Raw genomic sequence first — 43,387 nt, 5'->3', positions numbered from 1 at the left:
TCTCATGGACCAGCCCGGCGCAAACCGGACGGGCGGGGATTGGACTGGCAATCAAAAAACTTGTCTAAACAAGCAGTACAAACACGCTCTTGAGTTCTCAAACCACGCGAACACGCACCCGGCCCCGTATCTCCCGAAGGAGGCGGGCCGCCGTGCGGCAGCGAGTGAACAACTTACACGCTCCCGACCGAACACGCAAACCCGGACCGCGGGCGCACCCCGCTAACCGTTGGGAACACTCGCGTCCGCCGGCGTGTCGCACACCGGCGGCAAACCGGCGCAAAACCGGACGGACAACCCCACGCGGCCGACGGAACGGGCAAAACAACCCGGAAAAACACACCACACCGGCGTGTCGCACACACACGACACCACACGCCACTCCGGTCATTCGCATAGTGCGCAGCGATTCCAAGGCGGCTCGAACACCCATATGCATTTTGTGCAGCATGCGCACGCCGAAGAACCGCACCGGGAGTCGCGCAATTGGCATTTTCAAACCGGAAACGCCCGGCACCGCGCCGACTGGCTGCCGCACAGAACGCGGATCGATGTCCGTCGCGTCCCGAATCCGCCGCACACTACGCAGGTATCCGCCATATCCCATTACGCGACGCCCGCGCAAACGCCCTCATACAGGTAGAACGTGTCGGAACCGCCATCACGGTGAGGCACATATCGTTCGCGCATTCGGGTCAGACCGCGGTGATCGTAGAAGCCGACGTCGCAGGTGGTGTCGGTGAACAGGAAATAGCGCCGCACTCCCGCGGTGCGGAAGCGCGACAGCGCATGATCGAACAGCGTGCGCCCCACTCCCCCGCCGCGCATCCGCTCGTCAACGAGGAACAGGACTATCTCGGCGTCATAGCGGGATTTGAGGCCATGCAGCAGTTTCGCGTCGGTGCGGACCATGCCGAACGCCTCGCGGATGCCGCGGCGCCCCTCCCTTGACACTATCAGGGAGAATCCCTCGCGCAGCACGCGGCGGACATGCGGGTTCAACGGCGTGGAACGCCATCGCGGGGCCCGCCTCTCCACGCGAGCCAGAATCATGCCGATCACTTCGCCATCGCGCACCGCCACCGTCGCCAGCGTGGAGCACGACAGGCAGTGATGGAAGTCCGCCGTCGCCAGCCGACGCGCGCAATCGACGCCTATCTCCGGGTCGGCGTACCACATGCGACGCACCAGCTCGGTCAACGCGTCATAGTCGTCGCGGCGCAGCGGGCGCAGGGTCACGGAATCGCTCATAAGCGCCATTGTCGCACGCGGCGGCAGTCCTTCCGATCACCGCGCCCGCCAGCGCAGCGACTCGAATGCGAGCACGTAGACGAGCAGCAGCGCGGAGGCGAGGAACACCACGCGCAGGGCCGCGTCGAGCGAGGGCAGGAACGTGGCGACGACGCCGAACACCGCGACGCCGATCGCGCCGCCCACCTGGCGGAACGTGTTGAACATGGCGGAGGCGATGCCGGTCTGCGAGCCATCCACGCTTGCGAGCACCACGCCCGCGGCGGCCGGTGTGGTGATGGCCGCGCCGAAGCCTACGACGCTCAGTCCCGTGGCGACCGCCCAGACGGGAATGGGCGCCGGCATGAGGAATTCGAACAGGAACCCGGCGATCATGATGGCGAGTCCCAGCGTGATGGAGAACTTCGAACCGAGCGCGGTGATGATCCGTCCGCCCGCGAGATTGCCGGCGATCGTGACGAACGCCGACGGCACGAACACGAGGCCGGCGGCGAACGCGCCCATGCCGAGCTGGTTCTGCAGGAACATGGTGCAGATGAACACCATGCCGTACCAGTTGAAGATCATGATGAAGCCGATCTGCAGCGCCACCTGCATGCCGCGCACGCGGAACAGGCCGAGCGGCATCATGGGCGCGTCGACCTTGGCTTGGGAGGCCGCGAACGCAACCAGCAGCAGCACGCCGCAGAGGAGCAACGCGAGCGTGGCCGGATGCAAGAGGCCCAATGGTCCGACCTCGATGATGCCGGCCACGAACGTGGCCAGCCCCGCGAGCGCCAGCGTCTGTCCGACCCAGTCGAAGCGCACGGGACGCCGCGGCGAGGCGTGGATGCGTGGCGCGACGACGAGGATGAGCAGACAGAACGGTATGTTGACGGTGAACACCAGACTCCAATGGATCGGCGTAAGCAAACCGCCAAGCAGCGGCCCCACCGCGGAGGCCGAGGCGCCGCCCGCGCCCCACAGGGCCAACGCCCATGCGCGGCGGTGCGACTCCGGGTTCGCCTCGTTGATCAGGGACATCGACGCGGGCAGGATGAGCGCCGAGGCGACGCCCAGCACGCAGCGGCCGGCCACGAGCGCGCCCATCGACCATGCGAACGAGCAGAACAGGGACGCCGCGGCGAACAGGGACGCGCCGATCAAAAACACTCGTTTGGCGCCGAACCGGTCCGCGAGACTGCCCGCGAGCAGCAGCAGCGCGGCGAACAGCAGCGTGTAGCCGTCCACGACCCACTGCTGGACGGCCATGCTCCCGCCGAGCTCCGCGGTGATGGTGGGCAGCGCCACGTTGACGATGAGCACGTCCATGCCGGACAGGAACGAGGCGACCGCCGCAGCCGCCGTGGTGATCGCCGCGCCCGGTTTCACAGTCATGCGATTCTCCTTGGTACATATTCTTTTCGATTTCCGCGAACGACATGCTATGCTCGGAATCGGTTTGTTTTCAACGGTTCCTGCATGCTTATGGTTTGCATGGTGAAAACCATTGGTTTACACAGCCTTGCCAATGCGCGTTCATTCCAATGCGCATCCATTGTCGGAGAGGGGACGGCGGAATGTACGACAGGCGTTTGGACGCGGTGGTCGCCGCGGCGAGGACGGGCAGCTTCGCCAAGGCCGCGCGGCTTCTGCACGTCTCCGCGCCGGCGCTGGCCAAGCAGGTCAACACCTTTGAGGCCGAGTTCGGGATCACGCTGTTCACGCGGTCGCGCAGCGGCGTGGCGCTCACCCCGGCCGGCCGCGAATTCGTGGAGGACGCCCGGCCCGTCATGCGGCAGTGCGACGACATCCTCCGCCGCGCACGCCGGCGGAGCGCCGCGGCAAACGACTTCCGGGACGTTCCGGTGCGGCTGGGCGTCTCCATGCTGCGGTCGGGACGCCGGATCCTGGACCTGTGGCAGCGCGACGCGGAACCGCGGTCCGACGGGCTGCGGCTTGAACTGGTGCCCATGCCCGACGACGAGAGGGACATCACCGACATCATCGCGCATCTGGGCGAGGACGTGGACGCAGTCTCCACCGCCTTCAACGCCGGCTATTGGGATCATGTGTGCGGCACGCTCACGCTGAGCCGGGAACCGCTGTGCGTCGCCGTGCCGTACGACCACGCGTTGGCGCGTCGGGAATCCGTCTCATTGGATGACCTTGAGGGCACGCGCATCCGCATCATGCGGCGCGGCCATGACGGCAACGACCGGGCACGCGACCTGCTGGAGGCGCATCCGTCGATCGAGCTGGTGGACATCGACCGCTACAACCTCGCCGTGTTCAACGACTGCGCGCAGACCGGCGACCTCCTGATCTCCAAACCCCTGTGGGACGGCGTGCATCCGCAGCTCGTCAACGTGCCCGTCGACTGGGGCGAGCCGGTGGATCTGGCCTACGGCCTGCTCTATCCACTGGATCCGGAGCCGCAGGTCGCCGCGTTCGTGGAACGGATCGGGCAATTGGCGAGGACGGCGCCGGTCATCCCCGCCGAGCGGCCTATTTCACGGCGATGAAGAAGAACCGCGGGAACGGGAAGATCACGCTGCCGTCCGACTGCATGGGATAGGCGACGCGCACGCGGGCGAAGATCTCCGCCTCGAATTCCGAACGGGCGTCGCGGTCGTCGAGCGCCTGAAGATACGGGCGCAGGCCGGTGCCGCGGTACCACTCCATGATCGCCTCGTGCGAGGGCAGGGTGTGCAGGTAGGTGGTCATCCACATGCGGAAGCCCGAAGTGCGCTTGTGCAGCAGCTCCCAGTATTCGTCGGGCTCCATGTTGTAGAACTCGCGCTGCTGGGGCAGGATCGCGCCGAACCGCGGACCGTGCACCACGGACGCGATGATGCGGTGGATGGGCTCGTCGTAGTTCATCGGGGTCTGCACCGCGAGCGTGCCGCCCTTCTTCAGGCGGGCCAGCAGCGCGGGGATGAGCTTCGGATGGTCGGGCACCCACTGGATGCACGCGTTGGAGAACACCACGTCGAAGTCCTTGGGCAGCTTGGCGAGCTGATGGGCGTCGGACACGTCGCACAGAATGAATTCGATGTCGGGATGCGCCTTGCGTGCGGCGGCGATCATGTCGCGCGAATTGTCCACGCCGATGATCTGCGCGTGCGGGTAGCGTTCGCGCAGCACGGCGGTGCTGTTGCCCGGGCCGCAGCCGATGTCGAGCACGCGAAGCACCGAGCCGTCATCGGGAGGCAGTTGGGCCGCCAGATCGCGCGACGGCTGGGTGCGTTCATCCTTGAACCGCAGGTACTGTTCCGAATTCCATTGAACCATGCAGCCCACGGTAACGCGCGGCCGGGGTCCGGTGGCCGTCTTGGCCGAATCCCGGACCGACGTCCGAAATGCGAACGATTCTTGGCGCTATTCGGTTTCGGCGCCGAGCTCCCCCACAAGCCATTCGCGTTCGGCGGCGATTTCCTTGTCGTGGATGGCGGTGATGGCGAGGCGGTACTTGTCCGTGAGCTTGTCGTTGTCGAGCGGGTCGACGCCGTCGCTGTACATGCGGTGGACGTCCGAATCGAGTACGTCGAGACGGCGGCGGAGCACGGCGTTGCGGTCCGCCTCGTCGGGGATGACGGACAGGAACGACATGACGATCGCCCATTTGGTGATGTCGGTGACCATGTAGCCGCTGGCGTTTTTCAGCTCCTCGACGAGCGCGGCGCGGCCGGCGGGCTCCAGATGGAACTGGCGCAGGCGGCGCCCGTTGACCACCTCGAAGGTCTCGCCGATGTACCCGGCCTTGACGAACCGCCCGGTGACGGCATGCAGGGTGCCGTCGCTGAAGGGCCGGGCGAAGCCGTTGAGCCGTTCCATCTTCTTGCGCAGGCGATAGCCGCACGCCGACCCCTCGGCGAGGAAGCCCAAAGTCATGATCTCCACTACGTTCATAGGTTCACTATACCTCGTTTCGACATATCCCCCTCCTGCGTTCGCCCTAGCCGGAAATATTTCGTATGGAGATATCTCAATACGACACGCCGATGGAGGGCGACGCGGGGGACCGCCCAGCCGTTGCGGCGCAAGGATTCCCGCACACACCCCATCCATCCTGAAATAACTCAGCTTGAAATATCTCAGATAGTCGGATATGGTGATGGCATCAGCACGGCCCACCGCCGCACCCACACCACGAAAGGAAACCATCATGAGCAACGTCACCGTCTTCGGAGCGGGCAACATCGGATCCGCCGTCGCGGGCATCGCCGTCAAGGCCGGCGCGAACGTCCAGGTCATCGACCGCGACGCGGACAAGGCCGCCGGCGTCCCCGGCGCCGTCGCCGGCAAGTTCGGCGAGGCGTCCGTCACCGGCGACATCGTCGTCCTCGCGCTGCCCTACCCGGCGTACGCCGACGTGGTCGCGGCCTACGGCGAGCAGTTCGCCGGCAAGGTCGTGGTCGACCCGTCCAACCCGATCGACTTCGCCACCTTCGATCTGGCACTGCCGGAGGGCGTCGGGTCCGCCGCCGAGGAGCTTGCGGCCAAGCTGCCCGATTCCAAGGTCGTCAAGGCGTTCAACACCACCTTCGCCGCAACGCTGGCCTCCGGCGTGAACGACGGCGCCCCGACCGTGGTTCAGGTGGCCGCCGACGCCGATGACGCCAAGGCCGCCGTGCGCGGTCTGATCGAACAGGGCGGGCTCAAGACCGTGGACGCCGGCCCGCTCAAGCGCGCGCAGTACCTCGAGGGCATGGGCGCGCTGCAGATCATCCTCGGCGTGACCGAGCAGACCCCGTGGACCGGCGGCTACAAGGTCGTGAAGTAACCTCGCACCCCGGCGTCGTTCCGCTTATGCGGGCAGGGCCCTTCACCGGCATCGTTCCGGGAAGGGCCCTGCCCGCATTGCCGCCGGATTTCCTAGATCCGGCCGCGCCAACCGGCGAGAAACGAACCCGCCTTGGCCTCATCGTCGCGATACGCCTTGCCGAACTCGTCGATGAGCCCATGGAACTCCTGCAGCTGCGGCACGTCCAAGTCCGTCGCCAGCACCGCGCCGATCACCGCGTCATGGAACTTCGCATAGCCGGCCGGCGCATCCCATCCCAGAAACGCGAACAGCCTGCGGGCATAGGTGTCCGCCACGAACGCGCGGCGGCCGAACACGTACAGCACCAGATCGTCGGCCGTCTCCCCGCCCACGCCGAACAAACCGAGCAGCTCGCGGCGCAGATCGGCGTCGGACAGATCCGCCGCACCCCGCGGGTCCCCGCCGCAGCGATCCGCATACCAGCAGCTCAGCGTCCGCAGCGCACGCGCCTTGTTGCGGTAGAAGCCGGACGGTCGGATGAGCTCCCGCAACCGGGCGTCGTCCGCATCCGCGAGCGCGTGCGGCTCCAGCATTCCCGCGGCCCTGAGCGCATCCAACGAACGGTCGACGTTGCCCCACGCCGTGTTCTGCGTGAGCACCGCGCCCACCATGATCTCGAACACGGTGTCCGCCGGCCACCAGCCGCTCGGCCCCATGGCCTCAAGCATGGCATGGAACAGGCGTTCGATCGATTCCGGTTGTGGGGTCAACGCCTAGCCCAGACGGGATTGGATGAGACGGTTGATCGACACCTTCTGCTCGGCGGCCTCGATGGCGAGGCGCCGGTGCATCTCCGGCGGGATGCGCACCAGAAAATGCCCAGAGTAGTGGCGGTCCTCGAACGGCACGGGAATCTCCTCGCCGTTTTCCCTAAGTTCCTTGAGTCGCGCGTCGACCGCGACGCGCAGCCCCAGCAGCGCCTCCGCGCTGGATTCCGACACGAACCGCAGGTCCGGCAGCTCCGCCACCGTGCACACGAACCCGCCCTCCTTGTCCAGCCAATGGATGCGGTAGATGTACCGGTCCGCGACGGGCCTTTCCTCCGCCGACTGCTTGCCATCCGCCATGGCGCGACTCCTTCCGGGCGATGAAATGGTATCGGTATCCATGCCATCTTAGGCATCCCGCCGCCTCACGACATACCTTGGTGATAGCAAGAGTGATACGACACGCCCATATTTCCTAAATCGAACATCTGTACTACAGTAGTCGGTATCAACGTTGATACATCAATCCCCCAGGCCCAAGCAACACCCAAGAAAGGCAGCGACCATGATCACCATCCATTCCACCGTCATCACCATTGACGATTTCCCGGAATTCCCTGAACGCGTACCGTGCGGCCCGGCGCCGGTTCCATGCCCGGAACCGCTGCATGTCGCGGCCACCGCTCCCCTGACGGCCGCGGCGTGCGGGTGCCCGTACGACGGCGATCCGCTCGACGAATTCCTGTCGGCGCTGTCCTCACGGCACCGGCCCGGCGTCTCGGCATATGGATTCGAGCCCGCCGTCTGACGCGGTGCCGGCGAATCACGCGCGTACGCGGGTCGGGGCCAGATACCGCCCGGTGACGCTGGCGGGATCGGCGGCGATGTCCCCAGGCGTTCCGGCGGCGACGATGCGGCCGCCGGATTCGCCTCCCCCCGGTCCCATGTCGATCACGTAGTCGGCGTTGGCGATCACGTCGAGGTCGTGTTCGATGACGACGACGGTCGCGCCGTTGGACACCAGTCCGTCGAAGACCCCGAGCAGCACGCGCACGTCGAGCGGGTGCAGTCCGATGGTCGGCTCGTCGAAGACGAACACGGCGTCCGACTGCGCGCGGCCCATTTCGCCGGCGAGCTTGAGCCGTTGCGCCTCGCCGCCCGACAGCGACGGCGTGGGCTCGCCGAGCGTCAGGTAGCCGAGTCCCAGATCGTGCAGCGTGGACAGGCGGGCGTGCACCTTGCGCAGGTCGCCCGTCGCGTCGAGCGCCTCGTCCACGCTGAGCGCCATGAGCTGCGGCAGGCTCAACGCGCGGCCGTCCCCCGACTTGCGGCGGATGTCCGAGGCGGCGGGGGCGTACCGGGTTCCCCGGCAGTCGGGGCATTCGATGTCCACGTCGGGCAGGAACTGCACGTCCAGAGAGATCGATCCGGTGCCGTCGCAGGTCGGGCAGCGCAGGCGCCCGGTGTTGTAGGAGAAGTCGCCGGCCTTCCATCCGGCCGCCTTCGCCGCCTCGCATCGGGCGAACGCGCGGCGCAGATCGTCGTGGACGCCGGCGTAGGTGGCGACGGTGGACCGCACGTTCGCGCCGATCGGCGTCGCGTCGATGAGGTTCGCCCGGGCGATGCCGTCGGCCGTGATCGCATGCACATGGCTTGGCGGCTTCGTCCCCGAGGCGTTCGCGCGCAGCGCGGGGATCAGCGATTCGAGCACCATGGTGGTCTTGCCCGAGCCGGACACGCCCGTCACCGCGACGAGACGGCCGCGCGGAATGCGGACGGACAGGGGCTTGACCGTGTGAAGGGGACCGGTGTCCATGCGGATGGATCCCAGTTCGAACATGCGCTCCGGTTCGACGACGCCGCGCACCCGCGACGGGCCGTCTTCGGACAGGAACGGCGCGATGCGGCTGTCCGGTGCGTCGGCCACGTCGCGGACCGTGCCCTGCGCGATCACCCGCCCGCCGCCGGCGCCCGCCTCCGGGCCCATTTCGATGAGGTGGTCGGTCGCCTTGAGCACGCGCACGTCGTGGTCGACCACCACCACGGAGTTGCCGTCCGCCACGAGGTCGCGCATCACGCCGAGCAGGCCGTCCACGTTCGAGGGGTGCAGGCCGATGGACGGTTCGTCGAGCACGTACATGACGCCTGTGGTGCGGTTGCGCACGGCGCGGGCGAGCTGCACGCGCTGGCGTTCGCCGGTGGACAGGGTGGCTCCGGCGCGGTCTAGCGAGAGGTATCCGAGGCCCAGTTCCCCGAGGCGCTTGGCCACGTCGAGGAAGAATTCGCAGATGTTGCGCGCCATGGGCCGCATCGGCTCCCCAAGCGTGTCCGGAACGCCGCGGATCCAATCGACGGCGGCGTCCAGCGTCATCGCGGTCGCCTCGGCGAGGTTGATGCCCCGGACCCGCGGCTTGCGGGCCTCCTCGCTCAGCCGGGTGCCGCCGCACCGCCCGCACGGTTTTTCCTCGAGGAACCGCGCGACGCGCTTCAGCCCCTTCTCGTCCTTGGCCTTGGCGAGCGCGTTCTCCACCGTATACACGGCGTTGTAGTAGGTGAAGTCCAGCTCGGCGAAGTCGTCGCCCTTCTTCGGACGGTAGAGGATGTGCTTTTTGACGGCGGGGCCGTTGAACACGATGTCGCGTTCCTGGGGCGTGAGCTCCCGGAACGGCACGTTGGTGCGCACGCCCATGGCGCCGCACACCTGCTTCATGAGGTCCCACATGAGCGAGCCCCACGGCAGGACCGCGCCGTCGTCGATGGACTTCGACTCGTCGGGCACGAGCGCGGCGCGGTTGACCTCGCGCACCACGCCGGTGCCGGAGCATGCGGGGCAGGCGCCGGCCGAGTTGAACGCGAGGGATTCGGCACCGGGACCGCGGAACGTTTCGCCGCAGTGGACGCAGGTGATGGGCAGATCGGCGGCGACGTTGAGCGTCGGCGGGTTGCGCATGCCGCAGTGGGGGCACACGTGCGAGCCAACGCGGGAGAAGAGGAGGCGCAGACTGTTGAGCAGTTCGCTCATCGTGCCGAACGTGGAGCGGATGCCCGGCACGGCGGGACGCTGGTGCAGTGCGAGCGCCGCGGGCACGTGCCGCACGTCGTCCACCTGCGCGCGGCCAGCCTGGGTGAGCCGCCGGCGCGTGTAGGTGGACAGCGCCTCGAGGTACCGGCGGGAGCCCTCCGCGTACAGCACGCCGAGCGCGAGGGAGCTCTTGCCCGAACCGGAGACGCCGGCGACGCCGACCATGCGGTTCAGGGGCACGTCCACGTCGATGTTTTTGAGGTTGTGCACGCGAGCGCCGCGCACCTCGATGGCGCGGGGGAACATGCGGGCCGGCGGATCGTCCGGCCGATCCGCCGGTCCCGGCCGGCCCGTTCCCGTTTGCCCAGCCGTCGCGCGCCCGGCGCCGCCGCCGTTCCGTTCCAGTCCGTCGCCCATCAGTCCCGCCTTTCGCCGCGGTCGGTTCCACCATACGCGGCGGGCCGACGTATCCGGGCGGGGCGACGGGGACAGCGGAAGAGACGGACGTCGGGATGAGCGGCGACCGGGTGCGCGGCATACTTGCCGGGAGCGGCTAGAAGCGGATGAGCGACTTGATGACCTTGCGCTGGTCCATGGCCTCGTAGGCGTCCTGGATGTGGTCAAGGTCGTACTCGGCGGTGAACACGCGGCCGGGGTTGATCTCGTGGTTGAGCACGGCGTCGAGCAGGCCGCCGAGGTCGTAGTGTCGCACCGGGGCCGGGCCGCCCTTGATGCCGAGGTTGTGGTAGAAGCTGCCTTCGGCGCTGATCGTCACGTCGTGGGGCAGTCCCACGCGGCCGATCACCGCGCCGGCGCGGGCGAGGCCCACTGCGGTGTCGAAGGACTGCTTGGAGCCGACGCATTCGAGCACCGCGTCCGCGCCGTAGCCGCCGGTCATGGCGAGCACCTTGTCGATGGCCGCCTGGTCGCGCTCGGCCACCACGTCGGTCGCGCCGAACTCGCGGGCGAGCGCGGCGCGGTCCTCGTGCCGGCTCATGGCGATGATGCGCTTGGCCCCGAGCAGCTTCGCGCCGATCACGCCGCACAGGCCCACGGCGCCGTCGCCCATCACCACGGCGGTGTCGCCGGGCTTGACTTCGGCGGACACGGCGGCGTGGTAGCCGGTGGACATCACGTCGGAGATGGTCAGCAGCGAGGCGAGCGTGGCGTCGTCGTAGTCCTCCGGGGAGCCGGGCACCTTGACGAGGGTGCCGTCGGCCTCGGGCACGCGCACGTATTCGGCTTGGTTGGCGCCGAAGTATCCGCCGTGCGGGCAGCAGGACTCGAAGCCGGCCTCGCACACCGGGCACTTGCCGCAGCTGTACGGGAACGGCACCACCACGAAGTCGCCCACATGGAAGTCGGCCACGGCGTCGCCGGCCTCCTCGATCACGCCGATCGCCTCATGGCCGATCTGGCTGTGCTCCTTGTGGCCGCTGAGCCCGCGGAAGTACCACAGGTCGGAGCCGCACACGCAGGTGCGCACCACACGGATCATCACGTCCGTGGGCTGTTCCACGCGGGCCTTCGGCACCTCCTCGACGGCCATGCGGCCCGGTTCCATGAACATCGCGGCCTTCATCATCTCGCTCATATCGTCCTCCTTGCCCGTGCGGGCGATCGTCTGTCGATCATCAACGGTTCCCACGCTAGGAACTTCGAGCGCTCGAAGTCAAAGGGCACAACGCACGCGACACGCGGTCACTCGTCCAGCATTGCGCGGACGTCCGCGACGATCGCGGGCACGGTCACGCCGTTGGCGGCGAGCAGTTCGTCCGGGTCGTACCGGTCGGGGAAGGACTTGGCCACGCCGTAGGTCTTCACGCGCATGGCGGTCGGACCGTAGTGCGCGGCGATCTTCTCGCCGAAGCCGCCTTCGAGCTGGCCGTCTTCGAGCGTGACCGTCACGCGGTGGTCGGCGAGCAGCGAGTCGAGCAGCCCGCGGTCGACGCCGCTGATGAACTTCGGGTTGATCAGCGTGGGCTTCACGCCCAGTTCGGATTCCAGTGCGTCGGCCACGCGCTCGCCCAGCTGGAAGAAGTCGCCGAGCGCGACGATTGCCACGCCGGAGCCGCGCCGCGCGACCTCGTACCGGTTCAGCAGGCCGTAGTCGGTCGTGTCCGGCACGCCGTGCGACACGACGCCGCCGACGACGGGCACGCGGATCGCCACCGGGCGTTCGCGCTGGGCGACCGCCCATTCGAGCATGGCGAAGTACTCCTCACGGCACGTGGGCGCGAGGTAGACGAGGTTCGGGATGTTGCCCATCATGGCGATGTCGTAGAAGCCCAGATGGGTGACGTCGTTCATGGCGTACACGCTGGCGTCGAAGGCCAGCAGCACGGCGGGGTTGCCGTTGACGCACAGGTCCTGCATGAGCTGGTCGTAGGCGCGCTGCACGAACGTGGTGCAGAAGCCGTACACCGGGATGCCGCCGCCCCGCGCGATGCCGGAGGCCATGGCCACGGCCTGCTCCTCGGCGATGCCCACGTCCACGAACTGCCTGCCGGCCTCGCGGCGCAGTTCGGGCGTGAAGCCCATGACGGTGGGCGTGGCGGAGGTGATCGCCACGATGCGCGGATCCTCCTTCATGCGCCGCAGCAGCCAGGCGCCGGTCAGGTCCTCGTAGCTTTCGGATCCGTCCCCGTCGCCGGATCCGTCCCCGGCGGGCAGCGTGGATGCGCCGGTCTTCGGGTCGAAGTGCCAGTTCCAGTGCCAGGTCTCCTTGTCGGCCACGGCGGGCGCGAAGCCCTTGCCCTTGAGCGTGTGGACGTGCAGCACGACCGGGTGGTCGACGTCCTTGAGCGAGCGCAGCGCGTCGATCAGCTTGGACACGTCGTTGCCGTCCTCAAGATAGCGGTAGTCGAAGCCCAGCGCGCGGAACAGGTTGTTCGGCGACTCGCCGTTCGTTTCGCGCAGTTCACGCAGCCCGCGGTACAGGCCGCCGTGGTTCTCCGCGATGGACATTTCGTTGTCGTTGACGATCGCGATGAAGTTGGTGCCCATCTCCCCCACGGCGTCGAAGCCCTCGAACGCCTCGCCGCCCGAGAGCGAGCCGTCGCCGATCACCGTGACCACGTTGTAGGAGTCGCCCGCCAGGTCGCGTGCCTTGGCGAGGCCGGACGCGAGCGACATGGACGTGGACGTGTGACCCATGTTGAACCAGTCGTGCTCGCTTTCGTTCGGGTTCGTGTAGCCGGAGTCGTCGTCGTATTTCGCGGGGTCGGTGAACGCCTCGCGCCGGCCGGTCAGAATCTTGTGCGTGTAGCTCTGGTGGCTCACATCGAACACGAACCGGTCGCGCGGCGAATCGAACACGTAGTGCATGGCGATCTCCAGCTCCACCGTGCCGAGGTTCGGTCCGACGTGGCCGCCGTGCGCGCCGAGCTTGACCAGCATGGCGTCGCGGATCTCCGCGGCGAGTTCGGGCAGCTGTTCGACGGACAGTTTTTTAAGGTCCGCGGGCGAGTCGATGGTGTCCAGCAGCATGGTCACTCCCTTGGTTCTGAGATTCCGATATTGGACGTGTACAAGACACTGGCATCATAGGAGCCTCAAGCAACTTGAAGTCAAATCGCCGTGCATTCCCGCAGAAGTTGCGGATCCGCGCGCGTCCACGGCATTCCGCCCGTCCAATTCGCACGGATCCGCAACTTCTGCGGCAGACGCTCACCACCGGGCGCGCAGGGCGCTCACCGCCTCGTCGAAGCCCACGCCGAGACGCCGCGCCTCCCCGGCGAACGTCCGCGCCGCATCCAGCAGGGGCTCGGGCAGCGCCGCGACCTTCCGCACCCGGGCCGTGCGCCCGAGCCCGGTGTCGATCAGCCCCTGCTCGGCGAGCTCGCCGTAGGCCTTGGCGACGGTGCCGGGCGCGATGCGCAGATCGCCGGCCAGTTGGCGCACGGAGGGCAGCTTGTCGCCGTCTTCCAGCGCCCCGCCGCGGATCGCCGCCTCGATCTGCGAGCGAATCTGCTCGTACACCGGAGTGGGCGCGTCGTCGCGGATTGCCACGCGCAGCCCGTTCCCGCTCGCGCTCATCGCGCATCGTCCTCCGTGACGCCGGTCCACAGCTTCACGGCGGCGGCGACCGCCAGCAGACCATACAGGACCGCGAACAGCAGCAGCCCCAGCCCCACGCCGATCTGGACGGCGCCCAGCGTCGGGTACACGTCGTCCGCGTACGACGGTGGCAGCGCGCCGAAATTCGTGCCCACCAGCCGCGTCGCGTTGCCGGCGAACAGCATGACGCCCGAGGCATAGCACAGCATGAAGCCGCAGGACAGGAACGTCGCGAACCGGGTCAGGGCGATGCGCCACAGCCGGTCGACGGCGTCGTTCCGCCCGTCGGCCGACGCCGGGGCCAAGGCGATGCGGCGCAGCGCCAGACAGGTCAGCGCCGCCAGCGCGACGGTGACCACGATCAGCGGCGCCGCGTAATACACGCCCGGATACGGCCCCGCGGTCGTCCGGACCTCGCCCGACGGATCGGTCAGGCTGATCGACCGCCCGGCGCTTTCGCCGTCCGGGGTGGCCATGCAGGAGGTGAAGACCAGATACACGATCAGCAGCGACGCGATGAGGATCGGCTGCATCAGCACCGAACCGCGCGCGTACAGCCACGGCCTGCGGGGGCGAAGCGAGGCGACCCGCACCCGCGGCGTTTCGGAAGGCGCGCGCTCCCCTTGACTTTCACCGTCCTCATGACCCGCACGGTCGCGACCACGGAACGGCAATGCCGTCACCAGCATGACCGCGCACGCCGCCAGCCCCGGCAACAGGGCCAGCGCCAGCCCATACCAGCGGAACCGCCACCCGTCCGCCGCAAAGCCGACAAGCAGCACCGACAAACCGGCCGTGCACGCCGTAAGCAGCCTTCTCCGGGCGAGCGCCACCGGCCCGGTCGCGCCGGTGTCACCCGCCGGGACGGCCACGCGACGGGGCACGGCAAGCTCCGGCCGCCGATGCATGACCGACAGGGCGAAAACCGCCAGCGCCACGGTCACCGCCGTCAGGGCGATCAGCGCCACCCACACCGCCAAGGCCGCCGCAATGGAAAACAATCCGAACATGGCGCTCATCCCCTTCTCCCACTGCACACCACGGCAACGCCGACCGACGCCTGCACAACGATCAGCGCCGCAACCACGCCGACGAACGGCCACTGGTACATGGCGTAGAAATCCGCCATGTCACGCTGGGCGAGCGGCGCGACCGTGGCATACGTCAGCACGGCGAACAGACCCGCGACCGCCGATACCGCCACCGCGGCCAGAACCACGGGCAGCAAACCCCGGCGGTCCCGTTCACAGCGACGCCGCAGGCCGCGCAGCATCAGCACAATTGCGACCGCCACCACGGCGTAGAACAACACCGCCCATGCGGGCAGCAGATCAGCGTACAGCGGATCGTCCATGATCGCTCCTTGCCATCCACCGCGCCGTCACGACGCGGCACATTGAACTGTGACATCTTTATGACACAGTTCAAGTGTATCAATAGACTGACACAGTTGCAAACGGGCGTGGAAGCGACGCCGCCCGCTACTCCCCCGGTTTCAGCGCCGATGAAATGAGCCCGCCCACAACGGCGACCATGGCGTCGCGCTCCTCGGGATCGACCTTGCGCGCGGCGGCGATCATGGCCGGCAGCGCCTGCGTCCAGTGCGCGGTGAGTTCGCCGAACGTCCGGTATCCGGCCGATTCGAGGACGGCGAACAGGTTCTCGATGAACAGGCGCCGGCGCTCGTCGTCGTATTTGCCCATCCATCCGTTGACAACGCCGGACACATACTGCGCGCTGGCGTTGAGCCCGTCCGCGCGCACGAATACGCCGTCGGCCACCTGCCAGTTGAGCGCGAAATGCTGCATGATGCCGATGCCCGCGCTTTTTACCACGTCAACGGCGTCAACGCCGCCAATGCCGTCATCGGGACTGGGACCGGGAGCGGCCGTATGGGTCTCATTCGCCGGATCTCCCGACCCTGCCACGCCGATTGCGGCGCTCCCCTCGAACAGCATGCCGATGATCGAACTTTCGGGCACGGTTTTGCGCACGCGGCCGGCGATGCGCCGGAAGCCCTCCGAGGCCAGATACGCGTCGTCGAAGCCGGGACCGTCGTACGAATGCACGGCGACGATGCGGTCCTGCACGTCCGCCGGCGCCTCGGCCGCGGCGTAGACGGCGAGGTTGCCGCCCTTGGAATGGCCGACGATGATCATGAGCCCCCGCCACCATGCGGCGACCTCACGAAGATACCGGGCGGCGGCGTCCTGCGCGGCGACCGGCCGGCGGAAGGCCATCATGAAGTCCTCCTTCCAGCCGACGATCGTGCTGTCGGTGCCTCGAAACGCCACGACGAGCACGCCGTCGCCGAGATCGAACACGCTGGCGGAGAACTGCATGGCCGAGCCCGGATCGGTGTCGTCCGCGTATCCGCCCACGCGCACGCCCCTCCACCGGGGGCTTTCCGCCATGGCCCGGATCAGATCCACGTTCATGGCGGGCGACCAGATCGACCCGCACATCGCGCCGTAGTCCTCGGCGCGCAGCAGGGCCCGCAGCGGCACCGTGCCGCGCGAGGGGTGCCGCGGCACGCAATCCGGCATGTGCACGTAGGCAAGCTGTGCGAGGGCCAGCCCGTCGACCTCGTTGAACGCGCAGGCGTCGAAGTCCTTGAAGTTCACGCGGATGTCTTCGGTGATGTTGCCCATGAAGCCATGGTAGCCCGCGTGACGGCCGCAAACGCAATGGCCGCAAACGCACCATCCATAAACGCAAAAGTCCCCTTGGGCGCGAAACCCAAGGGGACTTTGCTATGTCGCTAGTTCAAGCGCACAAGATCTTGCTTGACCGAAATCAGGCGAGGATCTTGGTGACTCGACCGGAGCCGACGGTGTGGCCGCCTTCACGCACAGCGAAGGTCAGGCCCTCCTCCATGGCGATGGGCTGGATCAGCTCAACGGTGAAGGTGGCGTGGTCGCCCGGCTGAACCATCTCGACGCCTTCCGGCAGCTCGATAACGCCGGTGACGTCGGTGGTGCGGAAGTAGAACTGCGGACGGTAGTTGGAGAAGAACGGCGAGTGACGGCCGCCCTCGTCCTTGGTCAGCACGTAGACTTCGCCCTCGAACTTGGTGTGCGGGGTGACGGAGCCCGGAGCAGCCACAACCTGGCCACGCTCAACATCGGTACGGTTGATGCCGCGGAGCAGCAGACCGGTGTTGTCGCCAGCCTCGCAGGAGTCCATGGTCTTGTGGAAGGTCTCGATGGAGGTGACGGTGGTGGTCTGGGTCGGACGGATGCCGACGATCTCGACCGGGGTGTTGACGGCCAGCTGGCCACGCTCAACACGGCCGGTGACGACGGTGCCACGACCGGAGATGGTGAACACGTCCTCGATCGGCATCAGGAACGGCTTGGCGAGGTCGTGGACCGGGGTCGGGATGTACTCGTCGACGGCGTCCATGAGCTTCTTGATCTGCTCGACCCAGTGCTCGTGATCCGGAGCGTCGTCGTGCAGGGCGCCGTAGGCGGACACGCGGATGACCGGGCAGTCGCGATCGAAGCCGTTCTCGTCGAGGAGGTCACGGACCTCTTCCTCGACGAGCTCGATGAGCTCCTCATCGTCGACCATGTCGCACTTGTTCAGGGCGACGAGGATCTTCGGGACGCCCACCTGACGGGCGAGCAGCACGTGCTCGCGGGTCTGGGCCATCGGGCCGTCGGTGGCGGCCACAACGAGGATGGCGCCATCCATCTGAGCGGCGCCGGTGATCATGTTCTTCACGAAGTCGGCGTGGCCCGGGCAGTCCACGTGAGCGTAGTGACGCTTCGCGGTCTGGTACTCGATGTGGGCGATGTTGATGGTGATACCACGCTGCTGCTCTTCCGGAGCGGCATCGATCTGGTTGAAGTCATACTCCGGGTTGAGATCCGGGTACTCCTCGTGCAGCACCTTGGAGATGGCGGCGGTCAGGGTCGTCTTGCCGTGATCGACGTGGCCGATGGTACCAATGTTAACGTGCGGCTTAGTACGCTCGTACTTTTCCTTTGCCATATGTGTAGTCCTCCTGGACTTCTCGTAGTTTGCCTCGCGCTCAGCAATGCGCCAGGCGTTCGCTACCTTTTGCTGGGTTTCTGGGTTTGTGCCACAGACGAGCCCTGAACCCAGTCAACGCTAATCGATATTAGCGCTGACTGGGGACAGACGCCACTACTGCGGCTGCGCGTGTCACTCGCCGCGCTGGGCCTTGATGATCTCGTCCGAGACGCTCTTCGGCACCTCGGCGTAGGAGTCCATCTGCATGGTGAACATGGCGCGGCCCTGGGTCTTGGAACGCAGGTCGCCGATGTAGCCGAACATCTCGGACAGCGGGACCTTGGCGTCGATGACCTTGACGCCGGTGGCGTCGGTCATGGACTGGATGCTGCCACGGCGCTGGTTGAGGTCGCCGATGACATCGCCCATGTACTCTTCCGGCGTGCGGACCTCCACGGCCATGATCGGCTCGAGGATGACCGGCTTGGCCTTCGGAGCGGCCTCCTTGAACGCCATGGAACCGGCGATCTTGAAGGCCATTTCGGAGGAGTCGACCGGGTGCATCTGGCCGTCGTACACGGTGGCCTTGACGCCCACGACCGGGAAGCCGGCGAGCACGCCGGACTCCATGGCCTCCTTGACACCGGCCTCGATGGGTCCGATGAACTCGGCCGAGATGTGGCCGCCGGTGACCTCGTTGACGAACTCGAAGGTCTCGCCGGCCTCGGTGTCGAGCGGCTCGAAGTTCATGAACACCTTCGCGAACTGGCCGGAACCACCGGTCTGCTTCTTGTGGGTGTAGACCTCGTTCATGACGGCCTTGCGGATCGTCTCGCGGTACGCGACCTGCGGCTTGCCCACGTTGCACTCGACCTTGAACTCGCGACGCATGCGGTCGACGATGATGTCGAGCTGGAGCTCGCCCATGCCGGCGATCAGGGTCTGGCCGGACTCCTCGTCGGAGGTGACCTGGAAGGTCGGGTCCTCGTCGGAGAGCTTGGCGAGGGCGATGCCCATCTTCTCCTGGTCGGCCTTGGTCTTCGGCTCCACGGCCACCTGGATCACCGGATCCGGGAAGGTCATGGACTCAAGGGAGATCGGGGCGGACTCGGCGCACAGGGTGTCGCCGGTGGAGACGTTCTTCAGACCCACGAAGGTGTAGATGTTGCCGGCCTCGGCGGCGTCCACCGGGTTCTCCTTGTCGGCGTGCATCTGGAAGATCTTGCCGATGCGCTCCTTCTTGCCCTTGGTGGAGTCGAGCACGTTGTCGCCCGGCTTGACGGAGCCGGAGTACACGCGCACGAACACGAGCTTGCCGTAGAACGGGTGGGTGGAGATCTTGAAGACCAGGGCCGCGAACGGATCGCTCACGAGCGGCTTGCGGTCGATCTCGACGGACTCGTCGCCCGGCTTGAAGCCCTTGATGGACGGCACGTCCTCGGGGCTCGGCAGGTAGTCGACGACCGCGTCGAGCATGGGCTGAACGCCCTTGTCCTTGAACGCGGAGCCGCAGAGCACCGGGTAGGCCTTGCGCGCGATGGTGAGCTCGCGGATGCCCGCACGGAGCTCCTCCTCGGTCAGCTCGCCGGCCTCGAGGTACTTCTCGGTCAGCTCGTCGCTGGCCTCGGCCACGTCGTCCATGAGCTGGGCGCGGTACTCCTCGGCCTTGTCCTGCAGGTCCTCCGGGATGTCCACGGTGTCGTAGTGGGCGCCCTGGTCGGTGGACACGTCGTTCCACACGTAGGCCTTCATGCGGATCAGGTCGACGACGCCGGCGAAGTCGTTCTCGGCGCCGATCGGCAGCTGGACGACGAGCGGCTTGGCGCCGAGCTTCTCCTTGATGGTGTCGACGGAGTAGTAGAAGTTCGCGCCGAGCTTGTCCATCTTGTTGATGAAGCAGATGCGCGGGACGCCGTACTTGTCGGCCTGGCGCCACACGGTCTCGGACTGCGGCTCCACGCCCTCCTTGCCGTCGAACACGGCCACGGCGCCATCGAGCACGCGCAGGGAGCGCTCCACCTCGGCCGTGAAGTCCACGTGGCCGGGGGTGTCGATGATGTTGATCTGGAACTTCTCGTCGGTGTCGTGGGTCTGACGCTTCCAGAAGCAGGTGGTGGCGGCGGACTGGATCGTGATGCCGCGCTCCTGCTCCTGCGCCATGAAGTCCATCGTCGAGGCGCCGTCGTGGGTCTCGCCGATCTTGTAGTTCTTGCCGGTGTAGAAGAGGATTCGCTCGGTGGTGGTGGTCTTACCGGCATCGATGTGGGCCATGATGCCGATGTTGCGGATCATGTGCAGATCCGTAAGCACGTCTAGTGCCATTGCAGTTCCTTAGCTCTCGAACTCGTAATTACCAGCGGTAATGCGCGAAGGCCTTGTTGGCCTCTGCCATCTTATGAGTATCCTCGCGACGCTTGACAGAAGCGCCGAGGCCGTTGGAGGCGTCGAGGATCTCGTTGGCCAGGCGCTCGGCCATGGTCTTCTCGCGGCGGGCGCGGGAGAAGTCGGTCAGCCAGCGCAGGGACAGCGTGTTGGCGCGGGCCGGCTTGACCTCGACCGGGACCTGGTAGGTGGCGCCGCCGACTCGGCGGGAGCGCACCTCGAGGGACGGGCGGATGTTGTCCAGGGCGCGCTTGAGCACGGCCACCGGCTCCTGCTCGCTCTTGGCCTTGACCATATCGAGGGCGGAGTAGACGATGTCCTCGGCGATGGACTTCTTGCCATCGAGGAGGATCTTGTTGATCAGCTGCGCGACGACGGTGGAACCGTAGATCGGATCGGGCAGCAGGGTGTGCTTCTTGGAGGGTCCTTTACGAGACATAATCTATTACTTCGCCTTCTTTGCTCCGTACAGGGAACGACCCTGCTTGCGGTCCTTGACGCCCTGGGTGTCGAGCGCGCCACGCACGATGTGGTAGCGCACGCCCGGCAGATCCTTCACACGGCCGCCGCGCACGAGCACGATGGAGTGCTCCTGCAGGTTGTGGCCCTCGCCCGGGATGTAGGCGGTGACTTCGATGCCGGAGGACAGACGCACACGGGCGACCTTACGCAGGGCCGAGTTCGGCTTCTTCGGGGTGGTGGTGTAGACACGGGTGCACACGCCGCGGCGCAGCGGGCTGCCCTTCAGGGCCAAAGTCTTCGACTTCTTCGGCTTGGCCTGACGTCCCTTGCGGACGAGCTGTTCAATAGTAGGCAACTTGAATTCTCCGATTCAATGGTTCTTCTTATTCGTGGGCCGCCGCACCGCAGCCCACACCTACCCCGGGCGCGCGAGCGCCCCGAATCGGAGTTAGCAGCCAAGTCCACCGGCCCGATGGCCCCCTGCCCTCTCGCCGTCGCATTGCTGCGCGCGATCCAAACGAACCGGGGGATATCCCGGAGCCCACGCCTGTTACATAAGGCATGCCTCCGGCACACACGAATATCCATGATACCGATTGGCCGGACATGCGACACGCCACATGGTTCCATGCGCGCGGAACCATGGGCGCGGGACGACGCGCGCCCGCGCATAACAAACGGCCCGGAGGAGACCTTGTCACTCCGGGCCGCCGTTGTATTCCAAAGGCAACGTTCGTGAGGTACGGCGCCTTGGTTGCCGTACATGTTCAGTATACGTCCGAACGGCGCCCGGCGCGCCGGCCCGGGAAAACGGAAACCCCAATGTTCCGTAGTGTTCACTTGACGTTCAGTTCGGCGCGACCCGCTCCGATCGAACACGCCGCGCGTGCGCCGGGGCGACACGCGGCGCAGGTAGAGTGGGACGTGCAGCCAAGAGAAAGGGGCAGACGATGGGGTCCGTATTCAACGACGCCCACCATGGGGACGACGACTTCGACGAGGGGCTCGACGACGGGCTCGACAACGACTTCGCGGACGGGCCCGACGAGGCCCCGGAAACCGACGACCCGTTCGTCTCCGCCGCGTGGCGCGCCGAGCAGGTGCGCGCGATGGAGCGCCCGCTGCTGGAGCGCGGCGTGCCGCTCATGCGCATGGCCGCCACCGCCGCGGCGCACGTGGCGCAGGCCATGCTCGAACGCCAGCCCGACGGCCCGGACGTGGCCGACGCGCACGTCCTGCTGCTCGCCGGCGCGGGCGACAACGGGGGCGACGGACTGTTCGCCGCGGCCGAGCTCGCGGATCAGGGCGCGAACGTGGTCTGCGCGGCGACCGGGCGGACCCTGCACGCCGAGGGACTCCGGGCCCTGCTCGACGCGGGCGGGCGCGTGCTGGCACTCGACCCGGAGGCGGACATTCCGGGCGCCGCGGTCCCGGACGCGCAGGACGGGACGGACGAAACCGATGGGGACCCGCTTGAGCGCGTCATGGACCTGTACGAGAACGCCGACCTCGTGATCGACGCCATGACCGGCATAGGCCTGAAAGGCGCGCTGCGCGGCATTCCGGCCCAGCTGGCCGAGCGCATCGGCGCGGACCGGATCGACCCCCGGTCCCCCGCGCTGCCGGTGAGCGAACCGGCCGCGCAATACCCGATGGTGCTCGCGGTCGACGTCCCGTCCGGCGTCGGCGTGGACGACGGCACGCTGCCGGGCACGTACATCCCCGCGGACGTGACGGTCTCGTTCGGCGCGCTCAAGCCCTGCGCGCTGCTGCCTCCGGCTGCGTACGCCTGCGGGCAGGTCGTGCTCGTGGACTTCGGCTTCGACACCTCCCGCGTCCCCGTGGCCGTGGAGCTCGTCTCCGCCGCCGAGACCCGGCGGCACATCCGCCTGCCGCGGCTTGCGGACAACAAGTACGCGCGCGGCGTGGTGGGGCTCATCACCGGCTCCGACGCCTACCCCGGCGCGGCCGTCCTGTCCGCGTCCGCCGCGGCGCGGGCCAACGCGGGCATGGTGCGCTACCTCGGCCCGGAGCGCGCCGAGCGCATGGTGCTGGACCGGCTGCCCGAGGCGGTGTTCGGCGAGGGCCGGTGCCAGGCGTGGGTGGTCGGCTCCGGCATTCCGGACGGCGACCACGCCGACGTCGATTCGCCCCAGCGCGAGGCCATCCGCCGCCTGCTCGAACCGTACGCGGTGGGCGAGGCGAACTGGCCGGAGCCCGAATCACTGCTCAACATCGGGCTGGACGACCTGCCCGAATCGTTCGAGGACCTCATGGCCATGCTGGCGCCCACCTACGAGGGCGGCCAGGAGTCGCTGCCGCCGGTCGTGGTGGACGCCGGCGCGCTGGACCTGCTGCCCGAACGCGTGCCGCCGCAGGTGGTGATCACGCCCCACGCGGGCGAGCTCGCGCGGCTGCTGCGCTCCCGCGGACAGGCCGTGGACGCCGACGACGTGGAGCGCGACCCGCTCGGATGCGCGCTGGAGGCGTGGCGTCTGACCGGCGCCACCGTGCTGCTCAAGGGCGCGATCACGGTCGTGGTGGGCAGCGACGGGCCGGACAAGCCGCGCGTGGTGGTCAACGGCAACGCGCCGGCGTGGCTGTCCACGGCCGGGTCGGGCGACGTGCTCGCCGGTTCGTTGGGCGCGCTGCTCGCGCAGGCCGCCGCGGACGAAGACCGGTCCCTGACGCTGAAGATGGCGGATCTGGCGGCCGCGGGCGCGTTCATCCACGGCTTGGCCGGACAGCTCGCCTCCGGTTCCGGACAGGCCGCCCGTCCGCCCGTCGTCGTCTACGACGAGGACCGCGACCGCCTCGCCGAGGCCATGGCGCCGACGTCCGAGAAGCTCAGGGACGCCACGCCGTTCGCGCCGATAGGCAAGCCGATTCTGGCCGGCGACGTGATCGCGCAGCTGCCGAACGTCTACGCCCTGTTCGCCTCCATGAACCTCAGCGAATGGAACTGAAGGCGCTGCGGACGCCTCTGGCATGTCGGGCGGGATGCCCGTAGGCTTGGTCGGCATGACCAACGATCGCACATCCCGCCCCCGCCGCCCGAAGTCCAAGTTCTCGCGCCTGTGGGTGCCCAACCAACCGGGCGCGTGGGTGATGGTCCTCGCCCCGGCGGTCGCGGGCACGCTGGCCGGCGGCACCGGATGGCGCGGCGCGTGGCTGACCGTGGCGTGGCTGGGATGCTACTGCACGCAGTTCACCGCGGCGCGGTGGCTGGCCTCGCACGGCAGGCGCAGGTACCTTGCGCCCGTGCTCACGTATGCGGGCGTCACGTGCGCGCTCGGATTGCCGTTGCTGATCATGGAGCCCCGGCTGCTGTGGTGGGCGCCGTTCTACGTCGTGGTGGCGGGCGCCTCGTTCCTGCTGGCGTGGATGCGCCGGGACCGTTCGCTCGCCGCGCAGACCGCGGCGGTGCTCGCGGCCGGCGGCATCGGCGCCGCGGCCGCGGGAATGGGGGCGATCACGCGCGCTTCGGCGGTCGTCGGCATCGCGTTCGCCCTGTTTGAGTTCGGCCAGCTGCTGTTCGTGCCCAGCATGGCCGTGGGACGCGCCGGGCGCGAATCGACGCACGCCTATTACATCGCATCCGTCGCGCTGAGCGCGGCGCTGGCCTGCGCCGGATTCGCGGTACACCCGTTGCTGGGGGCGGCCGGCGTGCTGTTGTTCGCCCGCGCGGCCGCGCTCCCCCGGCTCGCCGCGCATGGCGTGATCCCGCCGCTGGCAGCGGCGCCGAGCGAACTCGTCACCAGCGCGGTGATGGTCGCGGCCGTGGCCGTGGCGGCGGGATGACCGGAAGGGACCGGCCCCGTCAGCGGTCCTTTTCCGCGATGTCCGGGTCGACGGCGTCGAAGTGGGCCAGCGCCTCGAGCACCAGCGGGGACGCGTTGCGCTCGCTCATCGCGATCTTTGCCATGTATTCGCAGCCGTCGGTGTCGCTGGAGACGATCTTGGAATCGGTAGCGCCCACCACGCAGCGGGCGATCTCATAGGTGTGCACCAGCGTGCGCGGCTGGTCCTCGTCGTCCGTCCATGCGGTGGTGGAGCGGGAGATGAAATAGTCGGCGCCCTCGATGAGGTCGGCGCCCGTCTCCTCGCGGATCTCGCGCCTCAGCGTCTCCTCGCGGGTCTCCTTGTCCTCCTGCGCGCCGCCCGGCAGGTCGAACTTGCCCTTGTACGCGCCGCGGGTCTTCCTGACCACCAGCAGCTTGTTCGCGGTCGGATCCTCGATGTATCCGTACACGCCGTGGTAATAATCAACGTCCTTGGTGTCGGCCATGCCATGGTCCTTTCTTCAGTGCAGTCACCACCATCATGGCACCGATCGGGGCCGACTCGCGCGGGACGACCCGCCGAATGCAAAAATCCCCGGAACCGAACGGCCCGGGGATCGATGGGGTGGATAACGCGGCTCGAACGCGCGACCTGCTGAACCACAATCAGCTGCTCTACCTACTGAGCTATATCCACCATGTGTTGGCGTTTTTCGCAACAGATGAGAACTATACACACGTTTCACCGGTCGTCAAAATCCGGCGCGGCACGGCGTGTCGCGGAGCCGTCGCGTATGGTGGAGGCCATGGATACAGCCGCACGTGAACCACTGGTCAGCATCGTCATTCCCGTCTACGGCGTGGAAAAATACCTCGACGAGGCGGTCGGCAGCGTCGTCGCGCAAACCTACCGCCGCCTCGAGATCATCCTCGTCGACGACGGTTCCAAAGACAACTGCCCCGCGATGTGCGACGCCTGGGCGGCGAAGGACGACCGCATCCGCGTGATCCACCAGGCCAACGGCGGCCTGTCCGCGGCACGCAACACGGGGCTCGCGGCCGCGACCGGCGACTGGATCTACTTCCTCGACTCGGACGATTGCGTGGAGCCGGGGCTCGTGGAATCATGCCTCGCCGCCGCGTACACGCACGACGCCGATCTGGTGATGTTCCGCTTCGACACGATCGGCGAGCTCGGCCAGCGGCTCAAGTCGCAGTACCGGCAGAACGACTACGACGACGTGCAGGTGCTCACCCCCGAGGAGACGCTGAGGAAGCAGCTGCAGTTCGAGATCGAGGGGTACTTCTGGGCGTTCATGGCCGCCGCGCCCATCTACCGCGACCACGCGTTCTCCTTCCCCGTAGGGCGCAAGATCGAGGATCTGGCCCGCATCTGCAACGTGATCGGCGAGGCGCATCAGGTGGTGCGCATCCCCGAGACGCTGTACCACTACCGCCTGCGCTCCGGCTCGATCATGCGCGGATGGAACACGGAGATGCTGGGCGACTGGCTGGAGGCGGCGCACGACCGGGCGAACTACATCAGCGAGCGCCACCCGCAGCTCATCCCGTTCATGGCCTTCCAGACGCTGACGTTCCTGGGCAACATCGAGCCGGAGATGATCCGCCAGAGCCTGCTGTACGGGCTCAAGCTCGACCCGGACTCCCAGCGCCGCTACCGCGAGCGCGTCAACGAGTTCCTCGACGAGCTGGGCGAGTCCGCCAAGCTGCCGGAGCGCGTGCGGCGGACGATCGACCTGCTGCGCGGCGAGAGGGACAAGGACAGGTAGGCGACCGGCGCGCGGGTCCGCGGCGCCGCGGACGCTATGATGGCGACGTATTCGGCAAGACCCACGGGAGGAGCGGGAACCATCATGCTGTCGTTTGAGAACGACTATTCGGAGGGCGCGCATCCGGCGATTCTGGAGCGCATCGCCAAGGCCAACATGGACCAGTACCCGGGCTACGGCTCGGACGCGATCTGCGAGAGCGCCAAGGCGAAGATCCGCGAGGCGTGCGGGGACGCGGACGCCGAGGTCTTCTTCCTCGTGGGCGGCACGCAGACCAATCAGGTGGTGATCGATTCGATGCTCTCCGAGGTGGAGGGCGTGGTGGCCGTGGACACGGGCCATGTGAACGTGCACGAGGCCGGCGCGATCGAGGCGACCGGGCACAAGGTGCTCACGCTGCCGGCGCACGACGGCAAGATGGACGCCGGCGAGCTGGACGCCTACTGCGCCGCGTTCATGGCGGACGGCAACCGCGACCACATGGTGTGGCCGGGCATGGTGTACGTCTCCCACCCCACCGAGTACGGCACGCTGTACACCAAGGCCGAGCTCGGGGCGCTGCACGCGGTGTGCGGCAAGTACGGCATCCCGCTGTTCGTGGACGGGGCCCGGCTGGGCTACGGGCTCACGGCCCGCGGCGCGGACGTGACCATGGCGGACCTCGCGCGGCTGGCGGACGTGTTCTACGTGGGCGGCACCAAGGTGGGCGCGCTCATGGGCGAGGCCGTGGTGTTCACGCACCGCAACATGCCCAGGCATTTCCTCACGATCGTCAAGCGCCACGGCGCGCTGCTCGCCAAGGGCTTCCTGCTCGGCATCCAGTTCGACACGCTGTTCACCGACGGGCTGTACACGGCCATCGCGCGCCACGCGAACGAGCAGGCCGACCGCATCCGCGAGGCGCTGACGGCCAAGGGGTACGTCATGCCGCTGGTCAACACGACGAACCAGATCTTCGTCACGCTTTCCGACGAGCGGTACCGGGAGCTGACGGCCAAGGTGCGCCTGGGCTTCTGGGAGAAGCCGGACGCCGAACACACCACCGTGCGCATCGCCACGAGCTGGGCCACCACCGACGAACACGTGGACGAGCTCATCGCCCTGCTGTAGCCGCGGTTGCGGCGATCTTCACGCCCTTGCACCGGTCATTCCGACCAAGGAAGACCTGCACTGGGGCACGGGAATCGTCGCCCACGGCGTGGCGGCGGGAGACCGTGACGGACAATGTGACGCATGGACGGCAATCATGGCGCCGCGCGGGGCGGCTCCGCGGCGGGCAATTCGGCGGCGGGAGGCCCCATCGCGGACGATTCCACGAATGCCGCCGCGGACGGCTCGACCCGCGATCTGACGAAGGGCCGTCCCATCGCGCAGATCCTCGTCTTCTCCCTGCCCCTCGTGGCCGGCACCCTGTTCCAGCAGGTGTACAGCTTCGCTGACTCGGTGGTGGTGGGCCGGCTCATCTCCGACGCGGCGCTGGGCGCGGTCGGCGTCACGTATTCGCTGAACTTCCTCACGCTCGGCTTCATCCAGGGCGCGTGCGTCGGCTTCTCCATCCCCGCCGCGCAGGCGTTCGGCGCCAGGGACCACGCGGGGTTCCGCCGCTATGCATGGAACGGAGCGTGGCTGTGCGCCGCCATGAGCGTCGCGTTCACCGCGGCGTTCTGCCTGCTCGCCCGCCCCCTGCTCGAGCTCATCAGCACGCCGCCCGACCTCATGGACATGGCGTGGCGGTACATCATGGTGATCTTCCTCAGCATCCCGTCGGCCGTGCTGTACAACCACTCCGCCGCCCTGCTGCGCGCGGTGGGCGACTCGCGCCACCCGTTCTACTTCCTCGTCGCCTCGTGCGCGATCAACGTGTGCTTCGACGTGTTCTTCATCACGGTGTGCCGCATGGGCGTGGTCGGCTCCGCCCTCGGCAACATCGTCGGGCAGACGATCAGCTCCGGCCTCAACTGCTGGTGGGCGTTCACGCGCGTGCCGATCTTCCGCGAAATGCTCTCCCCCGCCCACCGCGCGGACATGCGCCCGTCCGGCGCGCACCTCCGGCGACTCGCAGCGGTCGGGGTGCCGATGGGCTTCGAAGTGTCCGTCTCCGCGATCGGCGCGATCATCATGCAGAACGCCATCAACCTGCTCGGCTCGGCCGCGGTGACCGCGCAGACCGCCGGCGAGAAGATCCGCCAGCTGTTCACGCTGCCCATGGAAAGCGTCGGCATGGCGATGGCCACCTATGCCGGGCAGAATCTGGGGGCGCGGCGGCTCGACCGCATCAAGCGGGGACTGGCGTCCGGCACGGTCATCCAAGCGGTCTACTGCATGGCGTGCTTCGTGGTGATCCGCCTGTTCAGCAGGCCGCTGGTCGGCTCGGTGCTGGGCGACGCGGATCCGCGGATCGTGGACGACGCGGCGCTGTACCTGACCATCATCAGCGGCTACTTCCTCATCCACGGCACGCTCATGATCTTCCGCAACACGCTGCAGGGCATGGGGTATTCCACGCACGCGGTCATCTCCGGCGTGGGCGAGCTGGCCGGGCGGGCGCTCGGGGCGTGGCTGGCGGGCGCCGGGCTCGGCTATCTCGCGATCTGCTACGCGAACCAGTTCGCGTGGGCGTTCGCGCTGGCGTACTGCATGGTCATGACGGCGGTGATGATCCGACGCAAGCGCCACGAATTCGCCCGCTGACCGGATTTCCCCGTGCGCGCGGGCATGGCCTACGCCGCGTCGGCGATGGCCTCGCGCTCCATGGCGACGAACCGGCGCACGCACGACTCGATCGAATAGTGCTCGCGCGTGTGCCCGGCGTACTTCGCGCCCCACGTGGCGAGCTCGCGCGGATGGTCGAGCCACCAGTCGATGCGTTCGGCGAGCGCGGCCGCGTCCCCCGCGGGAAACAGCGACTCGTCGAGCAGCGCGAACTGGCCGGCGGCGGACAGCTCCGATTCGGCAATCACCGGCACGAGCCCGGAGGCCATGCCCTCGATGACGCTGAGCGATTCGATGTCCACGATCGACGGGTGCACGAACAGATCGCAGGTTTTGAGGAACGCCGGCATGTCCGCGTTGCGGTGGAACCCGATGTACGCGGGATTGGGCAGCATCCGCTTCGCCCGGCGCTTGAGGTACCGCTCGCGCGGGCCGGTGCCGGCGATGTGCAGTTCGATCCGCTCCGCATGCCGGCACATGGCCACCGCGCGGATGAGCGTGGCGTGGTCCTTCTCGCGCGCGAGGCGCCCGGAGGCGACCACACGGTAGCGCCACGGCTCCCTGGCCCCCGCCTTGCGCTGCGTCTTGGGCGTGAATCGGGGCGAGTACCCGTTGGAGATGACGTGCAGCTTGGCCTTGTAGTCGTGCTCGCGCAGCTGCGTGGCGATCATTTCGGTGGGCGTGTGGATGTGCCCGACGCGCCGGTACAGCCAGAACCGGAACAGCGCGTACATGAAGTCGTTCACGCCGGGGATCCATTTGATCGGCCCGGCGTTGTAGCTCACGTTCTCGGGCTGCAGGTGGAATCCGGCGGTCACGGGGATGCCCATCTCGCGGGCGATTTTCCACGCGCGCCGGCCGAACGAGAACGGCAGGTAGATGTGCACCACGTCGACGCCGCGGAACGCCGTGCGGAACAGCGTGTCGCTGGGCTTGGCGAAGCGCATGTGCTGCTTTTTGGCCACCCAGGAGACGAGCGGCACGTGGTTCTCCCTCGCCGGCCATTCCTCGCTGCCGAGTCCCACAAGCCGCACGTGGTGTCCCTGCCGCTCCAGTTCGCGGGCGTACTGGAGCGCGGAGTTGGAGGTGCCGTTGCCTTGTGTGCCGATGGTGTCCATGACCAGCGCGATCGTCAGCGGACGGTCGCCGGCCTCGTGCGTTTCGCGTGCTTCGTCTTCGATCTCAGGCATTCCCCCATGCTACCGCGGCCGTACCGCGGAGGTGGCTCGGGGCTCAGGGCCGCGCCTTGGCCGCGATGCGCCGCACCGCCTCGGCGAGGTCCTCCTCGGGTTTGAGCAGGCTCAGCCGCACGTATCCCTCGCCGGACGCGCCGAAGCAGGAGCCGGGCATGACGGCCACGCCGGCCGTGTGCAGCAGGAAGTCGGTGAATTGGTCGGAGCTTCCCGCGCCGGCGGGCACCTCCATCCACGCGAACAGGCCGCCGTGCGAGTCGAGCACGCGGAATCCGGCGGCGTTGAGCCCGTCGTGGAGCACCTCGTAGCGGCGGCGGTAGCGGCCGGCGAGCGCGGCCACGCTTGACTGGTCGGAGTTCAGGGCCGCGGTGCCGGCGTCCTGGATGACGCTGGGTGCGAGCACGGTGGTCTGGCGGTGCACGGCCTTGGCGGCGGCCAGCACGTCGGCGTTGCCGGCCACGAACCCGCCGCGCCACCCGGCCACCATGTACATCTTGGACAGGGAGCACAGCTCCACGGCCACGTCCTTCGCGCCCGGCGTCTCCAGCAGGCTGATCGCGGGCCGTTCGTCGAAGCCGAGCCTCGCGTAGGCGAAGTCGTTCATCACCGCGAAATGGTGTTTTTTGGCGAGCCGCACGGCCGCGGCGTAGAGCTCCGGCGTGGCGACGGCTCCGGTGGGGTTGTTCGGATAGTTGAGGATGAGCAGCTTGGCCTCGTCCAGCAGGACGGGGTCCACGGCGTCGAGGTCCGGCAGGAACCCGTGCGCGGCGTCGGTGGGGATGGTGACGAACCGGCCCTTCGCCACGGCGGCGGAGCCCTCGTACTGCGGGTAGTACGGCTCGACGGCGAGCACGGTGTCGCCTTCGTCCACGAGCGCCTCGATGACGGTGTCGATGCCCACCGAGGAGCCGGACGTGGCGAGCAGTTCGGTGGCCGGGTCCAGCGTCACGCCGTGCCGACGCGCGTACCAGCCGGCCGCGGCCCTGATGTACGCGGGCTTGCCGTCGAAGGGCGCGTACCGGAAGTCCGCCGGTTCGTAGGCGGCCCTGGCGAGCGCGTCCTTGACGAATTCGGGCGGCTGGCCGTCCGGGTTGCCCTTGGACAGGTCGATCACGTCCTCGCCGGCGGCGACGGCGGCCGCGGCGCGCGCGTCGGCCTCCGCGAAGGGATTGCCGGGCAGGGCGAGCGCCCGCTTGGAGATCAGCGATGCGATGGGCGACGGTGTTGACGGCATGGTTTTCGCTTCCTTGGCTTCGTGTCCGGCTCCACGGCAAGAAAACTGCCGGCCGATCCTGTGGCGATCGGCCGGCAGCTGTTATTGGCAATTGGCAGTGATTGGTACGTTGGCCCGGTCCGGTTTTCCCCCGTCCGGTGATTCCCAGTGTAGGCCGGACGCGCCGCACAGTCCACGGCGTGGCTATAGGGGTTCCTTATGGACGGTTACAATGGCGCACATGAGCAATGTGAACGTTTCCCCGTCCGTGTCCCCCTCCTCCGCCGGCCGTCCGCTCGGCACGCCGCTGGGCGTGCGCCCGACCCGGGTGCTGTTCCTCGGCGCCGGCGAGCTCGGCAAGGAGGTCGCCATCGAACTCATGCGGCTGGGCGCGTGGGTGTGCGCGGCCGACTCCTACGCGGGTGCGCCGGCACAGCAGGTGGCGCACGAGTCCCGCGTGCTCGACATGGCGAACGCCGGGGAGCTGCGCGCGCTGTTCGACGAGGTGAGGCCGGACATCGTCGTGCCGGAGGTGGAGGCCATCGCCACGTCGGAGCTGGCCGGGGCGGCGGCGCGCGGCGTGCAGGTGGTGCCGAGCGCCGAGATCGCGGCGATTTGCATGGACCGCGAGCGCCTGCGGGTGCTGGCCCACGAGGAGCTGGGCCTGCCGACCACGCCGTACCGTTTCGCGGGTTCGCTCGGGGAGCTGCGCGAGGGAGCCGAGGCCGTGGGCTATCCGTGCGTGGTCAAGCCGGTGATGAGCTCGTCCGGCCACGGGCAGTCGGTGGTGCGTTCCGCGGACGCGATCGACGCCGCGTGGACCGAGGCGCAGGAGGGCCGGCGTGCGGCGGACGAGGGCGACGTGTCCCGCGTGATCGTGGAGGCGCTGGCCCCGCTGGACTATGAGCTGACGGTGCTCACCGTCTCCTCGTCCGCGGGCATCGTGACCTGTGCGCCGATCGGGCAGCGTCAGGAGTCGGGCGACTACCGCGAGTCCTGGCAGCCCGCCGCCTCGTCCGGCGCGGTGCTGGCGGAGGCGTCGCGCATCGCGCACGCGGCCGTGGAGGGGCTGGTCGCCAGGGCCAAGGCGTCCGGCGAGACCGGCTGGGGCGTGTTCGGCGTGGAGCTGTTCGTGCTGAAGGACGGTTCGATCCTGTTCAACGAGGTCTCCCCCCGCCCGCACGACACGGGCATGGTGACCATGGCTTCGCAGCGCCTGAGCGAGTTCGCGCTGCACGCCCGCGCGATTCTGGGCCTGCCGGTGACCGAGAGGCACGTGGCCCTCTCGCTTCCCGAGGGCGCGGTGGCCGCGAGCCATGCGATCGTGGTCGAGGGCGACGGCGAGGCGGTCTTTACGAACGTGCCGGAGGCATTGGGCGAGCCCGGAACCGACCTGCGCATCTTCGCCAAGCCGGAGGTGCACGGGCACCGCCGCATGGCCGTCGCGCTGGCCGTGGGGTCCTCCGAGGCCGACGCGCGAGCCAAGGCCGCCCGGGTGGCCGACGCGCTCACGATCGACGTGCGCTGAGCGGCTGCCGACCGTTCACCGAGTGTTGGCTGACTCACGCCGATTCATACCGATGGTGGCCCGTGCTTGGTCACGCGCTTGGTCACGCAATGTGACGCTGCACGTGACCGAGCACGGGCCACCTTATGAGCCGAAACACGGGAACGGCTTCATTCCAAGGATTTCAGCTGTCTGTGACGGAGCGCGGACGGGCAACGTCACGGACATTGTCACAGCCGGACAACGTCACGCGCAGCGTCACGTCAGGGTACCGTCACGCCCGCCGTTCATCCGCCGCCCGCCCTCGCTCACGGCAGCATGGCTTCGATGTTGTTGCCGTCCGGGTCGTGGATGAAGGCGGCGTAATACGTGGGCCCGTAGGCGGGGCGCGGGCCGGGCTGGCCGTTGTCCGTGCCGCCGGCGGCGAGCCCCGCCGCGTGGAACGCCTTCACCGCGTCCTCGTCCTTGGCGCGGAAGGCGATGTGCTCGGTGACGAGCCGCTGGTCGGGCGATTTCGGGGATTCGATCCACACGCCGTCGCCGTCCTCGTCGTTCGCGAAGCAGATGGCGCCCGGGAACTCCACCTTTTTGACGTAGCCGAGCGGGGCGAGCAGCTTGGCGTAGAATTCCGCGCGTTCGGCGGCGTCCCTGACGAACAGTCCTACATGATCGATCATCGTTGACCTCCTTGCAATCATATGCGACCGTGATGGCGCCATTCCATTATCACAGGGGTTCGAGCATCACAGCGATTCGAGTTCGCGGCCGCGCGTTTCGCGGGCGAACAGGTAGACGACCGAGCCGAGGGCCATGCACGCCCCGAAGAACGCAAACGCCGTGGTGACCACCGTGATGTCGATGCGCTGGGAGACGTAGCCACCGCCCACCAGCAGGCCCATGAACGCCGGGCCGACCACCTTCGCGGTGGCGCCGAAGCCGTAGCCGAGCCCCAGCGCGGTGGAGCGCACGTCGTTGGGGAACTGCTCGCCGCCGAACGCGTTGAGGATGCCGAACACGCCGTCCCCGAACGTCATGACCACGAGCACGGCCGCGTAGAACGCCCATCCGGACGTGCGGAGGAACGCGGCGGCGAAACAGCCCGCGGCGCCAATCATGCCAAAGACGAACATGGTGGCGCGCCGGCCGATGGCATCCGCCAGCCATGCGGAGGCGAGACGGCCCGCCACGTCGGCGAGGGACACGCCCACGAACAGCAGGGCGACCATGCGCGTGGGGAACCCGAAGGCGTCCTTGAGCAGGGTCTGCCCCCAGGATTGGACGGCGAACCCGCCCAGGATGAAGCAGAACGAACCGACGCCCACGATGGCGAGGGACCGCCCGTGGCACGTGAACACCGTGCGCCAGCGGGCCGGGTCGGGCGCGGCGGGACGCCCGGGCAGCGCGGCCACCTGTTCGACGGGGATCTCCATGGCCCACGCCAGCGCCTCGCGCGCCTTGTCGGGACGGCCCGCCATCTGCCAGTAGCGCGGCGATTCGGGCACCATGCGCAGCCAGACGAGCAGCAGGGCGGGGATGGCGCCGAACGCCATGAGCGCGCGCCAGTCGTCGCCCACGAGGCCCTGCGCCGCCGCACCGAGGAGCATGCCGACGGGGATGAACACGGAGACGAGCCCGGACAGCAGGCCGCGGTGGCGGGTGGGCACGAACTCCTGCACGTACGGGATGGAGGTGATGTTCATGCCGCCCACGCCCACACCGACGCCCACGCGCAGCAGGGCGAGCGCCAGCCACGCCCGGTCGGGCAGGAACACGGAGACGACGGTGAAGCCCACGAAGCACGCGATGCACCACGCGTGGGCGCGCTTGCGGCCGAGGCGGTCGGCCAGATGGCCCCACAGGACGGAGCCGATCACCGTGCCGAGCCCCGAGCAGGCGAGGATGGCCCCGGCCTCGAACCCGGTGAGCCGCCACGCGGCGGTGAGCACGGAGACGACGAACCCGATGAGGAACATGTCGAAGAACTCCGAGACATTGCTCATCACCATGAGCGCGATGACGCTGCGCTGGTGCCCGGTGAGCGGGCGCGAGTCGATCTGTTCGTATGCCGTTGCGGCTGATGCCATGGTCAATCCTCTCTCCGCCCGCCACTCTACGCCGTCCGCGCGCCACGGGCGCCATGCGGGGCGACGCGCGGGCGAAATGTAGCCGGCGATTGGTAGCCTTTTACCGTTAGTTCACCCGGAATTCCACTCCACAAAGAGTGTTTGGAAGGCGAGTCATGGAGAAACTGGAAAAGCTCTACGAGGGCAAGGCCAAGCAGCTGTACGCAACCGACGATCCGGAGATCCTCTGGGTCGAGTACAAGAACACCGCCACCGCCGGCGACGGCGAGAAGAAGGAGGACTTCACCGGCAAGGGCCGCCTGAACAACCTCATCACCACCATCATCTTCGACCTGCTCAAGAAGCGCGGCATCGACAGCCACCTCGTCAAGCGCGTGAACGACACCGCCCAGCTGGTGCGCAAGATGGACATGTTCCCGCTGGAGATCGTGCTGCGCAACACCGCCGCCGGCCACTTCTGCTCGCGCCTCGGCGTCGAGGAGGGCCTGCCGCTCAAGGAGCCGGTGCTCGAGTACTTCCTCAAGAACGACGAGCTGCACGATCCGTTCGTCAACGACGACGATCTCGTGGCCCTGGGCGTGTGCACCCGCGAGGACCTCGCCGAGATCGCCCCGCTGGCCCGCCGCATCAACGAGGCCCTGATCGACATCTTCGCCAAGATCGACGTCAAGCTCGTGGACTTCAAGATCGAGATGGGCCGCGCCTCCGACGGCACGCTCCTGCTGGCCGACGAGATCACCCCGGACTCCTGCCGTCTGTGGGACCAGCGCGATCACTCCGGCAAGGTCGAGCATCTGGACAAGGACCTGTTCCGCCGCGGCCTCGGCAGCATCATCCCCGCCTATGAGGAGATCGAGGGCCGTCTGGCCGAGCTCGCCAAGTCCGAGGGCATCGAGATCGACTGATCTGCTTCACCGAGGCTCCCTGGCTCAGGGGGCCTCGTTTTCGGTTTCAAGAACTTTTCGACCCTACGGTCGACTTTCGTTTTTCAGGAAAGGACAACAGCAGTGGTTTTTCGCGTGTACGTGGAAAAGAAGCCCGGCTTCGACGTCGAGGCGCAGCAGCTTGCGGGCGAGCTGCGCACGATTCTGGGCGTTTCCGGCCTGAAGGCCGTGCGCATCGTGAACCGGTACGACGTGGAGGGCATCAGCGAGGAGCTGTTCCGCGAGGCCACCCCCACCGTGTTCAGCGAGCCGCAGGTGGACGACGTGTCCGCCGATCTGCCCGACTTCGGCGGCGCGGCCGTGTTCGCCACCGAATACCTGCCCGGCCAGTTCGACCAGCGCGCCGATTCCGCCAGCGAGTGCATCCAGCTCATCTCGCAGGGCGAGCGCCCCACCGTCCGCTCCGCCAAGGTGTACGCCCTCGAAGGCGAGCTCACGGACGCGGACGTGGAGGCCATCAAGCGCTACGTGATCAACCCGGTGGAGGCGCGCGAGGCGTCCCTCGAGCCGAAGACCACGCTGAAGACCCAGGTGCCCACCCCCGGCAAGGTGGAGGTCATCGCCGGCTTCAACGAGATGGACGCCGAGGCGGGCCAGAGGTTCATCGACGAGCGCGGCCTCGCCATGGATCTGGCGGACCTCGAGTTCTGCCAGCGCTACTTCGCCGAGGAGGGCCGCGAGCCCACCATCACCGAGATCAAGGTGATCGACACCTACTGGTCCGACCACTGCCGCCACACCACGTTCGGCACCGAGCTGGACGAGGTGGCGATCGACGACGCGACCGTGAAGGCCGCCTTCGACCGCTACCTTGAAATCCGCCACGAGCTGGGCCGCGACGCCAAGCCCGTGTGCCTCATGGACATGGGCACGATCGGCGCCAAGTGGCTCAGGAAGAACGGCATCCTGAGGAACCTCGACGAGTCCGAGGAGATCAACGCCTGCACCGTCAAGGTGAAGGTGGACGTCAACGGCGAGGATCAGGACTGGCTGTTCCTGTTCAAGAACGAGACGCACAACCATCCCACCGAGATCGAGCCCTTCGGCGGCGCGGCCACCTGCATCGGCGGCTGCATCCGCGACCCCCTGTCGGGCCGCTCCTACGTGTACCAGGCCATGCGCGTCACCGGCGCCGCGGATCCGACCGTCCCGGTCTCCGAAACGCTCGAGGGCAAGCTCCCCCAGCGCAAGCTCGTGACCACCGCCGCGGCCGGCTACAGCTCCTACGGCAACCAGATCGGACTCGCGACCGGTCAGGTGGACGAGATCTACCACCCCGGCTACGTGGCCAAGCGCATGGAGGTGGGCGCCGTCGTGGCCGCCACCCCGGCCGACCACGTGCGCCGCGAGACCCCGGCCCCCGGCGACAGGATCATCCTGCTCGGCGGCCGCACGGGCCGCGACGGCATCGGCGGCGCGACCGGCGCGTCCAAGGCCCACAACGTGGAGTCCCTGGAGCTCGACGGCGCCGAGGTGCAGAAGGGCAACGCGCCCGTGGAGCGCAAGCTGCAGCGCCTGTTCCGCCGCGGCGACGCCTGCCGTCTGATCAAGCGCTGCAACGACTTCGGCGCGGGCGGCGTGTCCGTGGCCGTGGGCGAGCTCGCGGACGGCCTGTACGTGGACCTCAACACCGTGCCCAAGAAGTACGAGGGTCTGGACGGCACCGAGCTGGCGATCTCCGAGTCGCAGGAGCGCATGGCCGTGGACGTGGCCGCCGAGGACGTGGACGAGTTCATGAAGTACGCCCGCGAGGAGAACCTCGAGGCGACCGTGATCGCCACCGTGACCGAGGACCCGCGCATGGTGATGACGTGGAACGGCGACGAGATCGTGAACCTCAAGCGCTCGTTCCTCGCCTCCAACGGCGCCTCCAAGCACCAGATCGTGCACGTCGAGGCCCAGCAGGGCTACGCGACGCCGGCCGCTTGGCGCTCCGGCTCGCTGGCCGAGCGCATGCACGCGCTGGTCACCGACCTCAACGTGGCCTCCAACAAGGGCCTTTCCGAGCGCTTCGACTCCACGATCGGCGCGGGCACCGTGCTCATGCCGTTCGGCGGACGCCGCCAGCTCACCCCGAATCTGGCCATGGTCGCCAAGATCCCGGTGTTCGGCGAGACCACCACCGCCTCCGCGATGGCCTGGGGCTTCAACCCGTACCTCATGGAGAAGAACCAGTTCACCGGCGCGTACCTGTCCGTGGTCGAGTCGCTGGCCAAGCTCGTGGCCTCCGGCTTCGAGCACGAGAAGGCGTACCTGAGCTTCCAAGAATACTTCGAGAAACTGCGCGACGAGCCGGAGCGCTGGGGCAAGCCGACCGCGGCCGTGCTGGGCGCGCTCATGGCGCAGATCGATCTGGGCGCCGGCGCGATCGGCGGCAAGGACTCCATGTCCGGCTCGTTCGAAAACCTCGACGTGCCGCCCACGCTGATCTCCTTCGCCGTGGCCGTGGGCAACATGAAGCGCACCACCTCCCCCGAGTTCAAGGGCGCCGGCCACCGTCTGGTGCGCATCGCGCCGCGCTACCTCGCCGACGGCCTCACGCCGGACAAGGACGCGCTGCTCGAGGCGTTCTCCCTCGTCGAGGAGCTCACCGACCCGTCGCACCACGTGGCGCTGGCCGTCTCCACCCCGGGCTACGGCGGCACCGCCGAGGCGCTGTTCAAGATGACGCTCGGCAACCGCATCGGCCTCGCCCTGAACGACGGCATCGCCGCGGACGACCTGTTCGCCCCGGCGTACGGCTCGTTCATCGTGGAGCTCGCGGACAACGAGAAGGTCCCGGCCTCCTCCAACCTCGTCGAGGTGGGCGAGATCGGCGTCACCACGTCCGACTACGCCTTCAGGGCCGCCGGCGAGACGCTGGACCTAGACGACGTGCAGGAGGCGTGGGAGTCCGGCATCGAGTCGGTGTTCCCGTACCGTTCCAAGAACGTGGCCGCCGCCGCGGCGGACGCGGGCAGGACCGTCGAGGCCGTGACGTTCGAGGCCCCGAAGAAGACCGTGTACGTGGGCGCCCCGGTCGCGAAGCCCCATGTGGTTATCCCCGTGTTCCCGGGCAACAACTGCGAGTACGATTCGGCCGCCGCGTTCGAGCGCGCCGGCGCGGACGTGACCACGCTGATCGTGAACAACCTCACGCCCGAGGACGTGGCCAGGTCCACCGCCGCGCTGGCCGAGGAGATCGGCCGCAGCCAGATCGTGATGATCCCCGGCGGCTTCTCCGGCGGCGACGAGCCGGACGGCTCCGCGAAGTTCATCACCGCGTTCTTCCGCGCGCCCGCGGTCACCGAGGCCGTGCGGGACCTCCTTAGGAACCGCGACGGCCTGATGCTGGGCATTTGCAACGGCTTCCAGGCGCTCATCAAGCTGGGTCTGGTGCCGTTCGGCGACATCGTGCCGATGACCGCCGAATGCCCGACGCTGACGTTCAACACGATCGGCCGCCACCAGAGCCGTCTGGTGCGCACGCGCGTCGCGTCGAACCTCTCCCCGTGGCTGGCGAAGACCGAGGTGGGCGACGTGCACACCGTGGCCATCTCCCACGGCGAGGGCCGCTTCGTGGCCGCCGAGCCGGTGCTGGAGCAGCTCAGGGCCAACGGCCAGATCGCCACGCAGTACGTGGACGAGGACGGCGTGCCCGGCATGGACCTCGCGGTGAACCCGAACGGCTCGCTGCTCGCCATCGAGGGCATCACCAGCCCGGACGGCCGCGTGTTCGGCAAGATGGGCCACTCGGAGCGTTCCGGCAACGGCCTGTACCTCAACGTGCCCGGCGACAAGTACCAGCCGATCTTCGAGGCCGGCGTGGAGTACTTCGCGGCCTGATCCGGCGTTGTTCTCCGGGGTTTCCGGTCTTTCCGGGAATCTGATCGGTCCCGTTCATCGGATGCAAAGGCGGGGCCCGTTCCATTTGGCGTGGAACGGGCCCCGCTTTTGCGTGTACGCTGCCGGGCGTCCTCCGGTCGTCTCATTCCTCCGCATCCCTCCGATCGCAGGATACCCGGCAGCGCACACACAGCCGCATCCGCCGAAAACGACTTGAAACCAAGAAAACCGGTGTTTTTACGCGTGCGCCCGGTGCACGGATCGTGATTTCTCCGTTCCGTGAACCGGGCGCACGCAGCATGCCGGCGGTTTGCCGAGGCGCTTTACAGTCCGGCGGGCCGCGGAGCCTCCAGCGTTTCGAGGGCCGAGTGGTCGAAGTCGGAGACCGGCGGATGACCGGGGCGGGACATGTCGTTCATGACGGCGAAGTTGAGGCCGATAAGCAGGCCGCCGCCCACGAAGTTGCCGAGCAGCACCACGACGATGGTCACGATGGCCAGCCACGGGTTCACGGCGCCGTGGAGACCGACGATGAGGAACAGCACCGAGTCGGCGATGGAGTGCTCGAAGCCGAGGTAGGCGAACACGAACACGGCCACGATCATGATCACGCACTTGGTGAAGTCGTTGACGAGCTTGCCGTTGTAGACCATGAGCATGCCGATGTTGATGCAGAAGTTGCAGAAGATGGCGCGTACGAACAGGTCCGCCACGCCGAAGACGCCCTGCGTCACATAGGAGGTTTTGGCGTGCGCGGCGGCGATCATCTGCACGATGGTCACGCCGTCGGTGATGGTCGACCCGCGCAGGAGGATCGCCACGATGAGGCCTCCGACGAGGTTGCCGACGAGGCACAGGCCGAGCAGGCGCAGCGAGTGCAGCCATCCGATGCGCTTGTGGTAGGCGCCGATGGACACGATCATCATGTTGGAGGTGAGCAGCTCGGAGTTGGTGTAGTAGATGAGCACGAGCGCCCAGCCGAAGGTGAGGCAGGCGAGCACCTTGCCCGCGAGCGCCATCTGGGGGCCCTGCGCGACGAATGTGGCGCTGATGACGAAGAACGTGGTGAAGAAGATGCCGACGAAGAATCCGGCCATGACCGCTCGCTGCATGTACTTGCCGCGCAGCTTGCCGGTCATTTCCTCCTTGCTGTCCAGCGCGTCGAGCACGGTGCTGATGAAGGTGCGCCCGGGGAACAGCGGGTGCATGGCGGGAGCCGGAGCCGCGGCCACGCCCGCCACGGGCGCCGCCGAGGCGGGCTGTTCCGCCTGATGAATGTTGTCGTCCATATTTCTCTCTTCCATATTCACCGTTCCAGTCTGCCCATGCCGGGCCCGCCGCCACGCGGCGCGCCGCTATGAGATGCGTCACACCACGGACGTCCCCGCCGGCCGCCATGTCCCTGGCCGTCATATCCCTCATGACGACACGGGCGCCGGCACAGTCACGTCGCCGCATCTCTTTCGGCGCATGTCACGCGCTTGGCATCATGCGACGCGCGATGGGGCGCTGTCATGATCATGTCGCCACACGTCGTCATCGTCATCGCCATCGCACGTCATGTCACGCCGTCATACCGTCATGCCGTTGCATATCCTGCGCCAGCATGGTTGCCGCCACGCCCATGCCGCCGGCCGCTTGGATTTTCTTCCCGGCGGCGACGCCTGAATCCTTCGGCCGCGGCGCCGACAAGACGGCACACGGGCAGCAGATAGAGGAAGCACGCCGCAGCCATGCTCGCCGTGGGCGCGCCGATGATGGACAGCGGTACCGCGCCGGCGATCGACCAAGGCACCAGAGCCGGCACGACCACGGCGGAATCCTCCATGTCGATAGCCTGTTGCTCGTTCGGCTTCATGCCGGGTCGGGCGCTCTTCTTGTCAGTCGCCGTTTTCCCTGTCCCATCAGCCTCCGTCCCATCGATCCCCGTCTTATCGGCCCTTGTCCCGAAACCCGGATCAGCGGCCGATTCGTCTCCCGGAACGGCGTTGGGAGAGCCGTTCCGGGAGGAGCCCGAACCGGAACCCCGGTACACGCCGCCACACAGCTGATGGGTGAGCATGATGGTCAGCGTCTGGTTGCACGCAACCATGGCCGTCGCGGTCGCGGTGACGAGCGTGGCCGCATATGTCCCGGCGCGCAAGCCGATGCCCTCGATGCCCCGTTGGAGTCCTCCGAGCATGCCGGTTTGCGCGAAGATGCCGGCGTATGCCGAGGAAATGCACACAATCGCGCCCACGGTGACCATGGAGAGCACGCCGCCGCCGTTGAGCAGCGCGCCGACGGACGGATCGGGCGCCGCATACCCGAAGACGACGGTGGCGAGCAGATCCCTCCAACCCGTGCGCTGCACGCCGATGCAGACCGCGACGGACGCCAGAATGCTCGTCAGCATGGTCACCCGCACGTCTATGCGCGCGATGGCCAGCGCGATCACCAGCAACGCCGGCACGACAACCGGCCAGCGCAGGTCAAAGGAGCCGTTCAGCATCCCCACGACGTTTGCCGATGTCCCGCCGTCCGAGACGGTTCCCGCTTCCCCGTCGGCCCCAAAGGGCCCGACGCCGGGCCACGCGGCGACGGCGTAGATCAGGCACGACAGCACGAAGGGGATCAGCCCCGTGCGCAGCATCCGGCCGAGATTGCCGAACAGGTTGGTGTGGGTGAGCTGTTTGACGAGCAGGGCGCTGGTGGAAACCGGCGAGCAACGGTCCCCGACGTAGACGCCGGCGAGAACGGCGCCGCCGAGCAGCATCCCGTTGGTGCCCATGGCCTGCCCCAGCGCCATGCACATGGTGCCCATGGTGGCGGCGCTGGCGAAGGACGACCCGATGAGCGCCGACATGCCCGCGCACAGCAGGAAGCTCAGCGGAACCACGGTCGCGGCATGCGCGGCCGGCACCGCGTGCACGATGACGAAGGCGACCGTCCCGCCGATTCGCCACAGCGAGGTCAGCACGCCGATGAGCGCGAACGTCACCAGAATGATGCCGGCGTCCTTCACGCTGCGCAGGGCGCGGACCGCCATGGGCTTCGCCGCGTGACCGGTTAGCAGTCCGTAGCCGAAGAACAGCGCGAGGCCTCCGACCAGCGCGGGCACGATCGACCATCCAACGGCCACGCTGGCGAAAAGCGCCGCGCAGAATACGACCATCGTCGCCGTCTCCAGCATGCTTCGCCCCTTCCCTACCGATTGTTCGCCGTGTGAAACGCATCCGGGCCGCCGTCCCGAGACGGGACGGGCATCGCGGTCCCACCGCATCGTTCCCGCGCGACACGCACGACGATCGGGAACGACGAAGTCATGGTCCCAGCAGGCGCGCGCCCGCGCATAACCGCCATTGTCCCCGCGCGACGTCCGCCCGTCCAGCGTCGTCTCACTCCCATATCGACTCCCCCGCGTCACGGTATCGCCGCTCCACCTCGCCCGCAGTGCGGCTCAGCGCCGATTCATAGCCCGCGAGCGCCGCAAACGGCATGAACTGCGCGGCGCGCTTGTCCCGGGACATGGGCGGGTGTCCCGGCACGACAGGTCTTGCAAGCGCGATGATGTCGTCATACCGGTCGGTCGGGCACAGCACGCCGCGAGGCAGCGCCTGCGCCATGCCCGGCTGCCTGCGTTGCGAGCGCGCCCGCGCGCCCGGATCCCGCGCCAACGGCATCCACGTC

At 67.9% G+C, this 43,387-nt stretch carries 35 protein-coding genes and 1 tRNA gene; 11 read left to right on the top strand and 25 right to left on the bottom strand.

The features are described from left to right. Positions 1 to 606: 606 nt before the first annotated feature. Positions 607 to 1,251 (bottom strand): GNAT family N-acetyltransferase, encoded by a 645-nt coding sequence (locus DSM100685_RS06350; protein WP_163200810.1) that lies wholly within the window; start codon positions 1,249 to 1,251, stop codon positions 607 to 609. Between the two features lie 36 nt (positions 1,252 to 1,287). Further along, on the bottom strand, positions 1,288 to 2,628 hold the full coding sequence (locus tag DSM100685_RS06345; RefSeq protein ID WP_152350511.1) for an MFS transporter: 1,341 nt from the start codon (positions 2,626 to 2,628) through the stop codon (positions 1,288 to 1,290). A gap of 182 nt (positions 2,629 to 2,810) precedes the next feature. On the opposite strand from DSM100685_RS06345, the gene DSM100685_RS06340 reads away from it, so the two are divergent. Beyond that, positions 2,811 to 3,755 (top strand): LysR family transcriptional regulator, encoded by a 945-nt coding sequence (locus DSM100685_RS06340; protein WP_152350510.1) that lies wholly within the window; start codon positions 2,811 to 2,813, stop codon positions 3,753 to 3,755. On the opposite strand, the gene DSM100685_RS06335 is transcribed toward DSM100685_RS06340, so the two are convergent. Both DSM100685_RS06335 and DSM100685_RS06330 read right to left on the bottom strand, forming a co-directional pair. Next, complete coding sequence (locus tag DSM100685_RS06335; protein ID WP_152350509.1) at positions 3,739 to 4,524, bottom strand: methyltransferase domain-containing protein; 786 nt, start codon at positions 4,522 to 4,524, stop codon at positions 3,739 to 3,741. The genes DSM100685_RS06340 and DSM100685_RS06335 overlap by 17 nt on opposite strands. A gap of 87 nt (positions 4,525 to 4,611) precedes the next feature. Next, positions 4,612 to 5,142, bottom strand: coding sequence for a PadR family transcriptional regulator (locus tag DSM100685_RS06330; RefSeq protein WP_152350508.1), 531 nt, complete (start codon positions 5,140 to 5,142; stop codon positions 4,612 to 4,614). Between the two features lie 256 nt (positions 5,143 to 5,398). Between DSM100685_RS06330 and DSM100685_RS06325 the strand changes: the two genes are divergently transcribed. Beyond that, complete coding sequence (locus DSM100685_RS06325; protein WP_152350507.1) at positions 5,399 to 6,016, top strand: NADPH-dependent F420 reductase; 618 nt, start codon at positions 5,399 to 5,401, stop codon at positions 6,014 to 6,016. Between the two features lie 92 nt (positions 6,017 to 6,108). Here DSM100685_RS06325 and DSM100685_RS06320 read toward each other — a convergent pair whose 3' ends face one another. Together DSM100685_RS06320 and DSM100685_RS06315 are read right to left on the bottom strand one after the other, a co-directional pair. Next, a complete protein-coding gene (locus DSM100685_RS06320) occupies positions 6,109 to 6,726 on the bottom strand; it encodes an endonuclease III domain-containing protein (protein ID WP_152350506.1) in 618 nt (205 codons plus the stop codon). Positions 6,727 to 6,771: 45 nt separating this feature from the next. Further along, the gene (locus DSM100685_RS06315) at positions 6,772 to 7,125 is read right to left on the bottom strand and encodes a type II toxin-antitoxin system HicB family antitoxin (RefSeq protein ID WP_152350505.1); all 354 of its coding nucleotides are present in this window, start codon (positions 7,123 to 7,125) and stop codon (positions 6,772 to 6,774) included. A gap of 205 nt (positions 7,126 to 7,330) precedes the next feature. On the opposite strand from DSM100685_RS06315, the gene DSM100685_RS06310 reads away from it, so the two are divergent. Continuing rightward, positions 7,331 to 7,573 (top strand): hypothetical protein, encoded by a 243-nt coding sequence (locus tag DSM100685_RS06310; protein ID WP_152350504.1) that lies wholly within the window; start codon positions 7,331 to 7,333, stop codon positions 7,571 to 7,573. A gap of 15 nt (positions 7,574 to 7,588) precedes the next feature. Here the strand turns inward: DSM100685_RS06310 and DSM100685_RS06305 are convergent, their stop codons facing one another. From DSM100685_RS06305 to rpsL, 11 genes are all read right to left on the bottom strand, one after another. Next, complete coding sequence (locus DSM100685_RS06305; RefSeq protein WP_152350517.1) at positions 7,589 to 10,093, bottom strand: excinuclease ABC subunit UvrA; 2,505 nt, start codon at positions 10,091 to 10,093, stop codon at positions 7,589 to 7,591. A 247-nt stretch (positions 10,094 to 10,340) separates the two neighbouring features. After that, positions 10,341 to 11,381 carry a zinc-dependent alcohol dehydrogenase family protein gene (locus tag DSM100685_RS06300; RefSeq protein ID WP_152350503.1) on the bottom strand — a complete coding sequence of 347 codons (1,041 nt, stop codon included), beginning with the start codon at positions 11,379 to 11,381 and terminating at the stop codon, positions 10,341 to 10,343. A 107-nt stretch (positions 11,382 to 11,488) separates the two neighbouring features. After that, the gene (locus DSM100685_RS06295) at positions 11,489 to 13,276 is read right to left on the bottom strand and encodes a 1-deoxy-D-xylulose-5-phosphate synthase (RefSeq protein WP_152350502.1); all 1,788 of its coding nucleotides are present in this window, start codon (positions 13,274 to 13,276) and stop codon (positions 11,489 to 11,491) included. Between the two features lie 180 nt (positions 13,277 to 13,456). Beyond that, on the bottom strand, positions 13,457 to 13,825 hold the full coding sequence (locus tag DSM100685_RS06290) for a GntR family transcriptional regulator (protein WP_152350501.1): 369 nt from the start codon (positions 13,823 to 13,825) through the stop codon (positions 13,457 to 13,459). Then, positions 13,822 to 14,865: a hypothetical protein gene (locus DSM100685_RS06285; RefSeq protein ID WP_152350500.1), complete on the bottom strand. Its 1,044-nt coding sequence runs from the start codon at positions 14,863 to 14,865 to the stop codon at positions 13,822 to 13,824. Before DSM100685_RS06285 ends, DSM100685_RS06290 begins: the two co-directional genes overlap by 4 nt. Continuing rightward, positions 14,862 to 15,200, bottom strand: coding sequence for a hypothetical protein (locus DSM100685_RS06280; protein WP_152350499.1), 339 nt, complete (start codon positions 15,198 to 15,200; stop codon positions 14,862 to 14,864). Before DSM100685_RS06280 ends, DSM100685_RS06285 begins: the two co-directional genes overlap by 4 nt. A gap of 127 nt (positions 15,201 to 15,327) precedes the next feature. Next, positions 15,328 to 16,497 carry an Mbeg1-like protein gene (locus DSM100685_RS06275; RefSeq protein ID WP_152350498.1) on the bottom strand — a complete coding sequence of 390 codons (1,170 nt, stop codon included), beginning with the start codon at positions 16,495 to 16,497 and terminating at the stop codon, positions 15,328 to 15,330. A gap of 145 nt (positions 16,498 to 16,642) precedes the next feature. Continuing rightward, a complete protein-coding gene (gene tuf, locus DSM100685_RS06270; RefSeq protein ID WP_152350497.1) occupies positions 16,643 to 17,842 on the bottom strand; it encodes an elongation factor Tu in 1,200 nt (399 codons plus the stop codon). A gap of 174 nt (positions 17,843 to 18,016) precedes the next feature. Continuing rightward, a complete protein-coding gene (gene fusA / locus DSM100685_RS06265) occupies positions 18,017 to 20,146 on the bottom strand; it encodes an elongation factor G (RefSeq protein WP_152350496.1) in 2,130 nt (709 codons plus the stop codon). A gap of 28 nt (positions 20,147 to 20,174) precedes the next feature. Next, a complete protein-coding gene (rpsG, locus tag DSM100685_RS06260; RefSeq protein WP_152350495.1) occupies positions 20,175 to 20,645 on the bottom strand; it encodes a 30S ribosomal protein S7 in 471 nt (156 codons plus the stop codon). Between the two features lie 6 nt (positions 20,646 to 20,651). Further along, positions 20,652 to 21,023, bottom strand: coding sequence for a 30S ribosomal protein S12 (gene rpsL, locus DSM100685_RS06255; RefSeq protein ID WP_003813881.1), 372 nt, complete (start codon positions 21,021 to 21,023; stop codon positions 20,652 to 20,654). A 595-nt stretch (positions 21,024 to 21,618) separates the two neighbouring features. Here rpsL and DSM100685_RS06250 point away from each other — a divergent pair. Together DSM100685_RS06250 and DSM100685_RS06245 are read left to right on the top strand one after the other, a co-directional pair. Continuing rightward, the gene (locus DSM100685_RS06250) at positions 21,619 to 23,634 is read left to right on the top strand and encodes a bifunctional ADP-dependent NAD(P)H-hydrate dehydratase/NAD(P)H-hydrate epimerase (protein ID WP_152350494.1); all 2,016 of its coding nucleotides are present in this window, start codon (positions 21,619 to 21,621) and stop codon (positions 23,632 to 23,634) included. Positions 23,635 to 23,689: 55 nt separating this feature from the next. Continuing rightward, positions 23,690 to 24,469: a YwiC-like family protein gene (locus DSM100685_RS06245; RefSeq protein ID WP_163200812.1), complete on the top strand. Its 780-nt coding sequence runs from the start codon at positions 23,690 to 23,692 to the stop codon at positions 24,467 to 24,469. 19 nt (positions 24,470 to 24,488) lie between these two features. Here the strand turns inward: DSM100685_RS06245 and DSM100685_RS06240 are convergent, their stop codons facing one another. Together DSM100685_RS06240 and DSM100685_RS06235 are read right to left on the bottom strand one after the other, a co-directional pair. Then, entirely contained in the window at positions 24,489 to 24,956 is a 468-nt protein-coding gene (locus DSM100685_RS06240) for an NUDIX domain-containing protein (protein ID WP_152350492.1), read from the bottom strand. Positions 24,957 to 25,071: 115 nt separating this feature from the next. Next, a tRNA-His gene (locus DSM100685_RS06235) sits at positions 25,072 to 25,147 on the bottom strand. Between the two features lie 109 nt (positions 25,148 to 25,256). On the opposite strand from DSM100685_RS06235, the gene DSM100685_RS06230 reads away from it, so the two are divergent. The 3 genes from DSM100685_RS06230 (at position 25,257) to DSM100685_RS06220 (ending at position 28,931) form a co-directional block, all read left to right on the top strand. Continuing rightward, positions 25,257 to 26,240, top strand: a complete 984-nt coding sequence (locus tag DSM100685_RS06230) for a glycosyltransferase family 2 protein (RefSeq protein WP_152350491.1) — start codon at positions 25,257 to 25,259, stop codon at positions 26,238 to 26,240. Positions 26,241 to 26,324: 84 nt separating this feature from the next. After that, positions 26,325 to 27,350, top strand: coding sequence for a threonine aldolase family protein (locus DSM100685_RS06225; RefSeq protein ID WP_152350490.1), 1,026 nt, complete (start codon positions 26,325 to 26,327; stop codon positions 27,348 to 27,350). Between the two features lie 123 nt (positions 27,351 to 27,473). Then, on the top strand, positions 27,474 to 28,931 hold the full coding sequence (locus DSM100685_RS06220; protein ID WP_152350489.1) for an MATE family efflux transporter: 1,458 nt from the start codon (positions 27,474 to 27,476) through the stop codon (positions 28,929 to 28,931). Positions 28,932 to 28,960: 29 nt separating this feature from the next. Here DSM100685_RS06220 and DSM100685_RS06215 read toward each other — a convergent pair whose 3' ends face one another. Together DSM100685_RS06215 and DSM100685_RS06210 are read right to left on the bottom strand one after the other, a co-directional pair. Continuing rightward, positions 28,961 to 30,142 carry a glycosyltransferase gene (locus DSM100685_RS06215; protein WP_152350488.1) on the bottom strand — a complete coding sequence of 394 codons (1,182 nt, stop codon included), beginning with the start codon at positions 30,140 to 30,142 and terminating at the stop codon, positions 28,961 to 28,963. 43 nt (positions 30,143 to 30,185) lie between these two features. Further along, the gene (locus DSM100685_RS06210; RefSeq protein ID WP_152350487.1) at positions 30,186 to 31,379 is read right to left on the bottom strand and encodes a pyridoxal phosphate-dependent aminotransferase; all 1,194 of its coding nucleotides are present in this window, start codon (positions 31,377 to 31,379) and stop codon (positions 30,186 to 30,188) included. Between the two features lie 220 nt (positions 31,380 to 31,599). Between DSM100685_RS06210 and purT the strand changes: the two genes are divergently transcribed. Next, entirely contained in the window at positions 31,600 to 32,886 is a 1,287-nt protein-coding gene (purT, locus tag DSM100685_RS06205; RefSeq protein WP_163200814.1) for a formate-dependent phosphoribosylglycinamide formyltransferase, read from the top strand. A 287-nt stretch (positions 32,887 to 33,173) separates the two neighbouring features. Here the strand turns inward: purT and DSM100685_RS06200 are convergent, their stop codons facing one another. Next, the gene (locus tag DSM100685_RS06200; protein WP_152350485.1) at positions 33,174 to 33,542 is read right to left on the bottom strand and encodes a VOC family protein; all 369 of its coding nucleotides are present in this window, start codon (positions 33,540 to 33,542) and stop codon (positions 33,174 to 33,176) included. Positions 33,543 to 33,608: 66 nt separating this feature from the next. Continuing rightward, positions 33,609 to 34,949 carry an MFS transporter gene (locus DSM100685_RS06195; RefSeq protein ID WP_152350484.1) on the bottom strand — a complete coding sequence of 447 codons (1,341 nt, stop codon included), beginning with the start codon at positions 34,947 to 34,949 and terminating at the stop codon, positions 33,609 to 33,611. 155 nt (positions 34,950 to 35,104) lie between these two features. Between DSM100685_RS06195 and purC the strand changes: the two genes are divergently transcribed. Beyond that, the gene (purC, locus tag DSM100685_RS06190) at positions 35,105 to 35,854 is read left to right on the top strand and encodes a phosphoribosylaminoimidazolesuccinocarboxamide synthase (protein WP_152350483.1); all 750 of its coding nucleotides are present in this window, start codon (positions 35,105 to 35,107) and stop codon (positions 35,852 to 35,854) included. Positions 35,855 to 35,956: 102 nt separating this feature from the next. Next, positions 35,957 to 39,718, top strand: a complete 3,762-nt coding sequence (locus tag DSM100685_RS06185) for a phosphoribosylformylglycinamidine synthase (protein ID WP_152350482.1) — start codon at positions 35,957 to 35,959, stop codon at positions 39,716 to 39,718. Between the two features lie 323 nt (positions 39,719 to 40,041). Here the strand turns inward: DSM100685_RS06185 and DSM100685_RS06180 are convergent, their stop codons facing one another. After that, a complete protein-coding gene (locus DSM100685_RS06180) occupies positions 40,042 to 41,007 on the bottom strand; it encodes a formate/nitrite transporter family protein (protein ID WP_239512603.1) in 966 nt (321 codons plus the stop codon). 290 nt (positions 41,008 to 41,297) lie between these two features. Further along, entirely contained in the window at positions 41,298 to 42,890 is a 1,593-nt protein-coding gene (locus DSM100685_RS06170; protein WP_239512604.1) for a Na+/H+ antiporter NhaC family protein, read from the bottom strand. Between the last annotated feature and the right edge of the window lie 497 nt (positions 42,891 to 43,387).

It is taken from the genome of Bifidobacterium avesanii (genome assembly GCF_009299475.1).
GTDB classification, from domain to species: Bacteria; Actinomycetota; Actinomycetes; order Actinomycetales; family Bifidobacteriaceae; genus Bifidobacterium; species Bifidobacterium avesanii.
Note: the sequence above shows the minus strand (reverse complement) of the source record. Positions and strands in the feature narration are given on the sequence as shown.

Coding starts and splice junctions, on each gene's coding strand:
- DSM100685_RS06350 (WP_163200810.1), bottom strand. CDS start 1,251: ATGAGCGATTCCGTGACCCTGCGCCCGCTGCGCCGCGACGACTATGAC.
- DSM100685_RS06345 (WP_152350511.1), bottom strand. CDS start 2,628: ATGACTGTGAAACCGGGCGCGGCGATCACCACGGCGGCTGCGGCGGTC.
- DSM100685_RS06340 (WP_152350510.1), top strand. CDS start 2,811: ATGTACGACAGGCGTTTGGACGCGGTGGTCGCCGCGGCGAGGACGGGC.
- DSM100685_RS06335 (WP_152350509.1), bottom strand. CDS start 4,524: ATGGTTCAATGGAATTCGGAACAGTACCTGCGGTTCAAGGATGAACGC.
- DSM100685_RS06330 (WP_152350508.1), bottom strand. CDS start 5,142: ATGAACGTAGTGGAGATCATGACTTTGGGCTTCCTCGCCGAGGGGTCG.
- DSM100685_RS06325 (WP_152350507.1), top strand. CDS start 5,399: ATGAGCAACGTCACCGTCTTCGGAGCGGGCAACATCGGATCCGCCGTC.
- DSM100685_RS06320 (WP_152350506.1), bottom strand. CDS start 6,726: ATGCTTGAGGCCATGGGGCCGAGCGGCTGGTGGCCGGCGGACACCGTG.
- DSM100685_RS06315 (WP_152350505.1), bottom strand. CDS start 7,125: ATGGCGGATGGCAAGCAGTCGGCGGAGGAAAGGCCCGTCGCGGACCGG.
- DSM100685_RS06310 (WP_152350504.1), top strand. CDS start 7,331: ATGATCACCATCCATTCCACCGTCATCACCATTGACGATTTCCCGGAA.
- DSM100685_RS06305 (WP_152350517.1), bottom strand. CDS start 10,093: ATGTTCCCCCGCGCCATCGAGGTGCGCGGCGCTCGCGTGCACAACCTC.
- DSM100685_RS06300 (WP_152350503.1), bottom strand. CDS start 11,381: ATGAGCGAGATGATGAAGGCCGCGATGTTCATGGAACCGGGCCGCATG.
- DSM100685_RS06295 (WP_152350502.1), bottom strand. CDS start 13,276: ATGCTGCTGGACACCATCGACTCGCCCGCGGACCTTAAAAAACTGTCC.
- DSM100685_RS06290 (WP_152350501.1), bottom strand. CDS start 13,825: ATGAGCGCGAGCGGGAACGGGCTGCGCGTGGCAATCCGCGACGACGCG.
- DSM100685_RS06285 (WP_152350500.1), bottom strand. CDS start 14,865: ATGAGCGCCATGTTCGGATTGTTTTCCATTGCGGCGGCCTTGGCGGTG.
- DSM100685_RS06280 (WP_152350499.1), bottom strand. CDS start 15,200: ATGGACGATCCGCTGTACGCTGATCTGCTGCCCGCATGGGCGGTGTTG.
- DSM100685_RS06275 (WP_152350498.1), bottom strand. CDS start 16,497: ATGGGCAACATCACCGAAGACATCCGCGTGAACTTCAAGGACTTCGAC.
- tuf (WP_152350497.1), bottom strand. CDS start 17,842: ATGGCAAAGGAAAAGTACGAGCGTACTAAGCCGCACGTTAACATTGGT.
- fusA (WP_152350496.1), bottom strand. CDS start 20,146: ATGGCACTAGACGTGCTTACGGATCTGCACATGATCCGCAACATCGGC.
- rpsG (WP_152350495.1), bottom strand. CDS start 20,645: ATGTCTCGTAAAGGACCCTCCAAGAAGCACACCCTGCTGCCCGATCCG.
- DSM100685_RS06250 (WP_152350494.1), top strand. CDS start 21,619: ATGGGGTCCGTATTCAACGACGCCCACCATGGGGACGACGACTTCGAC.
- DSM100685_RS06245 (WP_163200812.1), top strand. CDS start 23,690: ATGACCAACGATCGCACATCCCGCCCCCGCCGCCCGAAGTCCAAGTTC.
- DSM100685_RS06240 (WP_152350492.1), bottom strand. CDS start 24,956: ATGGCCGACACCAAGGACGTTGATTATTACCACGGCGTGTACGGATAC.
- DSM100685_RS06230 (WP_152350491.1), top strand. CDS start 25,257: ATGGATACAGCCGCACGTGAACCACTGGTCAGCATCGTCATTCCCGTC.
- DSM100685_RS06225 (WP_152350490.1), top strand. CDS start 26,325: ATGCTGTCGTTTGAGAACGACTATTCGGAGGGCGCGCATCCGGCGATT.
- DSM100685_RS06220 (WP_152350489.1), top strand. CDS start 27,474: ATGGACGGCAATCATGGCGCCGCGCGGGGCGGCTCCGCGGCGGGCAAT.
- DSM100685_RS06215 (WP_152350488.1), bottom strand. CDS start 30,142: ATGCCTGAGATCGAAGACGAAGCACGCGAAACGCACGAGGCCGGCGAC.
- DSM100685_RS06210 (WP_152350487.1), bottom strand. CDS start 31,379: ATGCCGTCAACACCGTCGCCCATCGCATCGCTGATCTCCAAGCGGGCG.
- purT (WP_163200814.1), top strand. CDS start 31,600: ATGAGCAATGTGAACGTTTCCCCGTCCGTGTCCCCCTCCTCCGCCGGC.
- DSM100685_RS06200 (WP_152350485.1), bottom strand. CDS start 33,542: ATGATCGATCATGTAGGACTGTTCGTCAGGGACGCCGCCGAACGCGCG.
- DSM100685_RS06195 (WP_152350484.1), bottom strand. CDS start 34,949: ATGGCATCAGCCGCAACGGCATACGAACAGATCGACTCGCGCCCGCTC.
- purC (WP_152350483.1), top strand. CDS start 35,105: ATGGAGAAACTGGAAAAGCTCTACGAGGGCAAGGCCAAGCAGCTGTAC.
- DSM100685_RS06180 (WP_239512603.1), bottom strand. CDS start 41,007: ATGGACGACAACATTCATCAGGCGGAACAGCCCGCCTCGGCGGCGCCC.
- DSM100685_RS06170 (WP_239512604.1), bottom strand. CDS start 42,890: ATGCTGGAGACGGCGACGATGGTCGTATTCTGCGCGGCGCTTTTCGCC.